Consider the following 56,925-nt stretch of genomic DNA (forward strand, 5'->3'; position numbering starts at 1 on the left):
AAAACTGGTGGAGGAGGCGCCGGCGCCGTTCCTGTCGGACGAGCAGAACGCCCAGCTCTACACCGCCTCCAAGGCGATCCTCAAGGAAGCCGGCTATGTCGGCGCGGGCACGGTGGAGTTCCTCGTCGGCGCGGACGGCACGATCTCCTTCCTCGAGGTCAACACCCGCCTCCAGGTCGAACACCCCGTCACCGAAGAAGTCACCGGCCTCGACCTCGTGCGCGAGATGTTCCGTATCGCCGACGGCGAGGAACTCGGCTACACCGACCCGCCGGTGCGCGGGCACTCCTTCGAGTTCCGGATCAACGGCGAGGACCCGGGCCGTAACTTCCTGCCCGCCCCCGGCACCGTCACCCGCTTCACGCCCCCCACCGGCCCCGGCGTCCGCCTCGACGCCGGCGTCGAGTCCGGCAGCGTGATCGGTCCGGCGTGGGACTCGCTGCTGGCCAAGCTGATCGTGACCGGTGCCAGCCGTGAGCAGGCCCTGCAGCGGGCGGCGCGGGCGCTGGCGGAGTTCCAGGTCGAGGGCATGGCCACCGCCATCCCCTTCCACCAGGCCGTCGTCACCGACCCCGCCTTCACCTCGAGCCCCTTCCACATCCACACCCGCTGGATCGAGACCGAGTTCGACAACACCATCACCCCCTTCACCGGCGTCACCCCGGACGAGGACGAGGAAACCCCCGGCCGCGAGACCGTCGTCGTCGAGGTCGGCGGCAAACGCCTCGAGGTCACGCTCCCGGCCTCCCTCGGGGCCGTGGCGGCCGCTCCCGCCACCGCGAGGCCCAAGCAGCGGCGCGCGGCCCGGAAATCCGGCCCCGCCGTGTCCGGTGACGCATTGATGTCGCCGATGCAGGGCACCATCGTCAAGGTGGCCGTGGCGGACGGGCAGGAGGTCCAGGAGGGCGACCTGGTCATCGTCCTCGAGGCCATGAAGATGGAGCAGCCGCTCAACGCCCACCGAAGCGGCACGGTCAAGGATCTGGCGGCGGAGGTCGGGGCATCGGTATCGTCCGGCGCTGTGATCTGCACCATCAAGGACTGATAAGGACCGGGTATGAGATTTTCATACCCACTCATGCCCCATGCACTGGTTGAAGCCGAAACCTGGCTGCGATGCTCCAGTCATGCAAATCGAAGTTCTGGGACCGATCGCGGCACGGGTGAACGGCACCTCGATTGTGCCGACCGCAGGGAAGCCCCGACAGATTCTCGCTCTGCTCGCCATTCGCGCGGGCCGTGTCGTCGCGGTGGAAACCCTGATGACCGAAGTGTGGGGCGACGCCATTCCGCGTAGCGCCGCCACCACACTGCAGACCTACATCCTTCAGCTCCGCCGGAAGATCAGCGAGGCGGGGCCGCAGGAGGACGGCCGTACGGCCAAGGACATCCTGGCGACCTGCTACGGCGGGTACCAGCTCAACCCGATGGAGTACTCCTGCGACCTGCTGGAGTTCCAGCAGCTCGTCCGGCGCGGCAGCCGCGCCATGGGGGAGAACGACCCCGCCACCGCCACCGCCGAGCTGAGCCGGGCGCTGGAGCTGTGGCGGGGACCCGCGCTCGTCGACGTACCGGTCGGCGAGGTGCTGGGCATGGAGATCATCGGTATGCAGGAGGAGCGCACCCGCGCCCTCGAGCTGCGCATCGAGGCCGACCTCCAGCTCGGCCGGCACGCCGAACTCATCGGCGAGCTGCGCATGCTGGTCGCCCAGCAGCCCATGCACGAGGCGCTGTGCGCCCAGCTGATGACCGCCCTGTACCGGGCCGGTCACCCCTGGCGGGCGCTCGACGCCTTCCAGTCGCTGCGCCGCGCCCTGGTCGAGGAGCTCGGCGTGGAGCCGTCGCCTCGGCTGCAGCGGCTGCACCAGGCCGTCCTCGCCAACGACGAGCGGCTCGAAGTTCCCGCCCCCACCCATGCGTTGCTCACCGCGTAGAGCGGTGAGGAGGGCGGCGGGCTAGTCGGCGAACGGATGCCCGGGAGACCGGGTCTGGGCCGTACTCACGACATACGAGTCGTCGGCGTCGATCCAGTGGGTGGTGAACTCCCACTCCACCGGATGCGCCGGCGCCCCCTCGGCGTCGTGCAGTACGGCCCTGTCGTCGTCCACCGCGAACCCGAACTCGCGGAAGGGCAGCCGCATGCCGACGCCGATGGCCTTGGTGTAGGCCTCCTTCAGGGTCCACAGCCGCAGCATCGCCCGGCCCCGCTCGCCCGCCGGCAGGGCGGCCAGGGCCTCCATCTCGGCGTCCGTGCACACCCGGCGCACCAGCGCCGGGTTGCACATCGACCGGCTGAGCGCCTCGCTGTCGGCGCCGACCCGGCCCGTGGCGCTCAGCGCGAGCACCAGCAGGTCGCCCGTGTGGCTCAGGCTCAGCCCGAGCCAGCCGCAGCCGCGCAGGTACTTGCGGCCGCCCGGGCTGATCGCCAGCTCCAGCGTCCAGGGGGAGACGCCGAGCGCCGCCGACGCCGCGTACTTGATCAGCCGCCGGGAGGCCACGAACCGGTCCCTGCAGGCGGGGTGCCGCGTGGAGGCGTAGCGGCGGTGCTCGCGGCCCAGCAGCAGGGACAGCTCCGGGCTGTCGGGCGCCTTCCACTCCTCGACGAGGCAGTGCAGGACCACGGTCCGGCCCTCGCGTACGGCCGTGGACACCGACGTCGCCCAGGCGCCGCCCGGGCCGTCGGCGTGCACGAGCTCTACAGCGGGCATGGGGGACCTTTCCGGCCTTCGGGGGAGGGAGGGATCACACGCCGACCAGCTGGCGGGCGGCCGAGCGCGCGGTCCGCACCACGACCGACGACGTGCGGCAGTACAGGTCCGCCTCGTCGAACAGGGCCCCGCTCAGCTCGGCGTCGGGCCCGGCCGGCTCCCGGTCGAGCCGCACCGCCAGCCGGGACAGCGCCCCCACCAGGCGGGTCAGGTCCGCGAGCCGGTGCTGCCGGTGCCCCTTGCGGCGCTCCCAGTCGTCGACGCACGCGGCGGCCGCGGTCAGCAGCGCGTAGCGGTCCGCCCGCGCCCAGTCCCGTGCCGTCGGGCTGCCCTCGGACAGGGCGCAGTCGTCGATCAGCTGCCGGCGCTCGCGCTCCAGATCGTCCAGCATCCTGTGCAGGGCGGTGGGCAGGGACATCGGCCGCACCGACGTCATGGGGCGCGAGAGCCGGTCGTCGCCGTAGAGCGGCAGGGACAGCCGCTCCACCACCGCCATCAGGCGTTCCTCGTGGTCGGGGTGCCACATCGCCTCACCGAGGAGGCGGGCCCGGCGCCGGTACTCGGCGCTGGCCCGGCTCGCCCGGTGCAGCTCGGTCCCCAGCAGCACGGTCAGCCCGTCGACGCTCTCCATCAGCAGGCGCGGCACGAGGAAACGGGCGCTGGCGGATCTGATTCCCCCGTCGGCGCGCAGCAGCCGCTCGCACGCCCACAGATCCAGATAGGCGGCACCGGCCGCCGCCTTGGCCAGCCGGGGCGGCGTACGGGCGGTCGCGGCCGCCATGGCGCTGCGCAGCGCGGCGTCCGCGTGGGCCAGCAGCCGTTCCGGGGTCGGCGACGCCTTCATCGGCTCAGACCAGCTGGTCGTAGCTGACGGAGCGGGAGCGCAGCAGGATCTCGCCGTCCGTCAGGTCGATGACGTCGTGCACCACGGTGCTCGGCCAGACCTCCGGCTGCTCGTTCGGGCGCACGCGGATGATCAGGGCGTAGACGGTGGAGCGCAGGCTGCCGTCCTCCTGGGGGTCGAGGATCATCTGGTTGAAGTAGTGGCGGCGCTGGGTGGGGTCGTCGTCGTACTTCTTCAGGAAGGAGCGCAGCTCGGCGAGGATGTTGTCGCGGCCGAGCACGGGGTCGATGCCGGGGGAGTGCTGGAAGCTGCCGTCCTTGGTGAAGGTGGCGGCGTACTCCTCGATCCGGCCGTTGTCCAGGGCCTGCATCTGGCGCGCGTAGAAGTGCTGCACCTGCGTGTAGAGGTCGCTGCTGACGGTCGTCGCGGTCATCTCGGTCCCTTACGGAGTGGCTGACGGGGTTCCGCAAGAATCGCGGCCCCGCCTCGAATCGCCCTTGAGAACCGTCGGGGCGTCGGCGGAGGGCCGCAAGGTGCCTTCCAGGGGCGTTCCAGCGCGACGCGAGGGATCCCCGACAGGCTCGGGGCCGGACCTGCCCACAGCAGCTATTCGGGAGAAGCACATGGCACAGGAAGTCAAGCCGGTCGCCCTCGTCACGGGCGCGACCAGCGGGATCGGCCTCGAGATCGCCCGCCGGCTCGCCGGGCTCGGCGCCCGCGTCTACCTCTGCGCCCGCCAGGCCGACCAGCTGGCCGCCACGATCAAGGAGCTGAGCGACGAGGGCTTCGAGGTCGACGGCACCACTTGTGACGTCGCGGACCCGGCCCAGATCAAGGCGTTCGTGGCGTCCGCGGTGGACCGCTTCGGCACGGTCGACATCCTCGTCAACAACGCCGGCCGCAGCGGCGGCGGCGCGACCAACGAGGTCCCCGACGAGCTGTGGTTCGACGTGATCAACACCAACCTCAACAGCGTCTTCCTGATGACCAAGGAGGTGCTGAACGCCGGCGGCATGCTCGAGAAGAAGCGCGGCCGCATCATCAGCATCGCCTCCACCGGCGGCAAGCAGGGCGTCGTCCACGCCGCCCCCTACTCGGCGTCCAAGCACGGCGTCGTCGGCTTCAGCAAGGCGCTCGGCCTGGAGCTGGCCCGCACCGGCATCACCGTGAACGCCGTGTGCCCCGGCTTCGTCGAGACGCCGATGGCCGAGCGGGTGCGCACGCACTACTCCGGCATCTGGGGCGTCAGCGAGCAGGACGCCCACGACCGCATCACCACCCGGGTACCGCTGGGCCGCTACGTGGAGACCCGCGAGGTCGCCGCCATGGTCGAGTACCTGGTCAGCGACGACGCGGCCGCCGTCACCGCGCAGGCCCTCAACGTCTGCGGCGGCCTGGGCAACTACTGATCTTCATTGCGCACCGCGCTCCCGCCCGCGCCCCCTCCCGTTCCCCCGGGAGGGGGCGCGGGCGCGTTGTACGGGCCGGGCGAACACGACGACGCCGGCCTCCGCACCCGTCCGGGTCCGGAAGCCGGCGTCGTCGTGGGGGACGGACGCGGGCGGCGCCCTACGCGGTCACGCCGCCGTGCTCCTTGGCGTGCGCGGCCGCGTGGGTCATCGTCGCCAGGCTGTTGCGGCCCAGGGCCTCGCGGATGAAGGTCCGCGCGTCGTCGAGGGTGGCCCGCTCGCCCAGGACCTCGGTGACGGTCGCCGGGTTGAGGGCCACCGTGTGACGGGCCGTGGCCAGCGGGCCGTCCGGGCCGTCGGTGAAGGTCCACAGCCCGCTGTGGCCGGTCAGCAGCTTCGGCAGGATGCTCTGCTTGTAGGCGATCCACGAGGGGGCCTTGCAGATGCGGGTCGAGCGCGTGGTGTGCGTCGAGCCGTCCGCGGTCAGGGTCTCCATGCGCAGGTCCTGCACGCCGGGGACGTCCTCGGTCAGCACCACGCTGCTGACGTGCGGCAGCCGCTCGGCCCACAGGTCGGCGCGGTTGACGAAGTCGTACGCGGCCTCGGCACCGCCCTCCAGCGGGACGATGTCGGTGAAGGAGAACACGATGTCCTCGACCGGGTGGCCGAGCTCCGCCACCCGGGCCAGGGCCGCCAGCTCCTCGCCGCTGTTGCGGTCCAGGGCCGCCAGCAGGTTCTCGACGGCCTGCGGGTCGTCGCCCTCCACACTGAAGCGGTGCCGCAGCACGACCTCGGTGCGGCCGTCGGGCAGGGCGCGGAACAGCCAGCCGCCGCCCATCGAGGTGACGGGCGGGAAGCTGCGCTGCTGCCGGAAGCTCACATAGAGCCGCTCGGGGTCCAGGACCCGCCGCGAGGTCCAGTTGGCGACCTTGCCGTTGACCTGGGCCCAGATCTCGAACACCTCGGAGCGCTCGGTGCGCTCGAGGTGACGGACGTGCACGCTCGGCCCGAACACGGCCGGCCACAGCGTGACGTCGGAGACCAGGTCGTAGAGCACCCGGGCGGGCGCGGAGACGACGAGGGTGTGCTCGGTGCGGTGGATCACGGGTCGTTCCATGAGGGGTTCTCCTCGGCTCGATCGGTGCGCCTGCCCGGCGCTGATGGGCAGGGGCCCGTATCCCCCCGCCGGGCGGGATACGGGCCCCATGGGTCGCCGGCCGGCGGATCAGGCGGCGGCGACCTCGGTGGCGTTCACCAGGTCGAGGAGGGCGCGGGGCGTCTCCACGTCGCCGACGGCGTCGTCGGAGAGGTCGATGCCGTACTCCTGCTTGATCCGGGCGGTGCTCTCCATCAGGGCGAGGGAGTCGTAGCCGAGGTCCTCGAAGCTGATGTCGAGGATGTCGCCGGTGAGGTCGATGCTGTCGTCCTCACCCGCGCAGGCGATCAGGATGCGCCGCAGGTCGTCGATGCCGAGCTGTGCCATGAGGGTCTCTCCTGTGGAAGTGCGGGATGTCAGTTGCTGTGCCGGGTCACGACGACCGCGGAGTTGAAGCCCCAGCGGCCGCGGGCCAGCACCAGGGCGGCCCCGACGGGCTTCGTGCGCGGCTCGCCGACCACCAGGTCGATGCCGTACTCCTCGGGGATCCGGGAGGAGTGGCCGCTGGCGGGGACGACGCCGTCGCGGATCGACAGCAGCGCCGCCACCAGGTCGGCGGGGCCGCCGCCGGCGTACATGCGGCCGGTCAGCGCCTTGGGGGCGGTCACCGCCACCCCGCGCACGCCGAAGATCGCGCGCAGCGCCGCGGCCTCCTCGCGGTCCTTGTCCGGCAGGCCGGCCGCGTCGGCGAACACCACGTCGATGTCGGCGGGCACCAGGCCCGCGTCCTCGATGGCGAGTTCGGCGGCCCGGCGCAGGCCCGGCTCCCGGCCGGACTCCGGCTTGGGGTCGAACGTGGAGGCGTAGCCGGCGATCTCGCCGTAGATCTGCGGCGCGCCGCGCTCGAGCGCGGAGGCGGAGTCCTCGGCGATGAGGATCGCCCCGCCCTCGCCGGGCACATAGCCCGCGGCCCGCTCGTCGAACGGCAGGTACGCGGCCTCGGGGTCGGCGGCCGTGCTGACCAGGCCGCCCGCCAGCTGGGAGGCCCAGCCCCACGGGTCGAACGCCGCGTCGACGCCGCCGGAGACCACCAGCTTGGTGCCGCGCCGCACGGTGCGCCGGGCGTGGCCGATGGCGTCCAGGCCGCCCGCCTGCTCGCCCACCAGCGCGGCGCTGGGGCCGCGCAGCTTGTGGCGGATGGAGATCTGGCCGGTGTTGACGGCGTAGAACCAGGCGAACGACTCGTAGACGCTGACGAACTCCGAGCCCTTGGACCAGAGCTTGTTGAACTCCTGGTGGGTGAACTCGAAGCCGCCCAGGGCGTTGGAGGTGACCGTGCCCATGTCGTAGTCGGGCAGCGTCTCCTCGGTGACGCCCGCGTTCTCCAGCGCCCACGCGGCCGCCGTCAGGGCGTAGCGGGTGGAGACGTCGGTCTGCGGCAGCAGCCGGCTGGGCAGGTGCGCCTTGGCGTCGTAGTCCGTGATCTGCCCGGCCAGCCGGGAGGCGTACTTCGAGACGTCGAAGCCGGTCAGCTCCTTGACGGCGTTGTGGCCGGCCAGGGTGGCCTTCCAGAACTCCTCGGCGCCCAGGCCGTTGGGCGTGACCGCGCCGATGCCAGTGATGACGGTGCTCATACGGAAGCCACCTCCGGGCGGTGCAGGACCATCGCGCTCTGGAAACCGCCGAACCCGCTGCCCACGGTGAGGACCGTGTCGACGCGCTGCTCGCGCGCGGTCAGCGGCACGTAGTCCAGGTCGCACTCGGGGTCGGGGGTGTGCAGGTTGGCCGTCGGCGGCACGACGTTGTGCTCGATCGCCAGCAGCGAGGCGGCGATCTCGACGGAGCCGATGGCGCCCAGCGAGTGGCCCACCATCGACTTGATGGAGCTCACCGGGACGTTGTAGGCGTGATCGCCCAGGCTGCGCTTGAACGCGGCCGTCTCGTGACGGTCGTTCTGCTTGGTGCCCGAGCCGTGCGCGTTGATGTAGTCGATCGTGGTGCCGTCGAGGCGGGCCTCGTCGAGGGACACCCGGATCGCCTCGGCCATCTCGCGGCCGTCCTTGCGCAGACCGGTCATGTGGTGGGCGTTGCAGCGGGTGGCGTAGCCGCCGACCTCCGCGTAGATGTGCGCGCCGCGCTTCTTGGCCGCCTCGTACTCCTCGAGCACGAACATGGCCGCGCCCTCGGCGAGGACGAACCCGTTGCGGGTGCCGTCGAAGGGCCGGGAGGCGTGCGCGGGGTCGTCGTTGCGCGTCGTCGTCGCCTTGATCGCGTCGAAGCAGGCGACCACGATCGGCGAGACGGGGGTGTCCGCGGCGCCGGCGACGACGGTGTCGACCGTGCCCTCGCGGATCAGCTGGACGGCGTACCCGACCGAGTCCAGGCCAGAGGTGCAGCCGTCGGACACCATCGTCACGGGGCCCTCGGCGCCGACCTCCCAGGCCACCTCGGCCGGCATGACGCCGGGGCTGAGGTAGTCGAACATGTGCGGCGACAGGTAGGTCGGGTCGACCTCCCAGGACTTGCCCGCGTCCGACATCACCAGGTACTCGTTCTCCAGGCTCGTCGCCGAGGCGACGGCGCTGCCCAGGCTCACGCCGACCCGGTGCGGGTCGACGGAGCCCAGGTCGAGCCCGCTGTCCGCGAGCGCGTCGCGGGTGCAGGCCACGGCGAACTGGGTCGCCCGGTCCATGCGACGGATCTCGCGCGGGCTGAATCCCTCGGCGACCGCATCGAAGTCGACCTCGCCGGCGATCCGGGACCGGAACTGCGATGCGTCGAAGAAGGAGATGTTCCGTGTGGCGGTACGGCCGTTCGACAGCAGGTCCCAGAACGCCTTTGTTCCGTTCCCGCCGGGGGCGCGCACGCCGATTCCGGTAATCACCACGCGCCGGGTCATATCTGGCCCGCGTTTGTAGAGAACATCGCTGTTCTGTCCTTTCGCCTCTGCACACCGGGACTTACGTCATTGCAGGCTGCGGCCGGATGCTCGAGCACTGCTCGAAGCCGCCTCGGGCAGTCGGGGACGCCCGCGGACCCCGTGAACGCTCCACCGGGGCTCGAGCCGACGGCGGTCCACTTCGCGTGCCAACCCCCAAGGACGGAGCGCACGATGACCGACCGCCCCCACCCCGGCGCACCGGCCCGGCCGGTCCTGGTCACGCTGCTGCTGGTGAGCATGCTGACGGTGATGGCCGGCGCGACGATCTCGCCCGCGCTGCCCGCCATGCGGCGGCACTTCGCGGACGTCGACGACATCACCTTCCTGGTCCGCCTGGTCCTCACCGTGCCCGCCCTGGCGATCGCGGTGGGCGCACCGGTGGCCGGCCTCCTGGTGGACCGGGCGGGCCGCAAGCCCGTCCTCGTCGGCTCGGTGGTGCTCTACGGTCTGGCGGGCGGCTCGGGCCTGGTGCTGGGCGACGTCTACGCCATCCTGGCCGGGCGGGTGCTGCTCGGCCTCGCGGTGGCCGGGGTGATGACGGCGGCCACGGCGCTGGTGGCCGACCTGTACTCCGGCCCCGAGCGCTCCCGGGTGCTCGGCCTGCAGGCCGGGGCCATGGGAATGGGCGGCGTGGTGTTCCTGTCGGTCGGCGGGCTGCTGGCCGGCCTCGACTGGCGGGGCCCCTTCGCGGTCTACCTGGCGGCCCTGCCGCTGGCCGCCCTGGTCGCGCTGGTCGTCAAGGAGCCGGCCCGGGCCGAGCCTTTCGCCCGGCGGGCGGGGGCCACGGGCGGCCGGGCGGTGCCGGGCGCCGCCCTCGCCATCTTCGCGCTGGCCTTCGTGGGCCAGGCCGTGTTCTACACGGTCCCCACCCAGCTCCCCTTCCACCTGGCCGACCTGGCGGGCGTCGGGGCGGTCGGCAGCGGCCTGATCCTCGCCTCGATGAGCGCGGTGCAGGCGACCGTCTCGGCCAACTACGGGCGCATCGCCCGGGGCCGGCGCGAGGCGGCCCTGGCCGCGGTCGTCTTCGCCGTCCTGGGCGCGGGCGCCGCGCTGATCGGCTTCGCGCCCGGCGTGCCCGTCGTCCTGGCGGGCCTGGCCCTGATCGGCACTGGTGTGGGCCTGCTCGTCCCGCACTTGAACACCTGGCTGGTGGCGCGGACGCCGGCCGAGGTGCGCGGCCGCACCCTCAGCGGGATCACGGCCGCCATGTTCCTGGGCCAGTTCCTCTCGCCCGTCGCCGCCCAGCCGCTGGCCGGCGAGGGCCTGGACACGGTCTACCTCGCCGCGGCCGCCGTCGCCCTCGCGGTCTCCGTCACCGTCGCGTTCGCCTGGCGGCGCCCCGCGCGGGAGGAGGGCGCCCCGGAGGGCGCCGGGATTCCGCGCGAGCGGAACGCCACGGGGAGGACGGGGGCTTAGCCCCCTGGGTACGCGGCACCGACGCGACGAAGGGCGGCCCGCCTGTGCGGGCCGCCCTTCGTCGCTTTCCGGCGGAGAGGGCAGGATTCGAACCTGCGAGGGGTGGTGCGATCACCCCGACCGGAAGAGCTTCCGGACCTCGTTGGGCCGCTTCGAGTACCTCTCCTTGACGTGGACAACACTGCCAGGGGGCGCTGACGCGGCGCTGACGCGCAGGGGTGGTCCAGACCTACCGCGCAGTGTGATCCAGATCATCGTTTAGCTCCGGAGAAACGGTTCTGCGGACATGTCGGGTCATGACACGATCATGCGAATCGCTACCCGCGAGTATCTCTGCCGTGTGATGCGGTCCACGGGTGCCAACTCCCCCCGTACCGCCCCCACCTCACGCACACAAGGACTCAACTTTGCGCAGAACCACCAGGTATGCCGTTTTACCTGCACTGACCGCCGCGTCCTTGCTGGCCGTCACCGCCTGTTCGTCGGGCGGATCCTCCGCTGCCGGTAAGGCGACCGACGCCGAACCGGTCGCCGCCACCGCCGCGCCCACGGACCCGGGGCTCGCCGTCGCGGCCGCGCCGGCCGGGGCCGGTGCCCCGAGCGCGGTGGCCCGCGCCGACAAGGGGACGGGCGTCAAGGCCGCCAAGTCGTCGCTGAAGGTCGCCTCGTTCGACCAGAAGAGCGGCAAGGCCGTCATCGCCGCCGCGCCCGCGGCCGGCAAGAAGAAGCCGGACAAGGGCGTCGCGCCCAAGCCGTCGCAGTCCGCGCGGGAGGGCGTCGCCGTCGGCGACGTCATCGCCAGCGCGCCCGCGCCCGGCGCTCCCCACGGCGTCCTGGCCAAGGTCACCAAGGTGGTGGGCGCCACCGACAAGGGCACCGAGGTCAACACGGCCCCGGCCACCCTCGACGCGCTGCTCGGCGACTCCGAGGCCAAGGGCAAGGTCCCCGTGGACCCCTCGGCCGTCAAGGTCGTGCCGCTGATGAAGGGCGTCCAGGTCTCCTGGACCAAGCCCGACGGCATCCACGCCGGCCCCAAGGGCGCCAAGGTGCCCCTGGGCAACCTCCGCCTGGACGTCGGCGCCTCCATCCCCACCCCCGAGGGCTCCCCGGTCTCGGCCGAGGCCTCGGCCTCCGGCTTCGTCCAGCTGGCCCCCGAGGTGGACTTCTCCTACAACGGCAAGGGCACCGGCTCGAGCGGCGGCCCCGGCACCGCGTCGCTGGCCCTGAACGGCGACTGGTCCTCGGCCTGGGAGCTCAAGGGCGAGGCGAAGGCCACCACGGAGGGCAAGCCGCTGCGGCTGCCCTTCGCCAAGCTGCACGCGGACCCGGTCCTCCAGGTCGGGCCCGTGCCGGTCGTCGTCAACCTCGACCTCACCTGCTACCTGCAGGTCGACGCCGAGGGCAAGCTCAGCGTCGACGTCAAGCAGGAGATGAAGGGCGACTTCACCGTCGGCGGCTCCTACAGCTGGGGCAAGGGCTGGACGGGCATCAGCAAGGCGAACTCCGAGGTCAGCCCGGTGCGCGCCACGGCCTCCGCCTCCGGCAAGGTCAAGGCGTCCCTCGGCACCGAGGCGTCCGTCGGGCTGTACGGCGCGGTGGGCGTGAGCGCCGACCTCGCCCCCTACCTGCGGGCCGAGGGCGAGGCCAGCGCCACCGCGTCCAGCGACGGCAAGGCCTCGGCCTCCGGCAAGTGGGCGGCGTACGGCGGCGTGGACCTCACCGGTGCGCTCTCGGCGCACCTGAAGATCTTCGGTACGCCGCTCTTCGAGCGGCGCATCCCGCTGGACCTCTACCACCACGAGTGGAAGCTCGCGGGCGGCGAGGGCAGCGTGAGCACGCCGAAGAACGGTGTCGCCCCGAAGAAGAAGGCCGCGGCCTCCTAGGTCACGCCACGCATCACGAGGACGCCGGACGGGCCACGGCCCGCCCGGCGTTCGCGTTTTCCGTGTCGGTCCCCGGCAGGGGCCGAACAGGGACTACAGCCGGGACGCCACCGTGCGGGCGATCCGTACGAGGTCCCCGGCCGGCCGCGTCCGCACGGCCGGCGGCTGCCGGGTCCAGCGGTCCTCCAGCGCGAACCAGTCGACCGGCCGGGGCGCGCGACCGTTCTCCAGGGCCTCGTCCAGCGCCGTGAAGTACGTCTTCCAGCGCAGCCGGTAGAGGCCGCCGACCAGCCCGGACCACTCGCGGTTGGCGTAGTCGTGCAGCTTGCCGCCGTCGGCGGAGGCGCGCGGGCCCCAGACCGTCAGCAGGGAGAGCGCGTCGGCCTGCAGCCGCTCGCGTTCGTCGGCGGTGGAGCTCCAGGCGCGGGCGTCGGCGAGCCAGCGGCCCAGCAGGTGCCGCTCGTCGGTGGCCACCACCTGCTCGAGCAGGGCCATCCACTCCATCCACTGGTCCGCCAGCTCCCCGAAGCGGTCCCGTTCCCCGGCGTCGTACGCCGCCTTGAGGCGCGGCAGCAGCAGCCGGCCGCGGTTGGCCACGCACTGCCGGGCGACGTCGAGCAGGTCGTAGCGGTAGGCGGAGCTGTCGCGCAGCGCGGGGGCGACCGCCAGGAGCGCGGGCAGCGCCTTGTCGAACTCGGCCGCGTCGTAGCGCAGTCCCCGCGGCGACCAGGCGGCCGCGCGGTTGACTGCCAGGTCGGGGCGGGCGCCGAAGAGGCCGTCGGCCTGCTCGCTCCAGCCGTCCTCCCGCGAGGTGCCGTACGCGGTGCGGCGCAGCACGTCCCAGGCGCGCACGGCGCCGGCGTCCGTACCGCCGTAGCGCTGGGCGGGCCACCGCTCGAACCAGCCCTTGAGGTCGACGGGTCCGTCCGTCCAGGCCAGGTCGGAGAAGAGGGCGAGGGCGGCGGGGTTGTTGTCGGCGGCCTCGGGCATGAGGGCGATGCCGCGCAGGGCGCTGCCCGGCTTGGTTCTCCACCGGTCGTACAGCCGCGCCCAGTCGGGGGCGTTGGCGCCCAGGGCGGTGTGGCCGCCGAAGTTCCAGATGGTGCCGAAGGCGTACGGCGTGCCGGCCCAGTCCGCCTCGCGGTCGGTGACCTTGGGGTAGTGGTCGGAGACGCCGTCGAGGATGAGCATCCGCGAGCGGTCGACGGCGTCGATGATGGCCCGCTTGGGGTTCTCCTGCCAGCCCAGGATGGCCCAGGTCGCGTCGGGGTGGGCGGTGCGCAGTGCCTTCTCCACGGCGCGGGCGGCGTCTCCGACGGGCACGTCGCCGGGGTTGCCGCCCTCGTGCAGCAGGTCCATCTTGTACATCGGGCTCGCGCCGTAGAGCTCTCGCTGCACGCGGTAGAAGGTGCGGGCGACGGCGGCGAAGTGGGGGGTGCGCGGGTCGAGCCAGTCGGGGCGGGGGAAGCCGCCCCAGTCGCCCTGGGGGATGACGCGGGCGCCCTTGTTGCGCTCGGGGAAGCCGGGCGGCACGGTGCCGTAGTAGCCGGGCAGTACGGGCGTCATGCCCAGCTCGCGCAGCCGGCGCACGATGTTGCGCGCGAGGTCGGTGCGGCGGTCGAGGAGCTCCCGGGAGACGGGCCCGCCGTAGGACGCCATGTTCTGCAGCAGCCACCACGGCTGGTGGGCGGGGCCGGGAACCCACCGGCGCACTTCGGCGTCGCTGTAACCATGTTCGATAAAGGTGCGGTGGTAGACGGCGTCGGCTCCGGCGTAGACGAGCACCTCGTTGAAGCCGTGCAGGGCCAGGACGTCGATCTCGCGTTCCCAGTAGTCCCATCCGTGGTACGGGCCGGTGTAGCCGTCGTTGGTGTCGTTGAGCGCGAAGCGGTGGACGGCGTTGGAGGTCCTGGCCAGTGGGGCGCCGACGGCGGGGAGGCGGTCCGGGAGGCGGCCGGTCTGGGTGCCGCTCCAGGAGAAGTGGGCGTGGGCGACCTGCCGCAGATACCGGTGGAAGCCGGTGAGCTGGACGGCCGGGGTGGTGCCCTCGACGGTGATCCGGCCGGCCTCTCCCGACACCCGGAAGGCGTCCCGGCCGCCCCGGCGGGGAACGGTACGGAAGGTGACCTGTCCGTGGTGCCGGGGCAACAGGCGGGCCAGCGCGGCGGCCGCGCCCGCCGGGGCCGGCGCGGCGCCCGCGGCGGACACGCCCGCGGTCCCGAGTGCGGCGGAGCCGGCGAGGGCGCCGAGGAGCGTGCGACGGGCGATGTGCATGGGTGACCTCCACCGTGACGCGGGAGCGACTGGCTGGACCGGACCACGTGAGCGCGCAGATCCTATGAGCCGGCGAAGGGAATCGGTCAAGGGCGCGGGCGTCGAACCAGCCACGCCGGTTACATTTGGCACGAATGGCCCCACGGGCCGCTCGGGGCCTGCTAGGCCCGCCCCGTCCTGCCCTCTTCGTACGCACCGTTCGCACCATTCGCCCCGTCAGACCGTCCCGCCCCGTCCGCCCCGCGTCCCGACAGCATGAGGAATCCCGTGCGACCACTGAACGCGGCACTCGGCGCCGTGGCCCTGACCGCCGGCCTGCTGAACGGGCTGCTGTGCGGCTGCGCCGACCCGGGCGGGCTCAAGGTCGCCGGTCCCGCGCAGACCGCCGCCCCCACCGCCGGGCCGGTCCAGGTCGTCGAGGGGCCCGGTCAACCCCCGCTGCGCCGCCCGGCGTCCTTCGTGATCGGCGACTCCGTCCGGCTGACCGGCCTGCGCTGGCGCACCTGGGGCGGGCCGACCGCCGAGGCCACCGGCGAGGTGTCCGGCAACTGGTGCCTGCCCGCCTGCCGCGCCACCCCCTACCAGGCCAGGGTCACGCTCGGCGGCCTGGTCCGGAAGGACCGTTCCGCCTACTACGGCCGGGCCGAGGTCGTGGCCGACGGGCTCCCGCCCGAACAGCACCGCGAGCTGCGCGACCTGCGGCTCTTCGTCCCCCAGCGCTAGCAGCGCCGCAGCCGAGGAGAAGACGGGCTTATGGGACTGCGCACGAAGATCGGGGTGGCGATCACCGCCACCGCCGCGCTGGTCGCCGTCCTCATCGGCCTCGTCGTCCACCACCGCACCGCCGTCAACCAGCTCGAGACCGCGCGCGACGGCCTCGACCAGCGCCTGGTCTCGGCCGCAGAGGACCACGCCGCCGGCGTCGACCGCCCCCGCGTGATCCTCAACCCCTATCGCCTGCCCGCGCCCCTGCGCCGGGCCGCCGAGCAGGGAAAGCGCGCCACCTACCTGGACCGCTCGGGCCCCGAGCCCGTCCTGTGGGCGGCGATGAAGGTCCGCGACGACATCGTCGTGCTCAAGCACTCCTACCTCCGCCAGACCCGCAACCTCCAGGGCCTCGACGAGGACCTCTGGCTGGCCGGCGGCGTGGGCACCGCGCTCGCCGGCGTCGTCGGGGTGGGCCTGGCGACCGTGGCCGGCCGCCGCCTCAACGCCTCCGCGCGCACCGCCGAGCGCATCGCCGGCGGCGACCTCGTCGCCCGGCTGCGGCCGCGCGGCGGCAAGGACGAGATCGCCCGGCTGACCCACGCCGTCAACACGATGGCCGACTCCCTCGCCGCCCGCCTCCAGGCCGAGCGCGAGGTCACCGCCAACATCGCCCACGAACTGCGCACCCCCGTCGCCGGGCTGGTCGCGGCCGCCGAGCTGCTGCCGCCGGGCCGCCCCGCCGAGATGGTCCGCGAGCGCGCCCAGCGGGTGCGGTCGCTGGTGGAGGACGTCCTGGAGGTGGCCCGCCTCGACGGTGCCGACGAGCGCGCCGAGACGGACGTACGGGCGCTGGGCGAGCTGACCCGGCGGGCGGTGCGGGCGGCGGCCGGCGACGGGCAGGAGACGGCGGAGGTGCGGATCACCGGCGACTGCCTGGTGGAGACGGACGCCCGGCGCGTGGAACGGATACTGGCCAACCTCGTCACCAACGCCTTCCGGCACGGCGCCGGGCCCGTCGTCGCCGAGGTCGACGACGGCGTCATACGGGTGCGCGACCAAGGGCCCGGCTTCCCCGGGCACCTGCTCGCCGGCGGCCCGCAGCGCTTCCGCACGGGCTCGGGAGCGGGCCTCGGCCTGGGCCTGACGATCGCCCAGGGCCAGGCCCGGGTGCTGGGCGCCCGGCTGACCTTCGCCAACCTCCGGGACGGGGGAGCGGAGGCGACGCTGGACCTGAGGGACGCGGTGCGGCCGGCTCCGCCGGAGGGCGGCGGCTGAGGTGCGGGGCGCGGGCCGGGGCACAAGAGTGGACGCCATGAACGACAACGTCCTCTTCCTGTCCGTGTCCTCGGCCGACAAGGGCCACCGCGCCCTGGACGCCCTGCGCCAGGCGCACACCGGCGGCGGCCTGACCCTGCGCGAGGGCGCGGTGATCGCGCGGGACGCGGAAGGCGTCCTGGACTTCCCCGACGCCGTCGACAACACCGGCACGGCCACGGCCTTCGCCATGGGCGGCCTGCTCGGCGGGCTGCTGGGCATCCTCGGCGGCCCGCTCGGCGTCCTGGTCGGCTTCGGCGCGGGCGGGCTGATCGGGGGCGCCCACGACGCCCGCCGGGCCACCGCCTCCAACGCCGCCCTGGAGATGCTGGCGGCGGAGGTGCCGCCGGGCAGCACGGTGCTGATGGCCGAGGTCCGCGAAGAGGATCACGCGGTGGCGGACGGTGCGCTCGCGCCGTACGGCGAGGTGCGGCGCTACCCGGCGGAGAAGATCCGCGAGGAGGTCGAGGCGGCCATCGCGGGACACGGCGGAGCCTCGTAGGCCGTGCCCGCCGGCCCCTCGGCCCCCTCAACCCCTCAGCCTCCGGTGAGCGGCTTGGCGAAGCAGAGACTGGAGTCGTAGGTGCGGTAGAACCCGAACTTCGGCACGGCGGGCTCGTAGCCGCTGGAGCGGTACAGGGCTATCGCCTCCGGCTGCCGGTCCCCGGTCGACAGCACCATGCGCGTACGGCCCGCCGCCCGCGCGCTGTCCTCCAGCGCCGCCAGGATCCGCCGGGCCAGCCCCTGGCCGCGCGCCTCGCGGACCACGAACATCCGCTTCACCTCGGCGTCACCGTCCGCGTACTCCTCTTCGTCCCGCTCCATCGACCGCCAGCCGCCCGACGCCAAAGGCGTGCCGTCGGGGCCGTAGGCGATGAGATACAGGCCACGCGGCGGGGCGAACTGCGCGGGGTCCATATGGGCGAGATCGGTGTCGCCGTAGCGCTCGAGGTACTCCGATTGCACCTGGTCATCGAGCTTTGCGGCGTCGGGATGATCAACGGGGACAGGCAAGATCCTCATGGCGGCAGCGTAGGGTCGGGGAGCCGGTGGTCGGCACCGGTTTTCGGGAGTGGGTATCGTGCCGGGAATGTCGAACCTGACCGTAACCACCGCAAATGTGAACGGACTGCGCGCCGCCGCCAAGAAGGGCTTCGTGGAGTGGCTGGCCGCGACCGAGGCCGACGTCGTCTGCCTGCAGGAAGTCCGAGCCGAGGCCCACCAGCTGCCCGACGAGGTGCGCGAGCCCGAGGGCTGGCACGTGGTGCACGCCCCGGCGGCGGCCAAGGGCCGGGCGGGCGTCTCGCTCTACTCCCGGCGCGAGCCGGACGCGGTGCGCGTGGGATTCGGCTCGGCGGAGTTCGACGGCAGCGGCCGCTACGCCGAGATCGACCTGCCGGGCGTGACGGTGGCCAGCCTCTACCTGCCCTCGGGCGAGGTCGGCACGGAGCGCCAGGACGAGAAGGAACGCTTCATGGCGGAGTTCCTCCCCTATCTCGTCGGCCTCAAGGCCCGGGCCGCGGCGGACGGCCGCGAGGTGCTGGTCTGCGGCGACTGGAACATCGCCCACACCGAGGCCGACCTGAAGAACTGGAAGGCCAACCGCAAGAGCGCCGGCTTCCTCCCCGAGGAGCGGGAGTGGCTGACCAAGGTCTTCACGGAGTACGTGGACGTCGTCCGCGCCCTCCACCCGGGCGTCGAGGGCCCCTACTCCTGGTGGTCCTACCGCGGCCGCGCCTTCGACAACGACTCCGGCTGGCGCATCGACTACCTCGCCGCCACCCCCGGCCTCGCCGACCGCGCCCTCAAGGCCCACGTGGAGCGCGCCGCCACGCACACGGAGCGCTGGAGCGACCACGCCCCCGTCACGGCGGTCTTCGGCGCGTAGCGCTCACCCTTCCGGGGGCCCCGGCCCTCGGAGGTGCGACCCGCGGTAACTCCCGTTGTCCACAACCATGTACGGCCGGTAGGCCTCTCCCCTACGCTCGCCACTGTGCCAGTAATCGCTGGCACCGTTGTGTCGAGTGTGTCGACCGGGAGGCTGCGGCATGGCCGAGCATGAGCGTCAGCACGTACGCGTGGCGGTGATCGGTTCCGGGTTCGGAGGGCTGGGGGCGGCCGTGCGGTTGCGCCGCGAGGGCGTCACCGACTTCGTGGTCCTGGAACGCGCCGGCGCCGTCGGCGGGACCTGGCGGGACAACACCTACCCCGGCTGCACCTGCGACGTCCCCTCCCACCTGTACTCCTTCTCCTTCGCCCCCAACCCCGAGTGGCCGCGCACCTTCTCCGGCCAGTCCGCCATCCGCGGCTACCTCGAGCACATCGTGGACACCTTCCGGCTGCGGCCGCACCTGCGGCTGAACTGCGAGGTCACCGCCCTGCGCTGGGACGCCGACGAGCTGCGCTGGGAGATCGCCACCGCCGACGGCCCCGGCTGGACCGCCGACGTCGTCGTCTCCGCCACCGGCGCGCTGTCCGACCCCAGCGTCCCCGACGTGCCCGGCATCGACGGCTTCCCCGGCAAGGTCTTCCACTCCGCCCGCTGGGACCACGACTACGACCTGCGCGGCAAGCGCGTCGCCGTGATCGGCACCGGCGCCTCCGCCATCCAGATCGTGCCCGCCATCCAGCCGGAGGTCCGCCGGCTCACGCTCTTCCAGCGCACCCCGCCCTGGGTCCTGCCGCGCTCCGACCGCAGGATCACCGCCGCCGAGCAGTGGCTGCACGCGAAGGTGCCCGCCACCGCGGCGCTGCGCCGGGGCACCGTGTGGGGCATCCGGGAGCTGCAGGTCGGGCTCTTCACCAAGTGGCCGGACCGGCTGCGGCTGGTGGAGAGCACCGCCAGATCCCATCTGCGCAAGGCCGTCAAGGACCCCGCCCTGCGCGCCCGGCTCACACCCGACTACCGCATCGGCTGCAAGCGCATCCTGCTCTCCAACGACTACTACCCCGCGCTCACCCGCCCCAACGTCGACGTGGTCGCCTCCGGCCTCGCCGCGGTGCGCGGCTCCACGCTCGTGGCCGCCGACGGCACCGAGGCCGAGGCGGACGCCATCGTCTTCGGCACCGGCTTCCACGTCACCGACCTGCCGATCGCCGACCGCATCACGGGCGCGGAGGGCACCACGCTGGCCGAGGAGTGGAAGGACGGCATGGCGGCCCTGCGCGGCGCCAGCGCCGCCGGCTTCCCCAACTTCCTCACCGTCGTCGGCCCCAACACCGGGCTGGGGAACAGCTCGATGATCCTCATCATCGAGTCCCAGCTGAACTACCTGGCCGACTTCCTCCGCCAACTCGACACCCTCGGCGGCCGGGCCGCCCTCGACGCCCGCCCCTCGGCCGTCCGCGCCTGGAACCGCAGGGTCCAGCAGCGCATGGAGCGGACGGTGTGGAGCACCGGCTGCAGCAGCTGGTACCTGGACGCGAACGGCCGCAACACCACGCTGTGGCCCGGCACGACGTCCGAGTTCCGCAAGGAGACCCGGCGGCTGGACCTCGCCGAGTACCAGATCATGCGGCTGCCCGGAGCGCGACGGGCGCCGGCCGCCGCGAAGGAGGCGACGCGATGAGGCCCCGTACGAGCCTCGCCGGCCAGGTCGCCGTCGTCACCGGGGCCGCCCGCGGCGTGGGGGAGTTACTGGCCCGCAAGCTGTCCGCGCGGGGGGCGAGCGTGGCGCTGGTGGGGCTCGAGCCGGACGAACTGCGCCGGGTCGCGGGGACGCTGCGCTCCGACACCGCCCACTGGCACGCCGACGTCACCGACCACGAGGCGATGGAGCGCGTGGCGGGCGAGGTGAAGGACCGGTTCGGCAAGGTGGACGTCGTCGTCGCCAACGCGGGCGTGGCCACCGGCGGTCCGCTCGCGGAGTCGGACCTCGCCGCATGGCGCCGCGTCATCGAGGTCAACCTCGTCGGCAGCGCCGTCACGGGCCGCGCCTTCCTGCCCGTGCTCTCCGAGAGCCGCGGCTACCTCCTCCAGATCGCCTCGCTCGCCGCCCTCGCCCCCGCGCCGATGATGACGGCGTACTGCGCGTCCAAGGCGGGCGTCGAGGCGTACGCGCACAGCCTGCGCGCCGAGGTCGCGCACAAGGGCGTACGGGTCGGGGTCGGGTATCTGAGCTGGACCGACACGGACATGGTGCGCGGCGCCGACGAGTTCGAGGTGATGCGCGAGATGCGCCGGCGGCTGCCGTGGCCGGCCAACCGCACGTATCCGGCGGGCCCGGCCGTGGACCGGCTGGTGGCGGGCATCGAGCGGCGCTCGGCGCACGTCTACGCCCAGCCCTGGCTGCGCGCGGTGCAGCCGCTGCGGGGCGCGCTGCCGGGCCTCGCCGCCCTGGGCGGCCCGCGCGAGATGCGGCGCGTGGAACCCCGTCTGGGCGGGGTGCGCGTGGGCCTGGTGGGAGCGGGCGGGGCCGCCGACGCGGGGGCGGGCACAGAGCGTCACTGATCGAAATGCGCGGTTCGTCCCGGCGTGTGAGGCTGATCGCGGCCCCGATTCCCCGATCTCCCCTAGGAGTGAACACGCATGGGCATCAAGGACGAGATGCAGAACAAGGCGCAGAAGGCCAAGCAGAAGGCCGAGCAGACCAAGCAGCAGGCGCAGCAGAAGGGGCAGCAGGCCCAGCAGAAGGTGCAGCAGGGTCAGCAGAAGGGCCAGCAGAAGAGCCAGCAGAAGAGCCAGCAGGAGCAGGAGCGCCTCCGGCAGCAACAGCAGGGCCGCCAGAGCTCCATCGACGACATCCAGGACGACCTGGACGACCGTCTCTGAGTCGCTCCCGGTCGCGGTCGAGGGGCGCACCCGAGCAGGGTGCGCCCCTCTGTCATGTCACGACTGCCATGCCATGACTGTCATGCCGCGACTGTCACGTCACGACGATCACGCGTCAGACGCGGGCCGGCTCGCGCTTCCCGTCGAGGTCGGGGTCGGCGTCGGAGTCGGCGTCACCGGACGCCGCCGCCGGCTTGGCCGGCGCGAGGTGCTTCTGCAGCCCCTCGCCCTCGACGTCCACGTTCGGCAGGACCTTGGAGAGCCAGCGCGGCAGCCACCAGGCCGTCTTGCCCAGCAGCGCCAGCACCGCCGGCACGATCGCCATGCGGACCACGAACGCGTCGAAGAAGACGGCGATGGCGAGGCCGAAGCCGATCATCTTGATCATCTGCTCGGACGAGCCGATGAAGCCGGCGAACACGCTCATCATGATGACGGCGGCCGCCGTGACGACCCGCGCGCCGTGCCGGAAGCCGGTCACGACGGCCTCGTCCGGGCGCTCGCCGTGGACGTAGGCCTCACGCATCCGCGTGACGAGGAAGACCTCGTAGTCCATGGCGAGGCCGAAGACGACGCCCACCATGAAGATCGGCATCATGCTCATGATCGGGCCGGTCTCCTCGACCCCGAAGAGGCCGCCCAGCCAGCCCCACTGGAAGACCGCGACGACGGCGCCGAGCGCGGCGACGACCGACAGCAGGAAGCCCAGCGCGGCCTTCAGCGGCACCAGCACGGAGCGGAAGACGACCATCAGCAGCAGGAAGGCCAGGCCCACGACGAGCGCCAGGTAGGGCAGCAGCGCGTCGTTGAGCTTCTGCGAGACGTCGATGTTCATCGCCGTCGCGCCCGTGACCAGCACCTTGGCGCCCGTCTCGGACTTCAGCGAGGCGCTCTCGCCACGGATGGCGTGGACGAGGTCCTCGGTCTCGGTGCTGGTCGGCTTGGACTTCGGGACGACCATGAGCATCGCCGCGTCCTCGGCCTTGTTGAACTGGGCCGGGGTGACGGTGGCGACGTTGTCCAGCTTCTCCAGCGTGTCGTGGACCCGCTGGGCCGCGCCCTTGGCGTCCTTCGCCCCGGACAGGTCCATGACGCCGATGAGCGGGCCGTTGAAGCCCGGGCCGAAGCCCTCGGACAGCAGGTCGTAGGCCTTGCGCTGGGTGGTGTTCTTGGACGCCGCGCCGTCGTCGGGCAGGCCCAGCTCCAGGGAGGCGGCGGGCACGGCGATCGCGCCCAGGCCCAGCACACCGGCCGCGAGCACCAGCACCGGCCGGCGCAGCACCAGGCGGGCCCAGCGGGTGCCCATGTTCGGCTTGTCCCCGGCGGCCGCGTCCGGTCCGGCCTTGCGGGTCTTGCGGGCGAGGACCTGCTTGCCCGCGAAGCCCAGCAGCGCGGGGATGAGGGAGAGCGCGATCAGCACGGCGATGGTGACCGTGCCGGCCGCGGCCATGCCCATCTTCGTCAGCATCGGGATGTTGACGACCGCGAGGCCGGCCAGCGCGATGACGACCGTCAGGCCCGCGAAGACCACCGCGGAGCCGGCGGTGCCGACGGCGCGGCCCGCGGCCTCCTCGCGCTCGCGGCCCTCGGCGAGCTCCGCGCGGTAGCGGGAGACGATGAAGAGGGCGTAGTCGATGCCGACCGCGAGGCCGATCATCATGGCGAGCGTGGAGGTGTTGCTGGACAGGTCGAGGACGGGCGCCAGCGCGGCGATCGAGGAGACGCCGATGCCCACGCCGATGATGGCGGTCAGCAGCGGCAGGCCGGCCGCGATCAGCGAGCCGAAGGTGATGACCAGGACGACCGCCGACACCGCGATGCCGATGATCTCCGAGCCGCCCTCGGGCATCTGCTGCAGGACGCTGCCGCCGACCTCCACGGTCAGCCCGGCGTCGCGCCCGTGCTGGGCGGCGTCCTTGAGCTCGTCGCGCGAGGACTCGGTGAGGTCGGTGGACTTGACCTTGTACGCGGCGGACGCGTAGCCGATGGTCTCGTCCTTGTTGACGGTCTTGCCCTCGAACGGGTCGGCGGCGCCGGCCACCTGGGAGCTCTTGCGGAGCTCGCCGATGACCCGCTCGACGGCCTTCTTGTTCTTCGCGTCGGTCAGCTTCTGGCCGTCGGGGGCCTTGAAGACGACGCGGGCGCTCGCGTTCTGTTCGGTGTTCCCGGGGAAACGCTTCTCCAGCAGGTCGAACGCCTGCTGCGCCTCCGTGCCGGGGATCGAGAAGTCGTTGTTGGTGGACTTGGACGCCGTGGCGGCGCCGACACCGGCCAGCACCAGCAGCAACACCCATATCAGGGCGAAGTACCAGCGCCGCCGGTAGGCGAGCCGGCCGAGTCGGTAGAGGAACGTGGCCACGAGTGTGGTGCTCCCTGTCGGGTCGGATTCGTGATGAATCGGATACGTGAGAACTGGAATGCGGAACCAGCCCGACGAGAGCGGTGCGTCAGGTGGGGCCTCAGTGGGGGTGTGAGTGGGGGGTGGTGGTGATCAGACGCCGAGAGCGGGGAGGATCACGGCGTCGATGTAGCGGGAGAGATAGCCGGCGTCCGGCGTCCGGTCCTCGATGAGCGGACAGGCCAGGAAGCCGCCGATCACCATGTGCGCGACGAAGGGGATGGCGGGGTTGTCCGCCGCCAGTTCGCCGCGCTCGACCGCGCGCCGGAGCATGGAATCCAGCCACACCAGCTCGGGCTCGATCAGCCACTCGCGCAGCGCCCGGTGGAGTTCCGGGTTGGTGTGCACGGAGTGGCCGAGCCCGCGCAGCAGGGCGGTGTCCTTCTCCAGCTGCTCCGCATCGGCCTGGCACACCATGGCGTGGAAGTCACCGCGCACCGAACCGGTGTCGATGCCCTCGACGCCGCCCGGCTTGTTGTGCCGCAGGGCCTTGGCCACCAGCTCCGGCTTGCCGTTCCACTGGCGGTAGAGGGTCGCCTTGCTGGAGTGGGTACGCGCGGCCACGGCGTCCATGGTCAGGGCGTCGTAGCCGACCTCGCGCAGGAGCGCGAGCACCGCCTCGTAGAGCTCGGCCTCGCGCTCGGGGGTCAAACGGGTGCGGCGCGCCGCCGGCTTGGGTGGTTCCGTGGACATGCCGCCCCCCTCGCGTGAAGTCGTACGAAACGGTTTCGTACCGATACGAGGATACGTCCGCGACGTCCCGCGGCTCATCGAAACGACATCGTTTCGATGGTGTTCTGCGTCACGAACCGAGTTGCCGGGGCCCCCGGGCGCCGAAACCATGGGATGCGTGAGCGACGACGCCTACCTCCGCTTCCCCCATCTGCACGGCGACCGGCTCTGCTTCGCCGCCGAGGACGACCTCTGGCTGGCCCCGCTGCCCGCCGCCGGGGACGGCGCCGCGCGGGCCTGGCGGCTGACCGTCGACCGCACCAGGGTCGGGCACCCGCGCTTCTCCCCCGACGGGCGGCACATCGCCTTCACCAGCTGGCGCAGCCTCGACCCGGAGATCCACCTCGCCTCCGTCGACGGCGGCCCGGCCCGCCGGCTCACCTACTGGGGCAGCACCGACACCCGGGTCTGCGGCTGGACGCCCCCCGAGAACGGCGTCTCCCACGTCCTCGCCGTCAGCTCGCACGGCCAGCCGTTCTCGTACTACTCCTGGGCCTACAAGGTGCCCACCGACGGCGACCCCGGCGGCAAGCAGCCCTGGGGGCCGCTGTCCGACATCGCCGTCGCCGACGTGGGCGGCGAGCACAAGACCCTGATCCTCACCGGCAAGCCCCCGCACGAGCCCGCCTCCTGGAAGCGCTACCGGGGCGGCGCGACGGGCCGGCTGTGGCTGGGGGGCACCCGGCTGCTGCCGGACCTCGGCGGCCACCTCGACTCGGTGATGTTCGTCGGCGACCGCATCGCCTTCCTCTCCGACCACGAGGGCATCGGCAACCTCTACTCCTGCCGGCACGACGGCTCCGACCTGCGCCGCCACACCGATCACGCCGACTTCTACGCCCGCCACGCCTCCACCGACGGCCGGCGCGTCGTCTACCAGTGCGCCGGCGACGTCTGGCTGGCCGAGGACCTCTCCGCCGACGGCACCCCGCGCCGGCTCGGCATCCGCCTCGGCGGGCCGCGCGCCGGGCGGCGCACGTACCAGGTGCAGGCCTCCCGCCACGTCCAGTCGCTGAGCGTCGACCGTACGGGCCGCGCCAGCGCCGTCCAGGTGCGCGGCGGCCTGTACTGGCTGACCCACCGCGACGGCCCCGCCCGGGCCCTCGCCGACACCCCGGGCGTACGGGTGCGGCTGCCGGAGATGCTGGGGGCGACCGGCCGCATCGCCTACGTCACCGACGCCGACGGCGAGGACGCCGTCGAGATCGCCCAGCTGCCGCGCGCCGCCGGCCCCTCCGCGCCGCGCCGCCTGGCCGCGGGCCGCATCGGGCGGGTGCACGAGCTGATCGCCGCCCCGGACGGCGGACGCCTGGCCGTCGCCGCCCACGACGGGCGGCTATTGCTCGTCGACGCCACCCCCGAAGGGGACGGCGAGGTCACCGAGCTCGTCCGGTCGGCCAACGGGCCCGTGCGCGACCTCGCCTTCTCGCCCGACTCCGGCTGGCTGACCTGGTCGCACCCGGGCATCGGGCGCTCGCTGCGGCAGATCAAGGTCGGCAGGCTCTCGGACCGGACGGTCGTGGACGTCACCGACGGCCGCTTCGAGGACGAGCAGCCGGTCTTCACCCGTGACGGCCGCTACCTCGCCTTCCTCTCCTGGCGCGGCTTCGACCCGGTCTACGACGTGCACACCGGCGACCTGTCGTTCCCACTGGGCTGCCGCCCCTACCTCGTCCCGCTCTCCTCCGCCACGCCCTCGCCCTTCGCGCTCTCCACGGAGGGCCGCCCGGCCGGCGGCGGCCTGGACCTGGAGGACGCCGGCGACACCGAGGGCGCGGTGACCGTGGAGGCGGAGGGGCTCGAGAGCCGGGTGACGCCCTTCCCGGTGGCCGCCTCGAAGTACTCCTCCCTCCACCCCGTCCACGGCGGCGGCCTGGTGTGGCTGCGCTGGCCCATCTCCGGCGCGCTGGGCGAGACCTTCGCCAACCCCGCCGACACCTCCGGCCGCCCCACGCTCGAGCACTTCGACCTCGTCAAGGCCAAGCGCAGCGAACTCACCTCCTCCGTGGACTGGTTCGCGGTCAGCGGCGACGGCACCCGCCTGGTCCTCAACGACGAGGGCGACCTGCGGGCGGTGCCCGCCACGGACCCCGGGGACAGCGACACGACCGTCTACATCGACATGCGGCGCATCCTGCACGAGGTCGACCCGGCCGCCGAGTGGCGGCAGGCCTACGCCGAGGCGGGCCGGATCGTCCGGGCGTACTTCTGGGAGCCGGGCATGTGCGGCGTCGACTGGGACGGGGTGCTGGAGCAGTACCGTCCGCTGGTCGAACGCGTCGCCTCGCCCGACGAGTTCGCCGACCTGCTGCGCGAGGTCCTCGGCGAGCTGGGCACCTCCCACGCCTACGTCACCCCCGCCCGCCGCAACGAGGGCCCGCCGCACTACCAGCGCGCCATCGGCCTGCTCGGCGCCAACCTCACCCACCGCAAGGACGGCTCATGGGCCGTGCGGCGCATCCTGCCCGGCGACTCCTCCGACTCCAAGGCCCGCTCCCCGCTGGCCGGTTCCGGCATCCGCGAGGGCGCGGTGCTCACCCACGTCGACGGCCGCCCGGTCGACCCCGTCACCGGCCCGTCCCCGCTGCTGTCGGCGGCGGGCGGCACGACGGTCGAGCTGACCTTCACCAGCCCCGAGGGCGAGGGGCACGAACGCCGGGTCGCGGTCGTGCCGCTGGTCGACGAGCGGCCGCTGCGCTACCAGGACTGGGTGGCCAAGCGCCGCGCGGTGGTCCGCGAGGTCAGCGGCGGCCGGTGCGGCTACCTCCACATCCCCGACATGGGCGGCTCCGGCTGGGCGCAGTTCAACCGCGACCTGCGCCGGGAGATGTCCATGCCGGCGCTGATCGTGGACGTCCGCGGCAACGCCGGCGGCAACATCAGCGAGCTGGTGGTGGAGCAGCTCACCCGCACCATCATCGGCTGGGACCTCACCCGCGACGCCGAGCCGGTGTCGTACGCCTCCAACGCCCCGCGCGGCCCGGTCGTCGCCATCGCCGACGAGATGACGTCCTCCGACGGCGACATGATCACCGCGGCGTTCCGGCTGCAGGGCATCGGGCCGGTGGTCGGCCTGCGCACCTGGGGCGGCGTCGTCGGGATGACGGGCCGCCACCGGCTCGTGGACGGCACCTCGATCACCGTGCCGATGAACGCGGCGTGGTTCGACGAGTACGGCTGGAGCGTGGAGAACCACGGCGTCGAACCCGACATCGAGGTCGACCGCACCCCGCTGGACTGGGCGGAGGGCCGCCACAAGCAGCTCGACGACGCGGTGCGCGTGGCCCTGGACCTGCTGGAGCGGCACGGTGCGACGGAACCGCCGGACTATTCGGGCGTGCCCAGTCTGAGGCGGCCGGAACTCCCGCCGCGGTCCTGACCCGGCCCCCGCAGGGCGGCCCGCAGCCCCACGTTCCCGATGAGGATCCCGCCGTCGACGGGCAGCGTGATCCCCGTGATCCAGGCGGCGTCCGGCGACGCCAGGAACGCCACCGCCGCGGCGACGTCCTCCGGCCGCCCCACCCGCCCCAGCGGGTAGAAGGCCGCCGCCCGCTCCAGCGCCTCCTCGCGGCCGTCCCAGTTGGGCGTGTGCACCGTGCCCGGCGCCACCAGGTTCACCCGCACGCCCCGGCGCGCGCACTGGCCCGCCAGGGTGCGGGTCAGGCTCGCCAGGCCCGCCTTGGCCGCGCTGTAGGCGTGGTTGCCGAAGTCCTGCTCGCCGTTGACCGAGCCGACGCCCACCACCGAGCCCCGGCCGCCCGCCGCCGCCAGGTGCGGCATGGCCGCCCGTACGCAGCGCAGGGCGCCGGTCAGCGTGACGTCCAGGTCCCGGGCCCAGACCTCGTCCGGATAGTCCTCCACCAGCGGCGGGTCCGGCTGACAGGAGAAGGCGTTGTTGACCAGGACGTCCAGCCGGCCGAAACGGTCCACCGCGCGGGCCACCGCAGCCCGGACCGCGGCGTCGTCGGCGACGTCGCACGCCACCGACTCGGCCCCCAGCCCGTCCGCGCGCAGCGCCGCCGCGGCCTTCGCGGCCCGCTCACCGTCCACGTCCGTGAGCAGCACCCCCGCGCCCTCCGACGCGAAGCGGCGCGCCGTGGCCGCCCCGATGCCGCGCCCCGCGCCCGTGATCAGTACCGCGTAGCCCTCGAAACGCCCCGTCGCCGCCATGCGGCGAGCACTACCCCGCCAGCGCCCTGCCAACCGCCCGCACCAGGGCCTGGGCGCGCGGGTCGGCCGTCACGTTCTTCTGCATGCCGTTGGTGACGTAGCCGAACGCGATCCCCGACTCGGGGTCGGCGAAGGCCAGCGACCCGCCGCGGCCCGGGTGGCCGAACGAGCCGGGGGCCAGCAGCGGCGAGGCCGGGCCGTGGAGCATGTATCCCAGGCCGAAGCGGGTGTTCACGACCAGGACGCGGTCCGGGCCGGCCGACTCCTCCGTACGGGCCATGGTCAGCGTGGCGGGGGCGAACAGGCGCCGGCCGCCGTCCACCACGCCGATGAGCGAGGCGTAGAAGCGGGCCAGCGCGTCGGCCGTGGCGATGCCCGCCGAGGCGGGCAGCTCGGCGGCGCGGTAGGCGGGGTCGTTCTCGTCGGCGGGCGGCTCGATCGCGGCGAACGCGCGGTGCGTCAGCGATTGCGGGTCGCGGTAGGCGTCGGCGACCGACGCCTTGGGGCGTACGCGCAGGCCGGCGGAGGCGGGGGCGGCCGGGGCCGTGACGGGGGCGACGCGGCCGACCCGGGCGCGTTCGGCGTCCGGCAGGCCGATCCACAGGTCCAGGCCCAGCGGGCCGGATATCTCCTCCGCCACCCACTCGCCGATGCTCCGCCCGGTCACCCGCAGCACCAGCTCGCCGAGCAGCCAGCTGTACGTCTGCGCGTGGTAGCCGTGGTCGGTGCCCGGCTCCCAGGCCGGGGCCTGCGCGGCGACGGCCCGCGGCCCGCTGACGCCGTCGACGGCCTGGGCGGGGGTGAGCGGGGTGTCCAGCACGGGCAGCCCGGCGCGGTGCGCGAGCAGGTGCCGCACGAGGACGCGGTCCTTGCCGTTCGCCTTGAACTCCGGCCAGTACGTGCCCACCGGCGCGTCCAGATCGACCTGCCCGCGCTGGTGCAGCACGAGCAGGACCGCGGCGGCCACGCCCTTGGTGGCGGAGCGGACGACCTGCGCGGTGCCGCGCCGCCACGGCTCCGTGCCCCCGTCGGCGTCGCGCGCGCCGCCCCACAGGTCGACGACCCTGCGCCCGTCCCGGTAGACGGTCAGGGCCGCGCCGCGCTCACCGCGCCGGGCGAAGTTGTCGGCGAAGGCGTCCCGGACCGGTTCGAAACCGTCCGCCACCGTGCCCTGGACGTCCACGTCCACGTCCCCGTCCGCCACTGTTTCCCGCTCCCACGTGCCGATCACAACAAATCCATCCACCATGGTGCATCGTGACCGGGGGTGCTCGGGACCAGGGGGGTGCTCAGCCCCGCAGGGCCACCGAGCGCGGGTCGAAGCCGAACGGCAGCTCCAGCCGGTGCGCGGCCATCAGCTCCTCGTCGCACAACAGCTCCCGCGTGGGGCCGTCCGCGGCGATGACGCCGTCGCTGAGCACCACCGAACGCTCGCACAGCTCCAGGGCGTACGGCAGGTCGTGGGTGACCATCAGCACGGTGACGTCCAGGGAGCGCAGGATGTCGGCGAGCTCCCGGCGGGAGGCCGGGTCGAGGTTGGAGGACGGCTCGTCGAGGACGAGGATCTCCGGCTCCATGGCCAGGACGGTGGCCACGGCCACCCGCCGCCGCTGGCCGAAGGAGAGGTGGTGCGGGGGCCGGTCGGCGTAGCCGGACATGCCGACCCGGGCCAGCGCCCGGTCCACACAGGCGGCCAGCTCCGCCCCGCGCAGCCCGGCCGCCGCCGGGCCGAAGGCCACGTCCTCGCGCACGGTGGGCATGAAGAGCTGGTCGTCGGGGTCCTGGAAGACGATGCCGACGCGGCGGCGGATCTCGGCGAGGTGGCGCTTGTCCACGGGCAGCCCGGCCACCCGCACCGAGCCCGCGCCGCCGCCGAGGATGCCGTTGAGGTGGAGGACGAGCGTGGTCTTGCCGGCGCCGTTGGGCCCGAGCAGGGCGACGCGCTCGCCGCGCCCGACGGACAGGTCGACGCCGAAGAGGGCCTGGTGGCCGTCGGGGTAGGCGAAGGCGAGGCCGGAGACCTCGAGCGAGGGGGGCGTGGCAGGGGTCATGTCAGGATCCATCCGGTCAGGCGGACCGCCAGCGCGGCCAGCGGCAGCGCGGCGGCGTACGTCCACTGCGCACGCGTCGCCGTCACCTCGTCGATCACGGGCATCGTGCCCGTGTAGCCCCGGCTCACCATGGCCAGGTGGACGCGCTCGCCGCGCTCGTAGGAGCGGATGAACAGCGCCCCCGCCGACGTGGCCAGCACCCTCCAGTGGCGTACGCCGCGCGCGGTGAAGCCGCGGGACTCGCGGGCGATGCGCATGCGGCGCATCTCGTCCGTGACCACGTCGCCGTAGCGGATCATGAAGGACGCGATCTGAACCAGCAGCGGGGGCATCCGCAGCCGCTGCAGCCCCAGCAGCAGCGCGCGCAGCTCGGTCGTCGAGGCCAGCAGCACCGACGCGGCGACGCCCAGCGTCCCCTTGGCGAGGATGTTCCAGGCGCCCCACAGGCCGGATTCGCTGAGCGACAGTCCCCAGACCGTCACCCGCTCGCCCTGGGCCACGAACGGCAGCAGCACGGCGAAGGCCACGAACGGCACCTCGATCAGCAGCCGGCGCAGCAGGAAGGCCGCCGGGACGCGGGCCGCGGCCGTGACGACGGCCAGCAGCAGCGCGTACAGCCCGAAGGCCCACAGCGCCTCGCGCGGGGTGGCGACCACGACGAGCACGAAGCAGAAGACGGCCGCGATCTTGCAGTGCGGCGGCAGGGCGTGCACGGGCGAGCGCGCGTGCCGGTAGAGCTTGTGGGCGTGACCCGCTCCCATGTCAGACGGCCTCGGATCCCGCCGGGGCGGCCGCGGCCCGGGAGCGGCGCCGGCGGACGGTGAGGAACACGCCCGTGCCCACCGCCAGCGTCGCCCCCACGCCGATCACGCCGGCCAGGCCGCCCGAGATCCGCTCGTCGCCGACGTCCTTGACCTGGTAGTCCGCCAGCGGCGAGTCCTTGGCGGCGTGCTCCTCGGCCTTGCTGTCGATGCCCTTGTCGTGGGCGACCTTCTCCAGGCCGTCGGGGCTGGTGGAGGCGTAGTAGCTGACGAAGCCGGCGAGGGCGAGGGCGGCGAGGAGGCCGACGAGCGCGAGGCGGCGGACCGGGCGCGGGGCGACGGGCGAGATGACGGGCTCGATCACCGTTCCGTCGGCCCTGCGCAGCTCGAGCGGCTTGGCCAGCCCGCGCGCGCCGTACACCAGGTCGGGCCGCACGGCCACGACCGCGCCCACGGTCAGCGCGGTGATCGCCGCCTCGCCGAGGCCGATGAGGACGTGCACGCCGACCATGGCCGTGAACACCTTGCCGATCGGCACGTCCGTCGTGCCGCCCAGCGCGTACAGGAGGGTGAAGGCCCCGGCCGCGGCCGGTACGGACACCAGAGCGGCCACGAACGCGGCGGCGGTCACCGAGGAGCGCCGCCGCGGCAGCGCGGTCGCCAGCAGCCGGAAGAGGGCGTAGGCGACGACCGTCGTGACGACGGCCATGTCGCAGACGTTCACGCCGAGCGCGGTGAGACCGCCGTCCGCGAACAGCACGCCCTGCATCAGCAGCACCACGGATATACAGAGGACGCCGGTATAGGGGCCGACGAGGATCGCCGCCAGCGCGCCGCCCAGCAGATGCCCGCTGGTGCCGGCGGCGACGGGGAAGTTCAGCATCTGGACGGCGAAGACGAACGCGGCCACGAGCCCGGCCAGCGGGGCCGTCCGCTCGTCGAGCTCCCGCCGTGCCCCGCGCAGGCTGACCGCGACGGCCGTGGCGGCGACGGCACCGGCGGCCAGGGAGACGGGGGCGTCGATGAACCCGTCGGGTACGTGCATGGCGGTGCTCCGTCCGTTTGCGCTTTCGTCACTGGTCCAGGCGTTTCCACTCCTCGCGTGAACCGCTCGTCGTGAGCGCTCGATGATAGGGGGCAGCTGCGAACAAGTGGCAAGAGCGTGCGACACGCGACTGCGCGCCCCTGGCTCGACCCCGCGCCCGCCAGAGGTGGCGCGGCCGGGCGGCTGACCGAATGCTGGGCACGGGAGGTACGTCACGATGACCACGGCCACCGCAACCGCCCCGCCCGCACCCCCGGCGCTCGGCCGCCGCCGCACCAACCTCGTCTTCGTCACGATCGTGCTCGGCATGCTGCTCGCCGCCCTCGACCAGACGATCGTCTCGACCGCGCTGCCCACGATCGTCGCGGACCTGGGCGGCGGCGGGCACATGGCCTGGGTGGTGACGGCCTACCTGCTGGCCGAGACGGTCTCCACGGTCCTGGTCGGCAAGTTCGGCGACCTGTTCGGCCGCAAGGTGGTCTTCCAGGTGAGCGCGGTCGTCTTCGTCGGCGGCTCGGTCTTCGCGGGCGCCGCGACCTCCATGCCCATGCTGATCGCCGCCCGCGCCGTGCAGGGCGTCGGCGGGGGCGGGCTGATGGTCACGGCCATGGCGCTGATCGCGGACGTCATCCCGCTGCGCGAGCGCGGCAAGTACCAGGGCGCCCTCGGCGCCGTGTTCGGCGTGACCACCGTCGTCGGGCCGACCCTCGGCGGCGTCTTCACCGACCACGCCACCTGGCGCTGGTGCTTCTACGTCAACGTCCCCGTGGCGATCGTCATGGTCGTCATGGCCGCCCGGAACATCCCGGTCGTCCGCTCGGCCGTCCGCCCGGTCGTCGACTACGCGGGCATCGTGCTCGTCGCCCTCGGCTCCTCGGGGCTGGTCCTGGCCCTGGAGTGGGGCGGGAACGAGTACGCCTGGGGCTCGTCGGTGATCATCGGGCTGCTTGTGGGCGCGGTGCTGCTGCTCGCCGCCTTCGTCCTCGTGGAGCTCCGGGCGAAGGAGCCCATGCTCCCCATGCACCTCTTCCGCAACCCCGTCTTCACCGTCTGCTCCATCCTCAGCTTCATCGTGGGCTTCGCGCTGCTCGGGGCGATGACCTACCTGCCGACCTACCTGCAGTACGTCGACGGGGTCTCCGCCACCATGTCGGGCGTACGGACCCTGCCGCTGGTCGCCGGACTGCTGGGCACCTCGATGCTCTCCGGCACGGTCGTCAGCCGCACCGGCCGCTACCGTTGGTTCCCGGTCGCCGGAATGGCCGTGACGGCCCTGGGCCTGTACCTGATGTCCACGATGGGCCGGACCACGGGCGTGTGGCTGGAGTCGCTGTACATGCTCGTCCTCGGGCTCGGCATCGGCCTGGCCATGCAGGTGCTGACCATCGCCGTGCAGAACACGGTCGCGTACCGCGAACTGGGCACGGCCACCTCCGGCGTCACCTTCTTCCGCACCCTCGGCAGCTCCTTCGGCACGGCCGTCTTCGGCACCCTCTACAGCGGCCGGCTCGAGCCCAACCTGCTGGACGCGCTCAGCCGGGCGCCCGGCGTGCCCGTCTCGGCCGTCCTGAGCCCTCAGGACCTGCGGGCGCTGCCGCCCGATCTGGCCGCGCCGGTGATCGACGCCTACGCGGCGACCGTGGACTACGTCTTCCGGTGGGTCGTGCCGGTCGCGCTGCTCGGCTTTGTCGTGGCCTGGTTCCTCAAGGAGGTGCCGCTGCGCGACAGCGCGCGGGCGGGCGCCTCGGACATGGGGGAGGCGTTCGCCGCGCCGGACTCGGCCGAGGCCGACCGGCAGCTGGAGCGCGCGGTGGCCGGTGTGATGCGCACGGCCAAGGACGGGCCGGTCAGCCTGCAGGTCCTCGAGGCGTCCGGCAGCCGGCTCGGCCCGGTCGAGGCGTGGACCCTCGGCCAGATCCACTGGCGGCTGCGCGTGCGCGGCGAGGCGAGCCTCGCGTCGGTGGCGACGGCCCACCGGATGCCGCCGGAGGTGCTGGAGCCGGCCTTCGCCCGGACGGCCGCCGCCGGGTACGCGCGCGTGGACGGCGACCGGCTGCTCCTGACGCCCGCCGGCGAGGCGGAACTCGACCGGCTGGGCGCGGCCTGGCGCTCATGGCTCGCGGACCACCTCGACGACTGGGACGTCGCCGACCCGGAGGACCGGGCGCGCATGGACCGCGCCCTGGACAACCTCGCGGAACGGCTGCTGGAGGAGGACGAGCACGCGCGGGACCGGACGGGCGTGTGAGGGGTCGGCAAGCATCAGGGCCGGGCGGGTGAATTCATCATCTCTGCGGTGTATACGGCTTTTTTGAGCGCACTCCTCAAGCAGCTGCATCGGCTTGTCGTCCGAAAAGGAGATTGCATGCGTTCCCAGGACATATCCGGACGCCGGTACCGCCGTCCGATCCTCGCGTCCCTCACCGCGGCCGCCGCCCTGGTGCTGGCGGCGCTCCCGGCCACCGACGCCCACGCCCTCCCTCCGCCCGGCCCGGACTTCGTGCACGGACTCTCCGTGCGGCCGCTGGAGGCGGCCCGGCCGATGGACTACGAGGAGGTCGACTGCGAGGGCCCGTCGGCATGGGAGGGGGACATCTACACGACGCCCCCGAAGGTCGCGCCCAAGGAGCCGAAGGAGACCAAGGAGAACAACGAGAGCAAGGAGAACAACGAGAGCAAGGAGAGCAAGGAGAGCAAGGAGCACGCGGCCCCCAAGGCCGAGCACGACGAGAACGCGCACCACCACAAGGCCCCGGCGGACATGCCCGTCAAGGCGGCGTCGGACGCGCCCGCGAAGACCCCGGCGGATCCTGCCAAGGCCACTGCGGACATGCCCGCCAAGACGGCGCCCGACACGCACGCCAAGACCCCGGCGAACCCCGCCAAGGCCGCCGCGAACCCCGCCAAGGCCGCACCGGCCGCGCCGGGCGCCCATGGCAGCTACCGCAGCTTCCCCGCGAAGTGGCCCAAGAACGTCCCGGACCGTGACGAGGCCACGCGCCTGCTGCAGGACCTGGACGTCAAGCCCTTCAACAGCAAGGGCTACGACCGCAAGCACTTCGGCGGCGCCTCCTGCTGGGCCCTGCACGGCCCCAACCGGTGCACCACCCGTGACCTCGCGCTCAAGCACCAGTCCGTCGTGCCCGCCACGCTCGACGGCCCGTGCCGGGTGGTCGGCGGCGAGTGGCGCAGCGAGTACGACGGCCGGAAGATCATCGACCCGATGCACGTCGACGTCGACCACATCGTGCCGCTGCGGCACGCGTGGGGTTCGGGGGCGAACAACTGGTCGCCCGAGAAGCGCCTGGAGTTCGCCAACGACATGACCGCCGCGCCGCAGCTGATCGTGGTGTCCACCTGGAGCAACCGCACCAAGGGCGACAAGGGCCCGGAGCAGTGGCTGCCGAAGGGCGCCGAGTGCCCCTACAGCCAGGCGTGGGTCGCGGTGAAGGACTACTACGGGCTGAGCGTCACCCCGGCGGAGAAGGAGAAGCTGCTGCAGATCCTCGGCAAGTGCTGACCGCCGGTCGTCCTTAGCGGGCGCCGGGCGGGGCGGACCGAGAGGTCACAGCGCCGCCCGGCTCCCCGTGCTCACCGGGGTCGTCGCGTCCGCCGCACGCCGTGCGGCGGACGCGACCTGGCCGGCGGTCAGGACGTAGCCGGTCTCCGCGTCGGCGGTGGAGCGGGCGAACACGACGCCGTAGACCTTGCCGGACGTCGTCAGCAGCGGGCCGCCGGAGTTGCCCGGGCGGACCGTGGAGCGCACGGAGTAGACCTCGCGGGTGGTGATGCCGTCGCCGTAGATGTCCTGGCCCTTGGCGCGCACCTCGTTGGCGACGGTGGCGGCCCGCAGGTCCAGGCCGCCGTTCTCGGGGAAGCCCGCGACGACCGCCGCGTCGCCGCGCTTGGCGCTCTTGTCGAAGGGCAGCACGGGCGCCGGCAGCCCCGGCACGTCGAGGACGGCCACGTCCGTCCTGGGGTCGAAGAGGACCACCTTCGCGCGGTAGGCGCGCCCGACGCCGCCGACCTTGACGGTCGGGTCGTTCACGCCGGCGACCACGTGCGCGTTGGTCATCACATGCTCGTGGGAGAAGACGAAGCCGCTGCCCTCCTGGCCGCGCCGGCCGCCGCCGACGTCCGCGACGCCCTCGACCTTGACGACGCTCGAGCGTGCCGCCTGGGTCGCGGTGGGGGTGACCGCGTCGCCGGACGGCGGGGCGACGCTCGTGGCGGGCTCGCTCTCGAAGGGGTTGAAGACCTGGGGGAAGCCCGCCCCCGCCAGCGCGTCCGTGGTGCGGCTGAACCAGGTGGGGGCCTGCTCCGGCATGGACTTCTGCACCGCGCCCAGCAGTGCCGACTCCTTGATCTCCCGGGTCAGCAGCGTCGAGTTCGCGGAGACCAGCACGCTCGCGGCCATCCAGCCCACCAGCAGTACGGCCAGCGAGTTGACCACCGCGCCGCCCACCCCGTCGACGCCCCGCACGGGCGCCCACGTCAGCCGCGAGCGCAGCCGCCAGGCGAGGCGGGCGGCCAGGGCGTGGCCCATGGCGGCCGGGACGAGCACGACGAGCACCGCGACGATCGCGGCCGTCGCCGTCCCCGCCTCGAAGGGCCGCAGCACGTAGGGCAGCGCCCACACGCCCAGCACGGCGCCACCGAGGAACCCGGCGAGCAGCACGGCGCTGGCCACCAGGCCGCGCCGGTAGCCGGACACGGCATAGCCGACGACTATCAGCAACAGCAGCAGATCGATCAGGTTCAACGCGGAGCCCTTTCTTCACGCACGCGCCCCCCGACCGCGTCCACAGGTGTGGACCCGTAAAAACGCCCGCACGGACGTTCGTGGTTCCCCTTCATGGCGAATTCATGGCGTACGCCACGTCGGTCCGCTTCGCGCCGGGCCCGCGCCCCCGACCGCGCGGCGCCCCCGGGACTCCCACAGGCTCGTTCCCTACGATGGCGCGGTGACCAGTGACACCGCGACGCATGCCCGGCAGGGCCGACCGACGGACGAGCAGCCGCCTCCGTGGCAGCGCAGACTCCGCCGCTTCGGCTACGCGGGCCCCCGCCACGCGACGGCACTGACCGGGGTGCGCGAGCGGCTGGTGCCGCCGTACCCCGAGCCCGGCACGCGGCTGTGGGCGGCGATGGGTGCCTCCCCGGCGGCCGCGCGCCTGCTGGCGCTGTCCATGGGGTGGGCCGGTCCGCTGCTGGTGGCGCTGCTGGCCGGGGGGATCCGGTTCTGGCACCTCGGCAGCCCCAAGGCCGTCATATTCGACGAGACGTACTACGCCAAGGACGCCTGGGCCCTGCTGAAGAACGGCTACGAGGCCGACTGGGGCAAGGACAAGGACATCAACGACCGGATCGTCGCCGGTCATACCGACGTCCCGGACGCCATCGGCTATGTCGTCCACCCGCCCGTCGGCAAGTGGGTCATCGCCGCCGGCGAGTGGCTGCACGGGCTGAACCCCTACGGCTGGCGCTTCATGGTGGCGCTGCTGGGCACCCTGTCGGTGCTCATGCTGTGCCGCATCGGGCGGCGGATGTTCCGGTCGACGTTCCTGGGGTGCCTGGCGGGCGCGCTGCTCGCCGTGGACGGGCTGCACTTCGTGATGAGCCGCACGGCGCTGCTGGACTCGGTGCTGATGTTCTTCGTGCTGGCCGCCTTCGGGTGCCTGCTCGTGGACCGGGACGCGGCGCGCGGGCGCCTGGCGGCGGAGCTCGCCGACGGCCCGGACGCGCTGCCGGACGCCGACGTCGGGGACCGGCTGCGGCTGGGCCTGCGGCCCTGGCGGTTGGCGGCAGGGGTGTGCCTGGGGCTGGCCTTCGCCACCAAGTGGAACGGCGCCGTCTATCTGGCGGCGTTCGGGCTGCTGACGGTGCTGTGGGACGTGGGCTCGCGGCGGGTGGCGGGGGCCCGGCGGCCGTGGCGCTCGACGCTGCGGCGGGACGTGCCCTGGGCGTTCGCGTCCACCGTGCCGGTGGCGCTGGGCGTCTACGTCGCCTCCTGGACGGGCTGGTTCGCCAACAGCGGGACGTACGGCGAGACCACCGGCTGGCAGAAGAGCGGCTACTACCGGCACTGGGCGGAGACCGAGGGCGGCTACAGCCCCGACGGCTTCCTCGCCGGGATCCTCAACCCGCTGCGCAGCCTGTGGCATTACGAGGAGCAGGTGTGGGACTTCAACACCAACCTCACCTCGCCGCACACCTACCAGTCGAACCCCTGGAGCTGGCTGGTCCAGTCCCGGCCGGTGTCGTACTTCTACGAGTCCCCGGGCCCCGGCCGCGACGGCTGCCCGGTGGACGCCGGCGACAAGTGCGCGCGCGAGGTGCTCGCGCTGGGCACCCCGCTGCTGTGGTGGGCGGCGTGCTTCGCGCTGCTGTACCTGCTCTACCGGTGGGCGCTGCGGCGCGACTGGCGCGCCGGCGGGATCCTGTGCGCGGTGGCGGCCGGCTACCTGCCCTGGTTCCTCTACCAGGAGCGGACGATTTTCGTCTTCTACGCGGTGGTCTTCGTGCCGTTCCTGTGTCTGGCGGTGGCCATGATGATCGGGGCGGTGCTGGGGCCGAAGGAGGCCTCGGAACGGCGCCGGGTCGTGGGCGCGGTCGGGGCGGGCACGCTGGTCCTGCTCATCGCGTGGAACTTCGTCTACTTCTTCCCGCTCTACACCGGCCAGGCGATTCCGCTGGACGCCTGGCGCAACCGGATGTGGTTCGACACCTGGATCTGACCCCCGCGCAAGGGTCTGTTTCCGGCCAATTCACTCCCATGCGTCACTGAGGTCCCGTACAGTGCGACCCGGGTTTTAATCGGATGATTAAAACCCGGGGGAGGGACTGGGGAGATGCGCACTGGTGTGAAGATCGCCGTCGGGGGAGTCACCGTCGCGATCGTGGGGGCGGCCGGACTGGGGGCCTACAACCTGGTGGACGCCGTCGCGGGCGGCAACGACTCGGGCGGCACGCGCGCGGCGCCCGCGCCGACCGGTCCGCCCACGGCGGCCGAGACCGAGAGAACCGCGCGCGCGTTCCTCGCCGCGTGGGCGGCCGGCGACGCCGACAAGGCCGCCGGCCTGACCAATGACTCGCGGGCGGCCACGGCGGCGCTGACCGGCTACCACGACGCCGCCCACGTCCAGAAGGTGACGTTCAAGCAGGGACCGGCCACGGGCGCCACGGTGCCGTACGCCGTCACCGCCGAGGTCGTCCACGGCAAGCAGCGCTCGACCTGGACGTACGACGCCTCGCTGGCCGTCGTCCGCGGCGCCGGGGGCCGCCCGGTCGTCGGCTGGCGGCCCACGGTCCTGCACCCGGACCTCGCGCCGGGCCAGGCGCTGACGACCGGCGCCGTCGGGGCGCCGCCGGTCACCGTCGTCGACCGCGACGGAGCCGAACTGGACGTCAAGGCCTACCCCTCGCTGACCTACCTCCTGCCCGAACTGCGCAAGCGCTTCGGCGAGAAGGCGGGCGGCGAGCCGGCGGTCGAGGTACGGGCCGGCGCCCCCGGGGCCACGGCCGCCCGGACCCTGCACACCGTCTCCCAGGGCAAGGCCGCCCGGCTGAAAACCACCCTCAGCGCGAACGTCCAGCGGGCCGCAGAGTCGGCCGTCTCCCGCCGCTCCGACGCCTCCGTCGTCGCCGTGAAGCCGAGCACCGGCGAGATCCTGGCGATCGCCAACGCGCAGAAGACGGAGTTCAACCCGGCGCTCAACGGCCAGACGGCGCCCGGCTCCACGATGAAGGTCGTCACCGCCGCGCTGCTGCTCGAGCAGGGCAAGGCCGCGCCGGGCAAGGCGCTGCCGTGCCCGAAGAACGCCACCTACGGCATGACCTTCCACAACGTCGAGGACAGCGAGAACCCCAAGGCCACCTTCGCCCAGGACTTCGCCGCCTCCTGCAACACCGCCTTCATCTCGCTGGCCGGCCAGGTCGGCGACGACGCGCTCGCCGCCCAGGCCCGGGACGTCTTCGGCCTCGGGCTCGACTGGAAGGTCGGCGTGGGCGCCTTCGACGGCAAGGTGCCCGCCGACGCCGGCGCCGGCAAGGCCGCCGCGATGATCGGTCAGGGCCGGGTGCAGATGAGCCCGCTGAACATGGCCTCGGTCGCCGCGACCGTGCGCACCGGCTCGTTCCACCAGCCCTACCTCGTGGACCCCGCGCTGGACGACCGCCAGGTGGCCAAGGCCGCCCGGTCGCTGTCGCCGTCCGCCGCCCGGGACCTGCGCTCGATGATGCGGCTGACGGCCGTCTCCGGTACGGGCGCGCGGGCGATGTCCGGGCTGGGCGGGGACGTCGGCGCCAAGACCGGCTCCGCCGAGGTCGACGGCCAGAGCGCGCCCAACGGCTGGTTCACCGCCTACCGGGGCGACGTCGCGGCGGCCGCGGTCGTCCCGCAGGGCGGGCACGGCGGCGACTCGGCCGGGCCGATCGTCGCCGCGGTCCTGCGCGCGGACTAGCGTGACCCCGCTCGTCGTCGCCGCGGTGCTCGTCGCGGCCGTCACCCACGCCGGCTGGAACGCCATCGCGCACGGCATCAGGGACCAGCTGCTCGCCTTCACGCTGGTGGGCGGCGGCGGTGCGGTGTGCGGACTGGCGATGCTGGCGTTCGTGGCGCCGCCGGCGGACGCGGCCTGGCCGTACCTGCTCGGCTCGGCCGTGCTGCACATCGTCTACCAGGCCCTGCTCATGCGGTCGTTCACCCTGGGCGACTTCGGTCAGATGTACCCCATCGCGCGCGGCACCGCGCCGCTGGCCGTCACCGCCCTGGCCGCCGTCTTCGCCGGCGAGTTCGCCGGCGGGCAGCAGCTGGCCGGCGTCGCGGTGGCCTCGGCGGGCCTGGTCGGCCTCGCGCTGTGGGGCATCCACGGCTCGGGCGCCCGGCCCGACTGGGCGGCCGTCGGCGCGGCGGCGGCGACGGGGCTCGCCATCGCCGCGTACACCGTCGTCGACGGCCTGGGCGTACGGGCCTCCGGCTCGCCCCTGGGATACATCGCGTGGCTGATGATCCTCGAGGGGCTGGTGATCCCGGCCTGGGCCGTGGCCACGCGGCGCGGCCGCTTTCTCGCCGAGATCCGCCCGTTCGCGGTCCGGGGCCTGCTCGGCGGCCTGCTGTCGGTCTTCGCCTACGGCCTGGTGCTGTGGGCCCAGACGCGGGCGGCGCTGGCGCCGGTGGCGGCGCTGCGCGAGTCGTCGATCCTGGCGGGCGCGGCGATCGGCGCGCTGTTCATGAAGGAGCGCTTCGGCGGCCCCAGGATCGCGGCGGCGGGGCTGATGGTCGTCGGGATCGGCCTGATGCTGCACTCCGGCTGAACGCGCGGGCGCGCCGCGCCCCCTGACGCGCCGCCGGGCGGGTGACGTGCGACCACCGGGGCCGCCGACTCGGGTATTCCTGGCATTCCATTCCAAATGGAGGGATACCGAGCCCATGCGCATCCGTGAGGCGATCGGCATCGCCGCAGGCGCCGCCACCCTGACCGCCATCGCCGCCGTCACCGGGACCGCCCCGCAGGCCGCGGCCGCACCCGTCCGCCCGCCGGACCACCTCACCATCGACCACGTCGGCCACCTCGCCCCCGACGGAACCGTCACCCTCACCGGCACCTACCGCTGCGCCCCCCTCGCTCCGCCCGCCGGCACCGTCTACATCGGCAGCAACATCAAGCAGGGCAGCATCAACGACAGCGCCACCAACGGCATCGGCGGCTCCACCGCGACCTGCGACGGCAAGGACCACCGCTGGCGCCACGCCTCCCTCCCCTACCGCATGCGCTACCGGGCCGGCGCGGCCCGTGCCGACGGCATGCTGATGCAGTTCAGGAAGAACCGGCAGGGCATCCCGCTGCCGCACTTCCTCACCATCGCCCCGGAACGCGAGATCACGCTCGTCGCCGGGCCCTAAAGGGGTGTCCGCCGGGGTCCTGCGAGGATGGAGGGGTGACTGGAACGCTCGTACTCGCAGGAACCCCCATCGGCGACGTCGCCGACGCGCCCCCACGGCTGGCCGCCGAGCTCCTGGCCGCCGAGGTGATCGCCGCCGAGGACACCCGCCGGCTGCGCCGGCTCACCCAGGCCCTGGGGGTGCACACCACCGGCCGGGTGGTCTCCTACTTCGAGGGCAACGAGTCCGCCCGTACGCCCGAGCTGGTCGAGGCCCTCGTCGGCGGCGCCCGGGTGCTGCTGGTCACCGACGCCGGGATGCCGTCGGTGTCCGACCCCGGCTACCGGCTGGTCGCGGCCGCCGTCGAGCAGGGCGTGAAGGTCACGGCCGTGCCCGGCCCCTCGGCCGTGCTGACGGCGCTGGCGGTCTCGGGCCTTCCGGTGGACCGGTTCTGCTTCGAGGGCTTCCTGCCGCGCAAGGCGGGCGAGCGGCTGGGCCGGCTCCGCGAGGTGGCGGACGAGCGCCGCACGCTCGTCTACTTCGAGGCCCCGCACCGGCTGGACGACACCCTCGCCGCCATGGCCGAGGCCTTCGGCGAGGACCGCCGGGCGGCGGTGTGCCGGGAGCTGACCAAGACCTACGAGGAGGTCCGGCGCGGCCCGCTGAAGGAGCTGGCCGAGTGGGCCGCCGAGGGCGTGCGCGGCGAGATCACGATCGTCGTCGAGGGCGCCGCCGAGCGCGGCCCGGCCGAGCTGGACCCCGCCGAGCTGGTGCGCAGGGTGCGGGTGCGCGAGGAGGCGGGCGAGCGCCGCAAGGAGGCGATCGCGGCCGTCGCGGCCGAAACCGGCCTGCCCAAGCGCGAGGTGTTCGACGCGGTCGTAGCGGCAAAAAATGCCGCACAGCAGGATCGACCGTAAAGTAAAGGGCTAATCTGAAAAGCAAAGCTTAGGCATGGCAGCCGGCGCCTCAGGGCATGTGGTCGCCAAGTTTGCCCCAATTCGCGGGTCGGGCTGCTGCGCCATCGACGGGATGGGCGTTCCCTGGTTGTGGGACGTCCGATCCCGGAGAGACTTGTCCAGCGGACAAGAGGAGCTGCCATGAGCGAGACCGCAGGAGCCTCGAGCGGTGTTCAACCCGCCCCCGTGACGCGCACCCTCACCCAGCAGGGTGCGGGCGCGCTCGAGACGGTGCACGAGTCATATGCCTTCGCCTGCATGAGGTGCGGGTACGGCTGGGAACAGTCGTACGCGATAGAACACCACATCGACGCGGAGGGCCGGCCCTTCGTTCTCTACTACGCGGACGGCGAGCGCGTGCCGTCCCCGCTGACCCGCCCGACCTGCTCCAACTGCGGCGAGCACGTGGTGCGCATCATGAAATCCGGGCAGGTGTCCCAGATCGCCGATGCCCTGCACCTGCCCGGTCGTACGGTCGTCCCCCAGGCGACCGCCGGCCCGCTGCAGAACGGCGGATCGCACGAACCGCACGAGGACCGGCACCACTGGCACCTGTCGGACCTGCTCAAACCCTTCCACCGCAAGTGAGCCCGGCCGCGCGCGGTACTTAGAATCGCGCTCATGGCGGCAACAGCATCGAACAACGGCCCGGTCAGCGGCGAGCGGAAGAAGAACGACGACAAGGACGTCCCCCCGCCGCTCCCGGAGCCGTTGAACGTGCCCGTGGCCGACTCCCACACCCACCTCGACATGCAGGCGGGCACCGTGGAGGACGCGCTGGCGAAGGCGGCCTCCGTGGGTGTGACCACGGTGATCCAGGTCGGCTGCGACCTCGCCGGATCGCGCTGGGCGGCCGAGACGGCCGCCGCCCACGACGCCGTCTGGGCGACCGTGGCCCTCCACCCGAACGAGGCCCCCCGCATCGTCCTCGGCGACCCCGACGGCTGGTCGCGCCAGGGCGTCCGCACCCCGGGCGGCGACGCCGCGCTGGACGCCGCGCTCGAGGAGATCGACCGGCTCGCCGCACTCCCGCAGGTCCGGGGTGTCGGCGAGACCGGCCTCGACTACTTCCGCACCGGCCCCGAGGGCATGGCCGCCCAGGAGTACTCCTTCCGCCGGCACATCGACATCGCCAAGCGGCACGGCAAGGCCCTGGTCATTCACGACCGCGACGCCCACGACGACGTGCTGCGGGTGCTGGCCGAGGAGGGCGCGCCCGAGACCGTCGTCTTCCACTGCTACTCCGGCGACGCCGAGATGGCCAAGGTCTGCGCCGAGCGCGGCTACTACCTGTCCTTCGCCGGGAACGTCACCTTCAAGAACGCCGGGCACCTGCGCGACGCCCTCGCCGTGGCCCCCCTCGAGCGGGTGCTCGTGGAGACCGACGCACCTTTCCTCACCCCGATGCCGTATCGCGGACGGCCCAACGCGCCCTACCTCATTCCGGTCACTTTGCGGGCGATGGCCGAGACGAAGCGCGTCCACGAGGACGCCCTGGCCACGGCAGTCGCCGCGAATACCGCACGCGCCTTCGGGTACTGACCCCGGAATTCGCGACACCGTGTGACTATGCGACTTTGGAGGGTGAGGGCCGCTCCGCTACAGTCCCGGGCCTAGCCGGACCCATGGAGTGTCGTGAGTCATGCACAGGGCAGTCCCCACGCCTCGTCCCGCGCCGCGACGGAGACGCAGCCGTACGACCCGTACGCGCCGCACGACCCGTATGTGACGCCCGAGCCGCAGGGGGCCTTCGAGCCGCACGGGGCGGTGTACGAGCCGCACGAGGCGTTCGCGCCGCCGTACGAGGCGTACGAGCCCTTCGGGCAGCACCGGCTGCCCCGGCAGGCCGTCGCGCCCGGCCGGGCGGGCACCGAGAACCCCTACGGGCCCTCCTACGGCCCGCCGCCCGTCCTGCCCCACGAACCCCCGGCCCGCACCCTCTACGCCCCCGTCGACATCGCGCTGCCCGACCTCGACCCCGAGGTCGAGCCGCCCGTCACCGGCGGCCGGGCCGCCGCCCGCCGGGCGGCCGCGGGCGACCGCCGCAAGCGCACCGCCACCCGCGAACGCACCCGGGAGAAGCCGCGCGAGCGCGCCCCCGAGCCGCTGCGCAGGCTGCTGCCCCAGGCCCTGGTGGTGGCCTTCCTCGCCGGCGGCACCTCCGCCTTCGTCGCCAGCGACAAGGCCGTCCAGCTCAGCGTCGACGGCAAGCCCCGCACCCTGCACACCTTCGCCGGCGACGTCGGGGAACTGCTGGCCGACGAGGGCATGACCGTCGGCGAGCACGACATCGTCGCCCCCGGCAGGCACCACGACCTGGCCTCCGGCGACCGCGTCATCGTCCGCTACGGCCGCCCCGTCGCCCTCACCCTCGACGGCGAACGCCGCGAGGTGTGGACCACCGCCCGCACCGTCGACGGCGCCCTGCGCCAGCTCGGCGTGCGCGCCGAGGGCGCCTACCTCTCCGCCTCCCGCTCCGCCCCCATCGGTCGCCACGGCCTGGACCTGCACGTCCGCACCGAGCGCACCGTCACCTTCGTGGCCGACGGGCGCGAGCGCACCGTGCGCACCAACGCCGCCACCGTCCGCGAGGCCATCGAGGCGGCCGGCATCACCCTGCACGGCCAGGACACCACCTCCGTCGACCCCGACAGCTTCCCGCGCGAGGGCCAGACGATCTCCGTCATGCGCATCACCGGAGGCGAGGAGGCCCGCGAGGAGCCCATCGCCTACAGCACCGAGCGCCGCGAGGACCCCGCGCTCTACAAGGGCACCGAGGTCGTCGCCCAGCACGGCGAGATGGGCGTCGAGCGCGTCACCTACGCCCTGCGGACCGTCAACGGCGTCCGGCAGAAGCCCCGCAAGATCTCCTCGGAGGTCGTCAGGCAGCCCCGCACCCAGATCGTCAAGGTCGGCACCAAGGCCCGTCCCGTCTCCGTCCAGGGCGCCGACGGCCTGAACTGGTCCGGGCTCGCCCAGTGCGAGGCCGGCGGGCGCCCCGGCGCGGTCGACCCCTCGGGCACCTACGGCGGGCTGTACCAGTTCGACGTCCACACCTGGCACTCCCTCGGCGGCAGCGGCCGTCCGCAGGACGCCTCGGCCGCCGAGCAGACCTCGCGGGCCAAGAAGCTGTACGTCAGCCGGGGGGCGAGCCCGTGGCCCGTGTGCGGCCGTAAACTTCACGGGTGAGCTCCAGCCCCAGCACAGACGATTCCGGCGCCCTCCTCGGCCCGGCCGACATCCGCGAACTGGCCGCCGCCCTCGGGGTCCGCCCCACCAAGCAGCGCGGCCAGAACTTCGTGATCGACGCCAACACCGTCCGGCGCATCGTCCGTACCGCCGAGGTACGGCCCGACGACGTCGTGGTGGAGGTCGGCCCCGGGCTCGGGTCGCTGACCCTCGCCCTGCTGGAGGCCGCCGACCGGGTCGTCGCCGTCGAGATCGACGACGTGCTCGCCGCGGCCCTGCCCTCCACCATCGCCGCCCGCATGCCCGTCCGCGCCGACCGCTTCTCGCTGGTCCACAGCGACGCCATGCACGTCCAGGAGCTGCCCGGCCCGCCGCCCACCGCGCTCGTGGCCAACCTGCCCTACAACGTCGCCGTGCCCGTGCTGCTGCACATGCTGGAGCGGTTCCCCAGCATCGAGCGCACGCTGGTGATGGTCCAGTCCGAGGTCGCCGACCGCCTCGCCGCCCGGCCCGGCAACAAGGTCTACGGCGTCCCCTCGGTCAAGGCCAACTGGTACGCCGAGGTCAAGCGCGCCGGCGCGATCGGCCGCAACGTCTTCTGGCCCGCCCCGAACGTCGACTCCGGCCTGGTCTCCCTGATCCGCCGCGACAAGCCGATCGAGACCACCGCCACGCGCGAAGAGGTCTTCGCCGTCGTCGACGCCGCCTTCGCCCAGCGCCGCAAGACGCTGCGCGCGGCGCTCGCCGGCTGGGCCGGCTCCGCCGCGGCCGCCGAGGCGGCGCTGGTCGCGGCCGGGATCTCGCCCCAGGCCCGTGGCGAGTCGCTGACGGTGTACGAGTTCGCGGCGATCGCGGAGAACAAGCAGGGCTGATGCACATCCTCTCGGACAAGGGCCTCGCCCTGCGCGCCGACCACATCGGCGCGCAGATCAAGCTCGCCCCCGAGGACGGCTCCCCCAACGAGGCGTTCAGCCTGCACTTCCTCCGGCCGTTCGTCGGTGAGGCGGAGGAGGAGTAGGCCTCCGGCCTTCCGGGCACCCCCGTACGATCGGGGGTGCCCTTTCCGTTTCCCGTACGACCCGAGGAGCCCGCTCCGTGTCCGTGACCGTTCGCGTCCCCGCCAAGGTCAACGTCCAGCTCGCGGTCGGCCCGCTCCGCCCGGACGGCTTCCACGACCTGGCCAACGTCTTCCTGGCGGTCGGTCTGTACGACGTGGTCACGGTGACGCCGGCGGACGAGCTGCGGGTGACGTGCTCCGGCCCGGACGCGGACAAGGTCCCGCTGGACGACTCCAACCTCGCCGCGCGTGCCGCCCTGGCGCTGGCCCGGCGCCACGGCCGGGACGCGAACGTCCACATCCACATCGACAAGGACATCCCTGTCGCGGGCGGCATGGCGGGCGGCAGCGCGGACGGCGCGGGCGCCCTCGTGGCGTGCGACGCGCTGTGGGGAACGGGCGCCTCGCGCGAAGAGCTGCTGGAGATCTGTGCCGAGCTGGGCAGCGACGTGCCGTTCAGCCTGGTCGGCGGGGCCGCGCTCGGGCGCGGCCGGGGCGAACTGCTGACGCCGCTGGAGACCGGCGGGATTTTCCACTGGGTCTTCGCCGTCGCGGACGGCGGCCTGTCCACGCCCGCGGTGTACGCCGAGTGCGACCGCCTGCGCGCGGACACGGACGTCCCCGCCCCCGAGCCGTCGGCCGCGCTGACGGCCGCCCTCTCGGCCGGGGACGCGGCGGCCCTCGCGGCCACCATGAGCAACGACCTGCAGGCCGCCGCCGTCTCCCTGCGCCCGTCGCTGGCCGCGACGCTCGACGCCGGCACGCGGGCCGGGGCGCTGGCGGCGATGGTCTCCGGCTCCGGCCCGACGACGGCGTTCCTGGTCGCCGGCGAGGCGGAGGCCGAGAAGGTGGCCGACGCGCTGCGGGACTCCGGGACCTGCCGGGCGGTACGCGTGACATCGGGCCCGGCGCCGGGCGCGACGGTCCTGCGGGGCTGAGACCCCCGGGGGCCCCGGACGGGGACGTACTCAGGCACCGCATGAGTAGCCCCGCCCTGTGGGTTCCCGACGCCGTGCGCGAGGGTACGCGCATGGCCTCGAACATCCGTGCGCGAGACGTCGTCGCCGCGACCCCGGCAAGCCGCGACCGCTACATCGACCTGCTCCGCGTCGCTTCCCTCACCGTCGTCGTCCTCGGCCACTGGCTGATGGCCACCGTGACCGCCGGGGACGGCCGGGCCCGGGCCGGCAACCTGCTCGCCGTCGAGCCGAGGCTGCAGCTGATGACCTGGGCGCTCCAGGTCATGCCGGTGTTCTTCTTCGTCGGCGGCTTCTCGCACGCCCTGTCCTACCGCTCCCTCACCCGCCGGGCCGGCGGCCCCGCCTACGCCGCCTTCCTGCGGGCCCGGCTGCAGCGCCTGCTGCGGCCCACCATGGTCTTCATCGCCGTCTGGAGCGCCGGCGCCCTCGCCGCACAACTCCTCGGCGCTGGCGGCGCCCTGACGGACGTGGCCGCCCGGCTCGTCGCCCAGCCCCTGTGGTTCATCGGCGTCTACCTCGCGATGGTCGCCTTCACCCCGCCGCTGCTGCGCCTCCACGAGCGCTACGGCTGGGGCACGTTCGCCGCGCTGGCCGCGGCGGCGGTGGCCGTGGACGCGCTGCGCTTCGCGGCCGGGGTGCCGTTCGTGGAGTTCGCGAACTTCGCGTTCGTCTGGCTGGCCGTGCACCAGCTGGGCTTCCTGCGCGCCGACGGCCGTCTGCGCCCGCCGCGGGTGCCCGCCGCGCTGGCCGTCGCCGGCCTGACCGGCGCCGGGGCGCTGGTGGCCCTCGGCCCGTACCCGCTGTCGATGGTCGGCATGCCGGGGGAGAAGGTCAGCAACATGGCGCCGCCGACGGTCGCCCTGCTCTGCCACGGCCTGTGGCTCGTGGGCGCCGTCGAGCTGCTGCGCGGCCCCGGCGCCCGGCTCGTCGCCCGCCCCCGCGTGTGGCGCGGTGTGGTCGCGGCGAACGGCATCGCCATGACGGCGTTCCTGTGGCACCTGACCGCCATGCTGGGCGTGTACGGGGCCCTGCTCGCCCTCGACGTCCCGCTGCCCGCCCCCGCGAGCCCCGCGTGGTGGGCGCAGGTCCCGGTCCGTGTCGTCGCCGCCGCGGCCGTCACGGCCGCGCTCGTCGCCGTCTTCCGCGCGGCGGAGAGGCCCGTCGGCGGCGGGAGCGCCGCCGGCGCCCGGCGCCTGTCCGGGCCGGCCGCGGCGCTCGGCGTCACGCTCGCCCTCTTCGGCGTCCTCGGCCTGTCCCTGGTCGGCTTCGGCGGGCTCCTTCAGGGCCGCACGGCCGTCCTGGTGGCCGTGCGCGTCACCGCCCCGGCCACCGTCGTCATGACCGCGGCCGGCTGGTTGCTGGTGGAGGCGGCGGGCCGGGCCGCGGGCCGCGGACAGCACCGGCCCCGGGCCGGGCGCCCGGCCTGAGCGTGGGATCCTGGGAGGAGTCCCACGAATCAAGGAGCGGCAGCGCCATGGCAGCCAACCTGGTCAACCTGGAAGCCGTCGACAAGGTGTACGGAACCCGTGCCCTTCTCGACGGCATCTCCCTCGGTGTCAACGAGGGCGACCGGATCGGTGTGGTCGGCCGCAACGGCGACGGCAAGACCACTCTGATCCGCATCCTCGCCAAGCTCGAGGACGCCGACAAGGGGCGCGTCACCCACGCCGGCCACGTGCGCCTCGGCGTGCTCACCCAGCACGACTCCCTCGACCCCGCCGCCACCGTGCGGCACGAGGTCCTCGGGGACATGGCCGACCATGAGTGGGCGGGCAGCGCCAAGATCCGCGACGTGCTGACCGGGCTGTTCGGCGGGCTGGACCTGCCGTCCTTCCCGCAGGGCCTGGACACCGTCATCGCCCCGCTCTCCGGTGGCGAGCGCCGCCGCATCGCGCTGGCCAAGCTCCTGATCGCCGAGCAGGACCTCATCGTCCTCGACGAGCCCACCAACCACCTGGACGTCGAGGGCATCTCCTGGCTCGCCCGCCACCTCCAGCAGCGCCGCTCGGCGCTGGTGTGCGTCACCCACGACCGCTGGTTCCTCGACCAGGTCTGCACCCGCATGTGGGACGTGCAGCGCGGCACGGTCCACGAGTACGAGGGCGGCTACAGCGACTACGTCTTCGCCCGGGCCGAGCGGGAGCGGATCGCCGCCACCGAGGAGGCCAAGCGGCAGAACCTGATGCGCAAGGAGCTCGCCTGGCTGCGCCGCGGCGCCCCGGCCCGTACCAGCAAGCCGCGCTTCCGCATCGAGGCCGCCAACGAGCTCATCGCCGACGTGCCGCCGCCGCGCGACAGCGCCGAGCTGATGAAGTTCGCCAGCTCGCGCCTGGGCCGGACGGTCTTCGACCTGGAGAACGTCACCGTCCAGGCCGGCCCCAAGGCGCTCATCGAGCACCTGACCTGGCAGCTGGGCCCCGGCGACCGGATCGGCCTGGTCGGCGTGAACGGCGCGGGCAAGACCTCGCTGCTGCGCACCCTCGCCGAGGCGGCCGCCACCGAGGGCGAGAAGCAGCCCGCGGGCGGCAAGGTCGTCGTCGGCAAGACCGTGAAGCTGGCCTACCTCTCGCAGGAGGTCGTCGAACTGGACCCCACCAAGCGGGTCCTGGAGGCCGTGCAGCAGGTGCGCGACCGCGTGGACCTCGGCAAGGGCCGGGAGATGACGGCGGGGCAGCTGTGCGAGAAGTTCGGCTTCACCAAGGAGAAGCAGTGGACGCCGGTCGGCGACCTGTCCGGTGGTGAGCGGCGGCGGCTGCAGATCCTGCGGCTGCTGATGGACGAGCCCAACGTCCTGTTCCTGGACGAGCCGACGAACGACCTGGACATCGAGACGCTGACGCAGCTGGAGGACCTCCTCGACGGCTGGCCCGGCTCGATGGTCGTCATCAGCCACGACCGGTACTTCGTCGAGCGCACCACGGACCGGGTGTTCGCGCTGCTCGGCGACCGCGCGCTGCGGATGCTGCCGCGCGGCCTGGACGAGTACCTGGAACGGCGCCAGCGTGTGCTGGAGGCCGCGGCGGCGGCCGTTCCCGCCGTCGCTCCGGCGGCCGCGAAGGCCAAGCCGGCCGCCGACGCCCGCGCGGCCAAGAAGGAGCTGCAGAAGATCGAGCGGCGGCTGGACCGGATCAGCGAGCAGGAGGCGAAGCTGCACGCCCGGATCGCCGAACAGGCCACGGACTTCGAGGCGGTCGCCAAGCTGGACGCCGAGCTGCGTGAACTGGCGGGCGAGCGTGACGAGCTCGAGCTGCGCTGGCTCGAACTCGCCGACGACGCCTGACGGGTGCTCGCGCGCGCACGGAGTCGTCCAGCGCAACAGTCTCGTCACGGGCCGGTCTCAGGTGGTGGATAGGTCTGAGATCGGCCCTTGGGCTGTCAGCGACGGGTGGTACAAAGAACATTCGCTCGCCTGCCGCACACTGGCGGGATTCATGTCCTGGACCCGCGCGTAAAGAGGAAGCTGATGTCACAGCCGCCCCAGCCCCCACAGCCACCGCAGGGCCCTCCGGTCCCGCCGGGCGGAGGCTTCGGCGCGCCGCAGGCACCGCCTCCCGGCTTCGGCGCCCCGCCGCAGGTTCCCCCCGCCCCGCCCGGCGCGCCCGCGCAGCCGGGCTACGGCTATCCCCAGACCCCGCCGCCCGCGCAGCCGGGCTACGGCTACCCCCAGACCCCGCCGCCGGGCGCGGCCTCGCAGGGCCCGCCCCTGCCCCCGCCCCCGCCGGGCGCTCCGCCGGCCCCGCCGGGCGCACCCCAGACCCCGCCGCCCCCTCCGGGCGGTTACGGCTATCCCGCGCAGCCCGGACCCGGCGTCCCGGGCCGCCCCGACATGCCCACCCAGGCCTTCGGCGCGGCCCCGCCGCCCGCGCAGCAGCAGTTCGGGATGTACCCGCCCACCGCCCAGTTCCCGTCCGGCGCCCCGGGCGGCGCGCCGGACGGCAAGGCCCGGCAGCGCATGATGATCATCATCGCCGCCGTGGTCGCGCTGGTGCTGGTTGCCGGCGCCGGCTTCTTCTTCCTCACCAAGGGCGGTGACAAGGACGACGAGGCCAAGGGCGGCGGCTCCAACAGCCAGGGCAGCGGCAAGCAGGGCGCCGACGGCGGCAAGCCCGCGCCCAAGACCGTCGACGGCAAGCTGCTGTTCAGCGTCGAGTCGCCCAAGGTCGACGACCTGATCACGGTCAAGGGCATGTGGGTCAGCGACAAGGCCTTCGCCAAGGCCGACGTCTACAAGATCAACGGCTATGGCCTGTCCGGCGGCCAGAAGTGGGAGTACCCGCTCGACGGCGAGCTGTGCTGGGGCTCCAAGCAGACCTCGCCCGACGGCAAGATCGCGCTGGTGGTCAAGGACGGCAAGCCGAACGCCGAGCACAAGTACGGCGGTCCCTGCACCCAGGTCGTCGTGCTCGACATCAACACCGGCAAGAAGGTCTGGCAGCAGACCGTCAAGGACGGCGACCGCGACGTCATCTTCGACGAGGTCACCATCGGCGGCGGCACGGTCGCCGCGGGCGGCATCCGCGGCGGCGCCGCCTGGACGCTGGCCGAGGGCAAGGAGCTGTGGAAGCCCAAGGGCGGCGAGAGCTGCCGTGACGACGGCTACGGCGGCGGCTCCAAGCTCGTCGCGGTCCGCCGCTGCGGGGACTACGGCAAGCCCCAGATGCTGGTGCAGACCGTCAACCCGCAGTCGGGCGCGATCCAGTCGGAGTACAAGGTCCCGGCCGGCCTGTCGTACGTGCACGTGGCGTCCACCGACCCGCTGATCATCGCGGTCGACGCGGGCGACTCCACCGGCAGCGCGGCCTCCGACTTCCTGGTGATCGACGACAGCGCCAAGGAAGGCAAGCTGCGCAGCAAGATCTCCACGCAGAACGGCAAGTTCACGCCGAAGTGCCCCTCGACGGACGTCGAGGGCTGCCAGAAGCTGGCCGTCACCAAGGACACGCTCTACCTGCCCACCGAGGACCACCAGAGCGGTAACTCCCAGCAGCCCGGCCGCATCAACGAGATCGTCGGCTTCGACCTGGCCACCGGCCAGTCCAAGGGCAAGACCGACGGCGTCCCCGGCTCCACGATGGTGCCGCTCGGCCTGGACAAGGACGGCTACCCGATCGCCTACCAGGAGCCGACGTACCGCAAGGGCGGCAGCGTGGTCCGGATCGATCCCAAGACGTTCAAGACCGATGTGCTGCTGCGCAATCCGGACTCCTCGGCCGAGACCGAGGGGCGGCTCTCGCCCTCCATCCACCAGGGCCTGTGGGCCCAGGGCCGGCTCTACCTGGGCGGCAGCTACGCCAACAAGCCCAGCTCGTACAGCCTGGGCAAGGACTACCTGACGATGGTCTTCGGCGGGAGCTGATACTGATCGTTTGAGGAACGCCTCGAGCCGTATCCCTGTCCATCGCGCGTACATGCCTGAACGATCCGTTTCAGTCGCGAAGTACACGTGATTGGCAGGGATTTCGGCATTCCGGGGGACTTCTCACCGGTAAGGGGCGCGGAACGTCGAACAAGCGTGTAGCTTCCGGGGGCAAGAGGGTGCCGGAAGACCGTGGGCGGGCGGGCAGAGGGCGGCAGCGGGCGACAGGGGGGAAACGCATGGGCGTGCGGCTCATGGTGGTCGACGACCATCGTCTGCTGGCCGAGGCCCTCGCCTCGGCACTGAAGTTGCGCGGCCACCGCGTGCTGGCCGCGGCCGCGCCCAGCGCCGGAGCGGCCGACCTGGTCATCAGCCGGGCCCCCGAGGTCTGCCTGCTGGGCACCGCGGCCCCGGCCGAGCCGGGCGCCTTCGACCCGGTCGTACGCATCAAGCGCGAGCGGCCGCAGGTCGCGGTCGTCGTGCTGGGGCCGGTGCCGAGCCCGCTGGGCATCGCGGCCGCCTTCGCCGCCGGCGCCTCCGGCTACGTACGGCACAACGAACGCATCGAGGGCGTCGAGCGCGCCATGATGAAGGCCCGGGCGGGCGAGGCCGCGGTCGACCCCCAGCTGCTGCAGGGCTCCTTCGCCGAGCTGCTCAACCCCGCCGCCCAGCCCGACGACGAGGGCGCCCGGCTGCTGCAGCTGCTGACCCCGCGTGAGGTCGAGGTGCTGGTGCGGGTCGCCGAGGGCGAGGACACCCGCCTGATCGCCGCGGGCATGGGGATAGCGCCCAGCACGGCCCGTACGCACGTCCAGCGCGTCCTGATGAAGCTCGGGGTGGGCTCCCGCCTGGAGGCGGCGGCCCTGGCCGCCCGCACGGGCCTGCTGGACCGGGCCACAAGCGGCGGCGGGGGCCGGATCCCGACGCAGGCGCCGCCGCGCGGCGTTCCGGGGACGCCGTAGCCCCGCACGCACCGTTGACCGGGTTGTCCGGTCGTGATTCTTTGTGTTCGCTTCTGAGTGGTGGTGTATGAGGAGGCGGCGTGAAGAAGACGGCGACCCGGCTCGCGGACGGTCGTGAGCTGCTCTACTACGACTCCCGCGACGACGCCGTGCGCGACGCCGCCGACCCGCGGCCGGCACGGCCGTCCCGCTCGACGACCGAGGTCCGCCGCGACCCGCTGCTCGGCGACGACGTCGTCATCGCCTCCCACCGCCAGGCGCGGACGTACCACCCGCCGCCCGACCGGTGCCCGCTGTGCCCCTCCCGGCCCGGGCGGCCCACCGAGATCCCCGCCGCCGACTACGAGGTCGCCGTCTTCGAGAATCGTTTCCCCTCCCTGGCCGGCGACGCCGGCCGCTGCGAGGTCGTCTGCTTCACCGACGACCACCACACCCGCTTCGCGGACCTCGACGAGGACCGGGCCGCGCTCGTCCTCGCCGCCCTGACCGACCGGACCGCCGAACTGGGCGCGCGGGCCGGCGTCGAGCAGGTCTTCTGCTTCGAGAACCGCGGCCCGGAGATCGGCGTGACCCTCGGCCACCCGCACGGCCAGATCTACGCCTACCCCTTCGTCACCCCGCGCACCGAGCGCGTCCTCGCCTCGGTCGCCGCCCACCACGCCCGCACCGGCGGGCGGAACCTCTTCGACGACACCGTGGCCGGCGAACTCGCCGACGGCCGCCGCGTCGTCCTCGCCGGCGCGCACTGGACGGCCTTCGTGCCCTACGCCGCCCGCTGGCCCTACGAGGTCCACCTCCACCCGCGCCGCCGGGTGCCCGACCTGCTCGCCCTCGACGACCCGGCGCGCGCCGAGCTCCCCCGGATCCACCTGGAGCTGCTGCGCCGCTTCGACCGGATCTTCGGCCCCGGAGAGCCCCCCACGCCGTACATCGCCGCCTGGCACCAGGCGCCGTTCCACCACCCCCACAGGAGTGAATTCGCCCTTCACCTCGAGCTTTTCACCATTCGCCGCGCTCCCGGAAAGCTGAAGTTCCTCGCGGGTTCGGAATCCGGCATGAACGTGTTCATCAACGATGTGCCGCCCGAGGCCGCGGCGCTGCGACTGCGAGAGGTAGCGAGCGAATGAACGGCATGAACTGCCTGGTCACGGGTGGTGCGGGCTATATCGGCGGCGTCGTCGCGGCGCGTCTGCTGGAGGCCGGTCACACCGTGACGGTGCTCGACGACCTCTCCACCGGTCACCGGGCCGCCGTTCCCGAGGGCGCGCGCTTCATCGAGGGGCGCGTCCAGGACGCCGCACGCCACCTGGACGGCTCCTACGACGCTGTCCTGCACTTCGCCGCGTTCTCGCAGGTGGGGGAGTCCGTGGCGCGGCCCGAGGAGTACTGGCGCAACAACGTCGGCGGCACGCTCGAGCTGCTCGCCGCCATGCGGGAGGCGGGCGTGCGGACGCTCGTCTTCTCCTCCACGGCCGCCACCTACGGCGAGCCGGACGCTGTCCCCCTCACCGAGGACGCCCCCGCCCGCCCCACCAACCCCTACGGCGCCACCAAGCTCGCCGTCGACCACATGATCGGCGACCAGTGCGCGGCCCACGGCCTGGCCGCCGTCTCGCTGCGCTACTTCAACGTCGCGGGCGCCTACGGCCGGCACGGCGAGCGGCACGACCCCGAGTCGCACCTGATCCCGATCGTCCTGCAGGTCGCCCTCGGCGAGCGGGACGCGGTCTCCGTCTACGGCGACGACTACCCCACCCCCGACGGCACCTGCGTACGCGACTACATCCATGTCGCCGACCTCGCCGAGGCCCACCTGCTCGCCCTCGGCGCCGCCCGCCCCGGCGACCACCTGATCTGTAACCTCGGCAACGGCGACGGCTTCTCCGTCCGCGAGGTCATCCGGACCGCCCGCGCGGTCACCGGCCACCCCATCCCCGAGACCCCCGCCCCGCGCCGGGCCGGCGACCCGGCCGTGCTGGTCGCCTCCGCCGAACGGGCCCACGAACTCCTGGGCTGGCGGC

At 73.2% G+C, this 56,925-nt stretch carries 49 protein-coding genes and 1 tRNA gene (1 of these 50 only partly in view); 32 read left to right on the plus strand and 18 right to left on the minus strand.

Annotation, left to right across the window (positions count from 1 at the left end):
• Together AB4K12_RS28280 and AB4K12_RS28285 are read left to right on the plus strand one after the other, a co-directional pair.
• Positions 1-1,045: biotin/lipoyl-containing protein (locus AB4K12_RS28280; protein ID WP_368437331.1), on the plus strand; the 1,045-nt coding region annotated here is incomplete at its 5' end.
• Positions 1,046-1,127: 82 nt separating this feature from the next.
• Positions 1,128-1,934: an AfsR/SARP family transcriptional regulator gene (locus tag AB4K12_RS28285; protein WP_086567709.1), complete on the plus strand. Its 807-nt coding sequence runs from the start codon at positions 1,128-1,130 to the stop codon at positions 1,932-1,934.
• A 21-nt stretch (positions 1,935-1,955) separates the two neighbouring features.
• Here the strand turns inward: AB4K12_RS28285 and AB4K12_RS28290 are convergent, their stop codons facing one another.
• The 3 genes from AB4K12_RS28290 to AB4K12_RS28300 are packed head-to-tail and all read right to left on the minus strand — an operon-like array spanning position 1,956 to position 3,985.
• A complete protein-coding gene (locus tag AB4K12_RS28290; protein ID WP_368437334.1) occupies positions 1,956-2,708 on the minus strand; it encodes a 4'-phosphopantetheinyl transferase superfamily protein in 753 nt (250 codons plus the stop codon).
• Positions 2,709-2,742: 34 nt separating this feature from the next.
• On the minus strand, positions 2,743-3,552 hold the full coding sequence (locus AB4K12_RS28295; RefSeq protein WP_368437336.1) for a hypothetical protein: 810 nt from the start codon (positions 3,550-3,552) through the stop codon (positions 2,743-2,745).
• 4 nt (positions 3,553-3,556) lie between these two features.
• Positions 3,557-3,985, minus strand: coding sequence for a nuclear transport factor 2 family protein (locus AB4K12_RS28300; RefSeq protein WP_086567714.1), 429 nt, complete (start codon positions 3,983-3,985; stop codon positions 3,557-3,559).
• Positions 3,986-4,175: 190 nt separating this feature from the next.
• On the opposite strand from AB4K12_RS28300, the gene AB4K12_RS28305 reads away from it, so the two are divergent.
• Positions 4,176-4,961 carry a 3-oxoacyl-ACP reductase gene (locus AB4K12_RS28305; protein WP_368437338.1) on the plus strand — a complete coding sequence of 262 codons (786 nt, stop codon included), beginning with the start codon at positions 4,176-4,178 and terminating at the stop codon, positions 4,959-4,961.
• 160 nt (positions 4,962-5,121) lie between these two features.
• On the opposite strand, the gene AB4K12_RS28310 is transcribed toward AB4K12_RS28305, so the two are convergent.
• From AB4K12_RS28310 to AB4K12_RS28325, 4 genes are all read right to left on the minus strand, one after another.
• The gene (locus AB4K12_RS28310) at positions 5,122-6,078 is read right to left on the minus strand and encodes an aromatase/cyclase (protein ID WP_368437340.1); all 957 of its coding nucleotides are present in this window, start codon (positions 6,076-6,078) and stop codon (positions 5,122-5,124) included.
• Between the two features lie 108 nt (positions 6,079-6,186).
• The gene (locus tag AB4K12_RS28315; protein ID WP_086567720.1) at positions 6,187-6,444 is read right to left on the minus strand and encodes an acyl carrier protein; all 258 of its coding nucleotides are present in this window, start codon (positions 6,442-6,444) and stop codon (positions 6,187-6,189) included.
• 29 nt (positions 6,445-6,473) lie between these two features.
• Positions 6,474-7,691 carry a ketosynthase chain-length factor gene (locus tag AB4K12_RS28320; protein ID WP_368437343.1) on the minus strand — a complete coding sequence of 406 codons (1,218 nt, stop codon included), beginning with the start codon at positions 7,689-7,691 and terminating at the stop codon, positions 6,474-6,476.
• On the minus strand, positions 7,688-8,956 hold the full coding sequence (locus AB4K12_RS28325) for a beta-ketoacyl synthase (RefSeq protein WP_368437345.1): 1,269 nt from the start codon (positions 8,954-8,956) through the stop codon (positions 7,688-7,690). The genes AB4K12_RS28320 and AB4K12_RS28325 overlap by 4 nt, the downstream gene beginning before the upstream one ends.
• 213 nt (positions 8,957-9,169) lie before the next feature.
• Between AB4K12_RS28325 and AB4K12_RS28330 the strand changes: the two genes are divergently transcribed.
• A complete protein-coding gene (locus tag AB4K12_RS28330; protein ID WP_368437347.1) occupies positions 9,170-10,414 on the plus strand; it encodes an MFS transporter in 1,245 nt (414 codons plus the stop codon).
• Positions 10,415-10,486: 72 nt separating this feature from the next.
• Here AB4K12_RS28330 and AB4K12_RS28335 read toward each other — a convergent pair.
• A tRNA-OTHER gene (locus AB4K12_RS28335) sits at positions 10,487-10,580 on the minus strand.
• A 292-nt stretch (positions 10,581-10,872) separates the two neighbouring features.
• Here AB4K12_RS28335 and AB4K12_RS28340 point away from each other — a divergent pair.
• Positions 10,873-12,297: a hypothetical protein gene (locus AB4K12_RS28340; RefSeq protein WP_368437349.1), complete on the plus strand. Its 1,425-nt coding sequence runs from the start codon at positions 10,873-10,875 to the stop codon at positions 12,295-12,297.
• Between the two features lie 93 nt (positions 12,298-12,390).
• Here the strand turns inward: AB4K12_RS28340 and AB4K12_RS28345 are convergent, their stop codons facing one another.
• Positions 12,391-14,571, minus strand: coding sequence for an alpha-N-acetylglucosaminidase (locus AB4K12_RS28345; RefSeq protein WP_368437351.1), 2,181 nt, complete (start codon positions 14,569-14,571; stop codon positions 12,391-12,393).
• Between the two features lie 267 nt (positions 14,572-14,838).
• Between AB4K12_RS28345 and AB4K12_RS28350 the strand changes: the two genes are divergently transcribed.
• Genes AB4K12_RS28350 through AB4K12_RS28360 form a run of 3 tightly spaced genes read left to right on the plus strand, consistent with a single transcriptional unit; the run spans position 14,839 to position 17,095 of the window.
• Positions 14,839-15,294, plus strand: a complete 456-nt coding sequence (locus AB4K12_RS28350; RefSeq protein WP_368437353.1) for a hypothetical protein — start codon at positions 14,839-14,841, stop codon at positions 15,292-15,294.
• Between the two features lie 30 nt (positions 15,295-15,324).
• A complete protein-coding gene (locus tag AB4K12_RS28355; RefSeq protein ID WP_368437355.1) occupies positions 15,325-16,554 on the plus strand; it encodes an ATP-binding protein in 1,230 nt (409 codons plus the stop codon).
• A 37-nt stretch (positions 16,555-16,591) separates the two neighbouring features.
• Positions 16,592-17,095 carry a DUF1269 domain-containing protein gene (locus AB4K12_RS28360; protein ID WP_368437357.1) on the plus strand — a complete coding sequence of 168 codons (504 nt, stop codon included), beginning with the start codon at positions 16,592-16,594 and terminating at the stop codon, positions 17,093-17,095.
• Between the two features lie 35 nt (positions 17,096-17,130).
• Here AB4K12_RS28360 and AB4K12_RS28365 read toward each other — a convergent pair whose 3' ends face one another.
• On the minus strand, positions 17,131-17,616 hold the full coding sequence (locus tag AB4K12_RS28365; protein WP_368437359.1) for a GNAT family N-acetyltransferase: 486 nt from the start codon (positions 17,614-17,616) through the stop codon (positions 17,131-17,133).
• Positions 17,617-17,683: 67 nt separating this feature from the next.
• Here AB4K12_RS28365 and AB4K12_RS28370 point away from each other — a divergent pair, with 67 nt between their 5' ends.
• From AB4K12_RS28370 to AB4K12_RS28385, 4 genes are all read left to right on the plus strand, one after another.
• Complete coding sequence (locus tag AB4K12_RS28370) at positions 17,684-18,481, plus strand: exodeoxyribonuclease III (protein WP_368437361.1); 798 nt, start codon at positions 17,684-17,686, stop codon at positions 18,479-18,481.
• Positions 18,482-18,641: 160 nt separating this feature from the next.
• Positions 18,642-20,162 carry a flavin-containing monooxygenase gene (locus AB4K12_RS28375; RefSeq protein ID WP_368437363.1) on the plus strand — a complete coding sequence of 507 codons (1,521 nt, stop codon included), beginning with the start codon at positions 18,642-18,644 and terminating at the stop codon, positions 20,160-20,162.
• The gene (locus AB4K12_RS28380; protein WP_368437365.1) at positions 20,159-21,043 is read left to right on the plus strand and encodes an SDR family oxidoreductase; all 885 of its coding nucleotides are present in this window, start codon (positions 20,159-20,161) and stop codon (positions 21,041-21,043) included. The genes AB4K12_RS28375 and AB4K12_RS28380 overlap by 4 nt, the downstream gene beginning before the upstream one ends.
• Positions 21,044-21,121: 78 nt before the next feature.
• A complete protein-coding gene (locus tag AB4K12_RS28385) occupies positions 21,122-21,364 on the plus strand; it encodes a hypothetical protein (RefSeq protein WP_368437367.1) in 243 nt (80 codons plus the stop codon).
• Positions 21,365-21,479: 115 nt separating this feature from the next.
• Here AB4K12_RS28385 and AB4K12_RS28390 read toward each other — a convergent pair whose 3' ends face one another.
• Positions 21,480-23,723 (minus strand): MMPL family transporter, encoded by a 2,244-nt coding sequence (locus AB4K12_RS28390; RefSeq protein WP_368437368.1) that lies wholly within the window; start codon positions 23,721-23,723, stop codon positions 21,480-21,482.
• A 132-nt stretch (positions 23,724-23,855) separates the two neighbouring features.
• Positions 23,856-24,455 (minus strand): TetR/AcrR family transcriptional regulator, encoded by a 600-nt coding sequence (locus tag AB4K12_RS28395; RefSeq protein WP_368437369.1) that lies wholly within the window; start codon positions 24,453-24,455, stop codon positions 23,856-23,858.
• Positions 24,456-24,603: 148 nt separating this feature from the next.
• Between AB4K12_RS28395 and AB4K12_RS28400 the strand changes: the two genes are divergently transcribed.
• The gene (locus tag AB4K12_RS28400) at positions 24,604-27,873 is read left to right on the plus strand and encodes a S41 family peptidase (RefSeq protein ID WP_368437371.1); all 3,270 of its coding nucleotides are present in this window, start codon (positions 24,604-24,606) and stop codon (positions 27,871-27,873) included.
• On the opposite strand, the gene AB4K12_RS28405 is transcribed toward AB4K12_RS28400, so the two are convergent.
• The 5 genes from AB4K12_RS28405 to AB4K12_RS28425 form a co-directional block, all read right to left on the minus strand.
• On the minus strand, positions 27,822-28,664 hold the full coding sequence (locus AB4K12_RS28405; RefSeq protein ID WP_368437373.1) for an SDR family NAD(P)-dependent oxidoreductase: 843 nt from the start codon (positions 28,662-28,664) through the stop codon (positions 27,822-27,824). The genes AB4K12_RS28400 and AB4K12_RS28405 overlap by 52 nt on opposite strands.
• Positions 28,665-28,674: 10 nt before the next feature.
• Positions 28,675-29,847, minus strand: a complete 1,173-nt coding sequence (locus AB4K12_RS28410; RefSeq protein WP_368437544.1) for a serine hydrolase domain-containing protein — start codon at positions 29,845-29,847, stop codon at positions 28,675-28,677.
• A 106-nt stretch (positions 29,848-29,953) separates the two neighbouring features.
• On the minus strand, positions 29,954-30,715 hold the full coding sequence (locus AB4K12_RS28415; RefSeq protein WP_362263164.1) for an ABC transporter ATP-binding protein: 762 nt from the start codon (positions 30,713-30,715) through the stop codon (positions 29,954-29,956).
• On the minus strand, positions 30,712-31,476 hold the full coding sequence (cbiQ, locus tag AB4K12_RS28420) for a cobalt ECF transporter T component CbiQ (RefSeq protein ID WP_368437375.1): 765 nt from the start codon (positions 31,474-31,476) through the stop codon (positions 30,712-30,714). The genes AB4K12_RS28415 and cbiQ overlap by 4 nt, the downstream gene beginning before the upstream one ends.
• Before the next feature lies 1 nt (position 31,477).
• Positions 31,478-32,521 (minus strand): energy-coupling factor ABC transporter permease, encoded by a 1,044-nt coding sequence (locus AB4K12_RS28425; RefSeq protein ID WP_368437377.1) that lies wholly within the window; start codon positions 32,519-32,521, stop codon positions 31,478-31,480.
• Between the two features lie 217 nt (positions 32,522-32,738).
• Here AB4K12_RS28425 and AB4K12_RS28430 point away from each other — a divergent pair, with 217 nt between their 5' ends.
• Positions 32,739-34,769 (plus strand): DHA2 family efflux MFS transporter permease subunit, encoded by a 2,031-nt coding sequence (locus tag AB4K12_RS28430; RefSeq protein ID WP_368437379.1) that lies wholly within the window; start codon positions 32,739-32,741, stop codon positions 34,767-34,769.
• 117 nt (positions 34,770-34,886) lie between these two features.
• Entirely contained in the window at positions 34,887-36,041 is a 1,155-nt protein-coding gene (locus AB4K12_RS28435; RefSeq protein WP_368437380.1) for an HNH endonuclease family protein, read from the plus strand.
• Positions 36,042-36,086: 45 nt separating this feature from the next.
• Here the strand turns inward: AB4K12_RS28435 and AB4K12_RS28440 are convergent, their stop codons facing one another.
• On the minus strand, positions 36,087-37,283 hold the full coding sequence (locus AB4K12_RS28440; protein ID WP_368437382.1) for a MarP family serine protease: 1,197 nt from the start codon (positions 37,281-37,283) through the stop codon (positions 36,087-36,089).
• A gap of 202 nt (positions 37,284-37,485) precedes the next feature.
• Here AB4K12_RS28440 and AB4K12_RS28445 point away from each other — a divergent pair, with 202 nt between their 5' ends.
• From AB4K12_RS28445 to galE, 17 genes are all read left to right on the plus strand, one after another.
• The gene (locus tag AB4K12_RS28445) at positions 37,486-39,258 is read left to right on the plus strand and encodes a dolichyl-phosphate-mannose--protein mannosyltransferase (protein ID WP_368437384.1); all 1,773 of its coding nucleotides are present in this window, start codon (positions 37,486-37,488) and stop codon (positions 39,256-39,258) included.
• Between the two features lie 114 nt (positions 39,259-39,372).
• Complete coding sequence (locus AB4K12_RS28450; protein ID WP_368437385.1) at positions 39,373-40,983, plus strand: penicillin-binding transpeptidase domain-containing protein; 1,611 nt, start codon at positions 39,373-39,375, stop codon at positions 40,981-40,983.
• 1 nt (position 40,984) lies between these two features.
• Positions 40,985-41,836, plus strand: coding sequence for an EamA family transporter (locus AB4K12_RS28455; RefSeq protein WP_368437387.1), 852 nt, complete (start codon positions 40,985-40,987; stop codon positions 41,834-41,836).
• A 115-nt stretch (positions 41,837-41,951) separates the two neighbouring features.
• On the plus strand, positions 41,952-42,425 hold the full coding sequence (locus AB4K12_RS28460) for a DUF6299 family protein (protein ID WP_368437389.1): 474 nt from the start codon (positions 41,952-41,954) through the stop codon (positions 42,423-42,425).
• Between the two features lie 35 nt (positions 42,426-42,460).
• Positions 42,461-43,321, plus strand: coding sequence for a 16S rRNA (cytidine(1402)-2'-O)-methyltransferase (gene rsmI, locus AB4K12_RS28465; RefSeq protein WP_086569516.1), 861 nt, complete (start codon positions 42,461-42,463; stop codon positions 43,319-43,321).
• A gap of 180 nt (positions 43,322-43,501) precedes the next feature.
• Positions 43,502-43,948, plus strand: coding sequence for a hypothetical protein (locus tag AB4K12_RS28470; RefSeq protein ID WP_362259536.1), 447 nt, complete (start codon positions 43,502-43,504; stop codon positions 43,946-43,948).
• A 33-nt stretch (positions 43,949-43,981) separates the two neighbouring features.
• Positions 43,982-44,902 (plus strand): TatD family hydrolase, encoded by a 921-nt coding sequence (locus AB4K12_RS28475; protein WP_368437392.1) that lies wholly within the window; start codon positions 43,982-43,984, stop codon positions 44,900-44,902.
• A gap of 93 nt (positions 44,903-44,995) precedes the next feature.
• Entirely contained in the window at positions 44,996-46,549 is a 1,554-nt protein-coding gene (locus AB4K12_RS28480; protein ID WP_368437393.1) for a ubiquitin-like domain-containing protein, read from the plus strand.
• Positions 46,546-47,421, plus strand: coding sequence for a 16S rRNA (adenine(1518)-N(6)/adenine(1519)-N(6))-dimethyltransferase RsmA (gene rsmA, locus AB4K12_RS28485; RefSeq protein WP_368437394.1), 876 nt, complete (start codon positions 46,546-46,548; stop codon positions 47,419-47,421). The genes AB4K12_RS28480 and rsmA overlap by 4 nt, the downstream gene beginning before the upstream one ends.
• Complete coding sequence (locus AB4K12_RS28490) at positions 47,421-47,567, plus strand: hypothetical protein (RefSeq protein WP_368437395.1); 147 nt, start codon at positions 47,421-47,423, stop codon at positions 47,565-47,567. The genes rsmA and AB4K12_RS28490 overlap by 1 nt, the downstream gene beginning before the upstream one ends.
• A gap of 77 nt (positions 47,568-47,644) precedes the next feature.
• A complete protein-coding gene (locus AB4K12_RS28495) occupies positions 47,645-48,544 on the plus strand; it encodes a 4-(cytidine 5'-diphospho)-2-C-methyl-D-erythritol kinase (protein WP_368437396.1) in 900 nt (299 codons plus the stop codon).
• 92 nt (positions 48,545-48,636) lie between these two features.
• Positions 48,637-50,013, plus strand: a complete 1,377-nt coding sequence (locus tag AB4K12_RS28500; RefSeq protein WP_368437545.1) for an acyltransferase — start codon at positions 48,637-48,639, stop codon at positions 50,011-50,013.
• Between the two features lie 47 nt (positions 50,014-50,060).
• The gene (locus tag AB4K12_RS28505; RefSeq protein WP_368437397.1) at positions 50,061-51,866 is read left to right on the plus strand and encodes an ABC-F family ATP-binding cassette domain-containing protein; all 1,806 of its coding nucleotides are present in this window, start codon (positions 50,061-50,063) and stop codon (positions 51,864-51,866) included.
• 183 nt (positions 51,867-52,049) lie between these two features.
• A complete protein-coding gene (locus AB4K12_RS28510; protein ID WP_368437398.1) occupies positions 52,050-53,942 on the plus strand; it encodes a hypothetical protein in 1,893 nt (630 codons plus the stop codon).
• Positions 53,943-54,181: 239 nt separating this feature from the next.
• Complete coding sequence (locus AB4K12_RS28515) at positions 54,182-54,904, plus strand: response regulator transcription factor (RefSeq protein WP_368437399.1); 723 nt, start codon at positions 54,182-54,184, stop codon at positions 54,902-54,904.
• A gap of 80 nt (positions 54,905-54,984) precedes the next feature.
• Entirely contained in the window at positions 54,985-56,031 is a 1,047-nt protein-coding gene (gene galT / locus AB4K12_RS28520; RefSeq protein WP_368437400.1) for a galactose-1-phosphate uridylyltransferase, read from the plus strand.
• Positions 56,028-56,925 carry the 5' portion of a UDP-glucose 4-epimerase GalE gene (galE, locus tag AB4K12_RS28525; RefSeq protein WP_368437401.1) on the plus strand. It continues 74 nt past the right edge of the window, so the window shows 898 of its 972 coding nt (coding positions 1-898); it begins with the start codon at positions 56,028-56,030; the stop codon falls past the right edge of the window. The genes galT and galE overlap by 4 nt, the downstream gene beginning before the upstream one ends.

It is taken from the genome of Streptomyces sp. C36 (genome assembly GCF_040932295.1).
Taxonomy (GTDB): domain Bacteria; phylum Actinomycetota; class Actinomycetes; order Streptomycetales; family Streptomycetaceae; genus Streptomyces; species Streptomyces triculaminicus.

Bases quoted from the DNA above. Each gene is read 5' to 3' on its own strand.
- AB4K12_RS28285 (WP_086567709.1), top strand. From the start codon at position 1,128: ATGCAAATCGAAGTTCTGGGACCGATCGCGGCACGGGTGAACGGCACC.
- AB4K12_RS28290 (WP_368437334.1), bottom strand. From the start codon at position 2,708: ATGCCCGCTGTAGAGCTCGTGCACGCCGACGGCCCGGGCGGCGCCTGG.
- AB4K12_RS28295 (WP_368437336.1), bottom strand. From the start codon at position 3,552: ATGAAGGCGTCGCCGACCCCGGAACGGCTGCTGGCCCACGCGGACGCC.
- AB4K12_RS28300 (WP_086567714.1), bottom strand. From the start codon at position 3,985: ATGACCGCGACGACCGTCAGCAGCGACCTCTACACGCAGGTGCAGCAC.
- AB4K12_RS28305 (WP_368437338.1), top strand. From the start codon at position 4,176: ATGGCACAGGAAGTCAAGCCGGTCGCCCTCGTCACGGGCGCGACCAGC.
- AB4K12_RS28310 (WP_368437340.1), bottom strand. From the start codon at position 6,078: ATGGAACGACCCGTGATCCACCGCACCGAGCACACCCTCGTCGTCTCC.
- AB4K12_RS28315 (WP_086567720.1), bottom strand. From the start codon at position 6,444: ATGGCACAGCTCGGCATCGACGACCTGCGGCGCATCCTGATCGCCTGC.
- AB4K12_RS28320 (WP_368437343.1), bottom strand. From the start codon at position 7,691: ATGAGCACCGTCATCACTGGCATCGGCGCGGTCACGCCCAACGGCCTG.
- AB4K12_RS28325 (WP_368437345.1), bottom strand. From the start codon at position 8,956: ATGACCCGGCGCGTGGTGATTACCGGAATCGGCGTGCGCGCCCCCGGC.
- AB4K12_RS28330 (WP_368437347.1), top strand. From the start codon at position 9,170: ATGACCGACCGCCCCCACCCCGGCGCACCGGCCCGGCCGGTCCTGGTC.
- AB4K12_RS28345 (WP_368437351.1), bottom strand. From the start codon at position 14,571: ATGCACATCGCCCGTCGCACGCTCCTCGGCGCCCTCGCCGGCTCCGCC.
- AB4K12_RS28355 (WP_368437355.1), top strand. From the start codon at position 15,325: ATGGGACTGCGCACGAAGATCGGGGTGGCGATCACCGCCACCGCCGCG.
- AB4K12_RS28360 (WP_368437357.1), top strand. From the start codon at position 16,592: ATGAACGACAACGTCCTCTTCCTGTCCGTGTCCTCGGCCGACAAGGGC.
- AB4K12_RS28365 (WP_368437359.1), bottom strand. From the start codon at position 17,616: ATGAGGATCTTGCCTGTCCCCGTTGATCATCCCGACGCCGCAAAGCTC.
- AB4K12_RS28370 (WP_368437361.1), top strand. From the start codon at position 17,684: ATGTCGAACCTGACCGTAACCACCGCAAATGTGAACGGACTGCGCGCC.
- AB4K12_RS28375 (WP_368437363.1), top strand. From the start codon at position 18,642: ATGGCCGAGCATGAGCGTCAGCACGTACGCGTGGCGGTGATCGGTTCC.
- AB4K12_RS28380 (WP_368437365.1), top strand. From the start codon at position 20,159: ATGAGGCCCCGTACGAGCCTCGCCGGCCAGGTCGCCGTCGTCACCGGG.
- AB4K12_RS28385 (WP_368437367.1), top strand. From the start codon at position 21,122: ATGGGCATCAAGGACGAGATGCAGAACAAGGCGCAGAAGGCCAAGCAG.
- AB4K12_RS28395 (WP_368437369.1), bottom strand. From the start codon at position 24,455: ATGTCCACGGAACCACCCAAGCCGGCGGCGCGCCGCACCCGTTTGACC.
- AB4K12_RS28400 (WP_368437371.1), top strand. From the start codon at position 24,604: ATGGGATGCGTGAGCGACGACGCCTACCTCCGCTTCCCCCATCTGCAC.
- AB4K12_RS28405 (WP_368437373.1), bottom strand. From the start codon at position 28,664: ATGGCGGCGACGGGGCGTTTCGAGGGCTACGCGGTACTGATCACGGGC.
- AB4K12_RS28415 (WP_362263164.1), bottom strand. From the start codon at position 30,715: ATGACCCCTGCCACGCCCCCCTCGCTCGAGGTCTCCGGCCTCGCCTTC.
- cbiQ (WP_368437375.1), bottom strand. From the start codon at position 31,476: ATGGGAGCGGGTCACGCCCACAAGCTCTACCGGCACGCGCGCTCGCCC.
- AB4K12_RS28425 (WP_368437377.1), bottom strand. From the start codon at position 32,521: ATGCACGTACCCGACGGGTTCATCGACGCCCCCGTCTCCCTGGCCGCC.
- AB4K12_RS28430 (WP_368437379.1), top strand. From the start codon at position 32,739: ATGACCACGGCCACCGCAACCGCCCCGCCCGCACCCCCGGCGCTCGGC.
- AB4K12_RS28435 (WP_368437380.1), top strand. From the start codon at position 34,887: ATGCGTTCCCAGGACATATCCGGACGCCGGTACCGCCGTCCGATCCTC.
- AB4K12_RS28450 (WP_368437385.1), top strand. From the start codon at position 39,373: ATGCGCACTGGTGTGAAGATCGCCGTCGGGGGAGTCACCGTCGCGATC.
- AB4K12_RS28460 (WP_368437389.1), top strand. From the start codon at position 41,952: ATGCGCATCCGTGAGGCGATCGGCATCGCCGCAGGCGCCGCCACCCTG.
- AB4K12_RS28470 (WP_362259536.1), top strand. From the start codon at position 43,502: ATGAGCGAGACCGCAGGAGCCTCGAGCGGTGTTCAACCCGCCCCCGTG.
- AB4K12_RS28475 (WP_368437392.1), top strand. From the start codon at position 43,982: ATGGCGGCAACAGCATCGAACAACGGCCCGGTCAGCGGCGAGCGGAAG.
- AB4K12_RS28490 (WP_368437395.1), top strand. From the start codon at position 47,421: ATGCACATCCTCTCGGACAAGGGCCTCGCCCTGCGCGCCGACCACATC.
- AB4K12_RS28500 (WP_368437545.1), top strand. From the start codon at position 48,637: ATGGCCTCGAACATCCGTGCGCGAGACGTCGTCGCCGCGACCCCGGCA.
- AB4K12_RS28505 (WP_368437397.1), top strand. From the start codon at position 50,061: ATGGCAGCCAACCTGGTCAACCTGGAAGCCGTCGACAAGGTGTACGGA.
- AB4K12_RS28510 (WP_368437398.1), top strand. From the start codon at position 52,050: ATGTCACAGCCGCCCCAGCCCCCACAGCCACCGCAGGGCCCTCCGGTC.
- AB4K12_RS28515 (WP_368437399.1), top strand. From the start codon at position 54,182: ATGGGCGTGCGGCTCATGGTGGTCGACGACCATCGTCTGCTGGCCGAG.